This is a genomic window from Altererythrobacter sp. B11 (assembly GCF_003569745.1).
GTDB lineage: Bacteria > Pseudomonadota > Alphaproteobacteria > Sphingomonadales > Sphingomonadaceae > Croceibacterium_C.
In genome coordinates, this window is record NZ_AP018498.1 from 399,330 (window position 1) to 456,247 (window position 56,918).

At 66.0% G+C, this 56,918-nt stretch carries 50 protein-coding genes, 2 tRNA genes and 1 other annotated feature (2 of these 53 cut by a window edge); of the genes, 28 read left to right on the forward strand and 24 right to left on the reverse strand.

The genetic code is table 11. The features are described 5' to 3' along the window. Positions 1 to 267 carry the 3' end of a M23 family metallopeptidase gene (locus AEB_RS01775; protein ID WP_231958857.1) on the forward strand. The gene continues 351 nt to the left of window position 1, outside the view, so only the last 267 of its 618 coding nucleotides appear in the window; the start codon falls outside the window, past its left edge; it ends in the stop codon at positions 265 to 267. A 128-nt stretch (positions 268 to 395) separates the two neighbouring features. Here the strand turns inward: AEB_RS01775 and galU are convergent, their stop codons facing one another. Then, entirely contained in the window at positions 396 to 1,271 is an 876-nt protein-coding gene (galU, locus tag AEB_RS01780; protein WP_172592976.1) for a UTP--glucose-1-phosphate uridylyltransferase GalU, read from the reverse strand. A 130-nt stretch (positions 1,272 to 1,401) separates the two neighbouring features. Here galU and AEB_RS01785 point away from each other — a divergent pair, with 130 nt between their 5' ends. After that, the gene (locus AEB_RS01785; RefSeq protein ID WP_119081629.1) at positions 1,402 to 1,629 is read left to right on the forward strand and encodes a hypothetical protein; all 228 of its coding nucleotides are present in this window, start codon (positions 1,402 to 1,404) and stop codon (positions 1,627 to 1,629) included. On the opposite strand, the gene AEB_RS01790 is transcribed toward AEB_RS01785, so the two are convergent. Continuing rightward, positions 1,623 to 1,880 (reverse strand): ribbon-helix-helix domain-containing protein, encoded by a 258-nt coding sequence (locus AEB_RS01790; protein WP_119081631.1) that lies wholly within the window; start codon positions 1,878 to 1,880, stop codon positions 1,623 to 1,625. The genes AEB_RS01785 and AEB_RS01790 overlap by 7 nt on opposite strands. Positions 1,881 to 1,965: 85 nt before the next feature. On the opposite strand from AEB_RS01790, the gene AEB_RS01795 reads away from it, so the two are divergent. Next, positions 1,966 to 2,712, forward strand: coding sequence for a helix-turn-helix domain-containing protein (locus tag AEB_RS01795; RefSeq protein ID WP_119081632.1), 747 nt, complete (start codon positions 1,966 to 1,968; stop codon positions 2,710 to 2,712). 54 nt (positions 2,713 to 2,766) lie between these two features. Here AEB_RS01795 and phbB read toward each other — a convergent pair whose 3' ends face one another. Together phbB and AEB_RS01805 are read right to left on the reverse strand one after the other, a co-directional pair. Next, positions 2,767 to 3,489 (reverse strand): acetoacetyl-CoA reductase, encoded by a 723-nt coding sequence (phbB, locus tag AEB_RS01800; RefSeq protein ID WP_119081634.1) that lies wholly within the window; start codon positions 3,487 to 3,489, stop codon positions 2,767 to 2,769. Between the two features lie 117 nt (positions 3,490 to 3,606). Further along, on the reverse strand, positions 3,607 to 4,359 hold the full coding sequence (locus AEB_RS01805; RefSeq protein ID WP_145985254.1) for a hypothetical protein: 753 nt from the start codon (positions 4,357 to 4,359) through the stop codon (positions 3,607 to 3,609). Between the two features lie 321 nt (positions 4,360 to 4,680). Between AEB_RS01805 and AEB_RS01810 the strand changes: the two genes are divergently transcribed. The 9 genes from AEB_RS01810 (at position 4,681) to AEB_RS01850 (ending at position 17,890) form a co-directional block, all read left to right on the forward strand. Then, positions 4,681 to 5,154 (forward strand): DUF3576 domain-containing protein, encoded by a 474-nt coding sequence (locus AEB_RS01810; protein ID WP_119081637.1) that lies wholly within the window; start codon positions 4,681 to 4,683, stop codon positions 5,152 to 5,154. 22 nt (positions 5,155 to 5,176) lie between these two features. Continuing rightward, positions 5,177 to 7,705, forward strand: coding sequence for a leucine--tRNA ligase (gene leuS / locus AEB_RS01815; protein ID WP_172592977.1), 2,529 nt, complete (start codon positions 5,177 to 5,179; stop codon positions 7,703 to 7,705). Next, positions 7,702 to 8,196 carry an LPS assembly lipoprotein LptE gene (gene lptE / locus AEB_RS01820; RefSeq protein WP_119081638.1) on the forward strand — a complete coding sequence of 165 codons (495 nt, stop codon included), beginning with the start codon at positions 7,702 to 7,704 and terminating at the stop codon, positions 8,194 to 8,196. Before leuS ends, lptE begins: the two co-directional genes overlap by 4 nt. Further along, positions 8,193 to 9,239, forward strand: a complete 1,047-nt coding sequence (holA, locus tag AEB_RS01825) for a DNA polymerase III subunit delta (RefSeq protein WP_119081639.1) — start codon at positions 8,193 to 8,195, stop codon at positions 9,237 to 9,239. Before lptE ends, holA begins: the two co-directional genes overlap by 4 nt. Positions 9,240 to 9,293: 54 nt before the next feature. After that, a complete protein-coding gene (locus AEB_RS01830) occupies positions 9,294 to 10,022 on the forward strand; it encodes an alpha/beta hydrolase (RefSeq protein WP_119081640.1) in 729 nt (242 codons plus the stop codon). Between the two features lie 12 nt (positions 10,023 to 10,034). Next, positions 10,035 to 10,805, forward strand: a complete 771-nt coding sequence (locus tag AEB_RS01835) for a tetratricopeptide repeat protein (protein ID WP_119081641.1) — start codon at positions 10,035 to 10,037, stop codon at positions 10,803 to 10,805. Beyond that, positions 10,802 to 11,797, forward strand: coding sequence for an LLM class flavin-dependent oxidoreductase (locus AEB_RS01840; RefSeq protein ID WP_119081642.1), 996 nt, complete (start codon positions 10,802 to 10,804; stop codon positions 11,795 to 11,797). Before AEB_RS01835 ends, AEB_RS01840 begins: the two co-directional genes overlap by 4 nt. A gap of 102 nt (positions 11,798 to 11,899) precedes the next feature. Beyond that, positions 11,900 to 16,606 carry an NAD-glutamate dehydrogenase gene (locus tag AEB_RS01845; RefSeq protein ID WP_119081643.1) on the forward strand — a complete coding sequence of 1,569 codons (4,707 nt, stop codon included), beginning with the start codon at positions 11,900 to 11,902 and terminating at the stop codon, positions 16,604 to 16,606. Between the two features lie 57 nt (positions 16,607 to 16,663). Then, positions 16,664 to 17,890 carry an NAD(P)/FAD-dependent oxidoreductase gene (locus AEB_RS01850; protein WP_119081644.1) on the forward strand — a complete coding sequence of 409 codons (1,227 nt, stop codon included), beginning with the start codon at positions 16,664 to 16,666 and terminating at the stop codon, positions 17,888 to 17,890. On the opposite strand, the gene queG is transcribed toward AEB_RS01850, so the two are convergent. Further along, positions 17,874 to 18,947: a tRNA epoxyqueuosine(34) reductase QueG gene (gene queG, locus AEB_RS01855; RefSeq protein ID WP_119081645.1), complete on the reverse strand. Its 1,074-nt coding sequence runs from the start codon at positions 18,945 to 18,947 to the stop codon at positions 17,874 to 17,876. The genes AEB_RS01850 and queG overlap by 17 nt on opposite strands. A 71-nt stretch (positions 18,948 to 19,018) precedes the next feature. Here queG and AEB_RS01860 point away from each other — a divergent pair, with 71 nt between their 5' ends. The 3 genes from AEB_RS01860 to msrB are packed head-to-tail and all read left to right on the forward strand — an operon-like array spanning position 19,019 to position 21,765. After that, a complete protein-coding gene (locus AEB_RS01860; RefSeq protein WP_231958858.1) occupies positions 19,019 to 19,987 on the forward strand; it encodes an ABC transporter ATP-binding protein in 969 nt (322 codons plus the stop codon). After that, positions 19,984 to 21,264: an ABC transporter permease gene (locus tag AEB_RS01865; protein ID WP_119081646.1), complete on the forward strand. Its 1,281-nt coding sequence runs from the start codon at positions 19,984 to 19,986 to the stop codon at positions 21,262 to 21,264. The genes AEB_RS01860 and AEB_RS01865 overlap by 4 nt, the downstream gene beginning before the upstream one ends. Positions 21,265 to 21,273: 9 nt before the next feature. Beyond that, a complete protein-coding gene (msrB, locus tag AEB_RS01870; RefSeq protein WP_119081647.1) occupies positions 21,274 to 21,765 on the forward strand; it encodes a peptide-methionine (R)-S-oxide reductase MsrB in 492 nt (163 codons plus the stop codon). An 18-nt stretch (positions 21,766 to 21,783) separates the two neighbouring features. Here the strand turns inward: msrB and AEB_RS01875 are convergent, their stop codons facing one another. From AEB_RS01875 to AEB_RS01900, 6 genes are all read right to left on the reverse strand, one after another. After that, complete coding sequence (locus AEB_RS01875; RefSeq protein WP_231958859.1) at positions 21,784 to 22,407, reverse strand: PilZ domain-containing protein; 624 nt, start codon at positions 22,405 to 22,407, stop codon at positions 21,784 to 21,786. 130 nt (positions 22,408 to 22,537) lie between these two features. Then, positions 22,538 to 22,960 carry a hypothetical protein gene (locus AEB_RS01880; protein ID WP_119081648.1) on the reverse strand — a complete coding sequence of 141 codons (423 nt, stop codon included), beginning with the start codon at positions 22,958 to 22,960 and terminating at the stop codon, positions 22,538 to 22,540. 121 nt (positions 22,961 to 23,081) lie between these two features. Further along, positions 23,082 to 23,166, reverse strand: a tRNA-Leu gene (locus AEB_RS01885). Positions 23,167 to 23,281: 115 nt separating this feature from the next. Next, the gene (locus AEB_RS01890) at positions 23,282 to 24,091 is read right to left on the reverse strand and encodes a TorF family putative porin (RefSeq protein WP_119081649.1); all 810 of its coding nucleotides are present in this window, start codon (positions 24,089 to 24,091) and stop codon (positions 23,282 to 23,284) included. Positions 24,092 to 24,323: 232 nt separating this feature from the next. Further along, positions 24,324 to 24,611 carry an integration host factor subunit beta gene (locus AEB_RS01895; protein ID WP_119084397.1) on the reverse strand — a complete coding sequence of 96 codons (288 nt, stop codon included), beginning with the start codon at positions 24,609 to 24,611 and terminating at the stop codon, positions 24,324 to 24,326. 162 nt (positions 24,612 to 24,773) lie between these two features. Beyond that, the gene (locus tag AEB_RS01900; RefSeq protein ID WP_119081650.1) at positions 24,774 to 25,112 is read right to left on the reverse strand and encodes a GntR family transcriptional regulator; all 339 of its coding nucleotides are present in this window, start codon (positions 25,110 to 25,112) and stop codon (positions 24,774 to 24,776) included. A 165-nt stretch (positions 25,113 to 25,277) separates the two neighbouring features. Here AEB_RS01900 and AEB_RS01905 point away from each other — a divergent pair, with 165 nt between their 5' ends. The 4 genes from AEB_RS01905 to AEB_RS01920 are packed head-to-tail and all read left to right on the forward strand — an operon-like array spanning position 25,278 to position 30,134. After that, entirely contained in the window at positions 25,278 to 26,915 is a 1,638-nt protein-coding gene (locus tag AEB_RS01905) for a peptide MFS transporter (RefSeq protein ID WP_119081651.1), read from the forward strand. A gap of 23 nt (positions 26,916 to 26,938) precedes the next feature. Further along, positions 26,939 to 28,303 carry an amidohydrolase gene (locus tag AEB_RS01910; protein WP_119081652.1) on the forward strand — a complete coding sequence of 455 codons (1,365 nt, stop codon included), beginning with the start codon at positions 26,939 to 26,941 and terminating at the stop codon, positions 28,301 to 28,303. After that, entirely contained in the window at positions 28,300 to 29,637 is a 1,338-nt protein-coding gene (locus AEB_RS01915; RefSeq protein WP_119081653.1) for an amidohydrolase family protein, read from the forward strand. The genes AEB_RS01910 and AEB_RS01915 overlap by 4 nt, the downstream gene beginning before the upstream one ends. 5 nt (positions 29,638 to 29,642) lie before the next feature. Beyond that, a complete protein-coding gene (locus tag AEB_RS01920; protein WP_119081655.1) occupies positions 29,643 to 30,134 on the forward strand; it encodes an FKBP-type peptidyl-prolyl cis-trans isomerase in 492 nt (163 codons plus the stop codon). A gap of 24 nt (positions 30,135 to 30,158) precedes the next feature. Here the strand turns inward: AEB_RS01920 and dxs are convergent, their stop codons facing one another. From dxs to rpe, 6 genes are all read right to left on the reverse strand, one after another. After that, positions 30,159 to 32,078: a 1-deoxy-D-xylulose-5-phosphate synthase gene (gene dxs, locus AEB_RS01925; protein ID WP_442858047.1), complete on the reverse strand. Its 1,920-nt coding sequence runs from the start codon at positions 32,076 to 32,078 to the stop codon at positions 30,159 to 30,161. A gap of 56 nt (positions 32,079 to 32,134) precedes the next feature. Next, entirely contained in the window at positions 32,135 to 32,596 is a 462-nt protein-coding gene (locus tag AEB_RS01930) for a Fur family transcriptional regulator (RefSeq protein WP_119081658.1), read from the reverse strand. Positions 32,597 to 32,654: 58 nt separating this feature from the next. Beyond that, on the reverse strand, positions 32,655 to 33,332 hold the full coding sequence (gene msrA, locus AEB_RS01935; protein ID WP_119081660.1) for a peptide-methionine (S)-S-oxide reductase MsrA: 678 nt from the start codon (positions 33,330 to 33,332) through the stop codon (positions 32,655 to 32,657). A 781-nt stretch (positions 33,333 to 34,113) separates the two neighbouring features. Next, complete coding sequence (gene purH / locus AEB_RS01940; RefSeq protein WP_119081662.1) at positions 34,114 to 35,736, reverse strand: bifunctional phosphoribosylaminoimidazolecarboxamide formyltransferase/IMP cyclohydrolase; 1,623 nt, start codon at positions 35,734 to 35,736, stop codon at positions 34,114 to 34,116. A 6-nt stretch (positions 35,737 to 35,742) separates the two neighbouring features. Further along, positions 35,743 to 37,554: a heparinase II/III family protein gene (locus AEB_RS01945; RefSeq protein ID WP_231958860.1), complete on the reverse strand. Its 1,812-nt coding sequence runs from the start codon at positions 37,552 to 37,554 to the stop codon at positions 35,743 to 35,745. Positions 37,555 to 37,616: 62 nt separating this feature from the next. Beyond that, positions 37,617 to 38,276, reverse strand: a complete 660-nt coding sequence (gene rpe, locus AEB_RS01950; RefSeq protein ID WP_119081666.1) for a ribulose-phosphate 3-epimerase — start codon at positions 38,274 to 38,276, stop codon at positions 37,617 to 37,619. Positions 38,277 to 38,533: 257 nt separating this feature from the next. Between rpe and AEB_RS01955 the strand changes: the two genes are divergently transcribed. Then, positions 38,534 to 39,058, forward strand: a complete 525-nt coding sequence (locus AEB_RS01955; protein WP_119081668.1) for a DUF2141 domain-containing protein — start codon at positions 38,534 to 38,536, stop codon at positions 39,056 to 39,058. On the opposite strand, the gene AEB_RS01960 is transcribed toward AEB_RS01955, so the two are convergent. After that, positions 39,024 to 39,920 carry a hypothetical protein gene (locus AEB_RS01960; RefSeq protein WP_119081670.1) on the reverse strand — a complete coding sequence of 299 codons (897 nt, stop codon included), beginning with the start codon at positions 39,918 to 39,920 and terminating at the stop codon, positions 39,024 to 39,026. The genes AEB_RS01955 and AEB_RS01960 overlap by 35 nt on opposite strands. Before the next feature lie 44 nt (positions 39,921 to 39,964). After that, positions 39,965 to 40,996, reverse strand: a complete 1,032-nt coding sequence (locus AEB_RS01965) for a diacylglycerol kinase family protein (RefSeq protein WP_119081671.1) — start codon at positions 40,994 to 40,996, stop codon at positions 39,965 to 39,967. Between the two features lie 240 nt (positions 40,997 to 41,236). Here AEB_RS01965 and AEB_RS01970 point away from each other — a divergent pair, with 240 nt between their 5' ends. From AEB_RS01970 to AEB_RS01985, 4 genes are all read left to right on the forward strand, one after another. Then, entirely contained in the window at positions 41,237 to 42,430 is a 1,194-nt protein-coding gene (locus tag AEB_RS01970) for a M20 metallopeptidase family protein (RefSeq protein WP_119084398.1), read from the forward strand. Positions 42,431 to 42,693: 263 nt separating this feature from the next. Further along, a tRNA-Arg gene (locus AEB_RS01975) sits at positions 42,694 to 42,770 on the forward strand. 469 nt (positions 42,771 to 43,239) lie between these two features. Then, complete coding sequence (locus AEB_RS01980; protein WP_231958861.1) at positions 43,240 to 44,151, forward strand: AAA family ATPase; 912 nt, start codon at positions 43,240 to 43,242, stop codon at positions 44,149 to 44,151. Positions 44,152 to 44,164: 13 nt separating this feature from the next. Further along, complete coding sequence (locus AEB_RS01985) at positions 44,165 to 46,627, forward strand: S8 family peptidase (protein ID WP_119081674.1); 2,463 nt, start codon at positions 44,165 to 44,167, stop codon at positions 46,625 to 46,627. A gap of 12 nt (positions 46,628 to 46,639) precedes the next feature. On the opposite strand, the gene AEB_RS01990 is transcribed toward AEB_RS01985, so the two are convergent. Continuing rightward, positions 46,640 to 47,224, reverse strand: coding sequence for a DUF6602 domain-containing protein (locus AEB_RS01990; protein WP_188115286.1), 585 nt, complete (start codon positions 47,222 to 47,224; stop codon positions 46,640 to 46,642). A gap of 137 nt (positions 47,225 to 47,361) precedes the next feature. On the opposite strand from AEB_RS01990, the gene AEB_RS01995 reads away from it, so the two are divergent. Further along, a complete protein-coding gene (locus AEB_RS01995; protein WP_172592942.1) occupies positions 47,362 to 48,711 on the forward strand; it encodes an IS1380 family transposase in 1,350 nt (449 codons plus the stop codon). Here AEB_RS01995 and AEB_RS02000 read toward each other — a convergent pair. From AEB_RS02000 to AEB_RS02010, 3 genes are all read right to left on the reverse strand, one after another. Next, the gene (locus tag AEB_RS02000; protein WP_119081676.1) at positions 48,671 to 49,006 is read right to left on the reverse strand and encodes a hypothetical protein; all 336 of its coding nucleotides are present in this window, start codon (positions 49,004 to 49,006) and stop codon (positions 48,671 to 48,673) included. The two genes, AEB_RS01995 and AEB_RS02000, sit on opposite strands and share 41 nt — an antisense overlap. Further along, the gene (locus AEB_RS02005) at positions 49,003 to 49,758 is read right to left on the reverse strand and encodes a nucleotidyltransferase domain-containing protein (RefSeq protein WP_119081678.1); all 756 of its coding nucleotides are present in this window, start codon (positions 49,756 to 49,758) and stop codon (positions 49,003 to 49,005) included. The genes AEB_RS02000 and AEB_RS02005 overlap by 4 nt, the downstream gene beginning before the upstream one ends. Before the next feature lie 118 nt (positions 49,759 to 49,876). Beyond that, positions 49,877 to 51,105 (reverse strand): IS3 family transposase gene (locus AEB_RS02010; protein ID WP_119081680.1). Its coding sequence is split into 2 segments (ribosomal slippage): positions 49,877 to 50,817 and positions 50,817 to 51,105, totalling 1,230 coding nucleotides; the frame shifts between segments, so codons are not numbered across the junction. Next, positions 50,708 to 50,824, reverse strand: a sequence feature (AL1L pseudoknot). It overlaps the preceding gene by 117 nt. A 438-nt stretch (positions 51,106 to 51,543) precedes the next feature. On the opposite strand from AEB_RS02010, the gene AEB_RS02015 reads away from it, so the two are divergent. Both AEB_RS02015 and AEB_RS02020 read left to right on the forward strand, forming a co-directional pair. Next, a complete protein-coding gene (locus AEB_RS02015; protein ID WP_066549564.1) occupies positions 51,544 to 53,613 on the forward strand; it encodes a ParB/RepB/Spo0J family partition protein in 2,070 nt (689 codons plus the stop codon). A gap of 93 nt (positions 53,614 to 53,706) precedes the next feature. After that, entirely contained in the window at positions 53,707 to 53,931 is a 225-nt protein-coding gene (locus AEB_RS02020; RefSeq protein ID WP_066549563.1) for a hypothetical protein, read from the forward strand. A gap of 500 nt (positions 53,932 to 54,431) precedes the next feature. On the opposite strand, the gene AEB_RS02025 is transcribed toward AEB_RS02020, so the two are convergent. After that, positions 54,432 to 55,603 (reverse strand): IS3 family transposase gene (locus AEB_RS02025; protein ID WP_119081383.1). Its coding sequence is split into 2 segments (ribosomal slippage): positions 54,432 to 55,339 and positions 55,339 to 55,603, totalling 1,173 coding nucleotides; the frame shifts between segments, so codons are not numbered across the junction. Here AEB_RS02025 and AEB_RS02030 point away from each other — a divergent pair. Beyond that, a protein-coding gene (locus AEB_RS02030) for a retron Ec67 family RNA-directed DNA polymerase/endonuclease (RefSeq protein WP_119084399.1) crosses the window boundary here: on the forward strand, positions 55,490 to 56,918 show its 5' portion. Its footprint extends 362 nt past the window's final position; the window shows 1,429 of its 1,791 coding nt (coding positions 1-1,429); its start codon is at positions 55,490 to 55,492; the stop codon falls past the right edge of the window. The genes AEB_RS02025 and AEB_RS02030 overlap by 114 nt on opposite strands.

Consider the following 56,918-nt stretch of genomic DNA (forward strand, 5'->3'; position numbering starts at 1 on the left):
CCCTTCGGCAGCTATGGCAACTTCATCCAGATCGAGCATGGCGGCGAACTCGAGACGCGCTACGCTCATCTTTCCGGCTATGCCGTCTCCGCCGGCGAGCGGGTCCACAAAGGCCAGCTGATCGGCTATATCGGCACCACCGGCCGCTCCACGGGTCCGCACCTTCATTATGAAGTGCGCCTCAGCGGCGAATCGGTCGATCCGCACCCCTACATGATCACGCAGCTGGCGGTGAACGAAGCTGGCGGCGGCCAGGGCGGCGACTGAGCCCCCTTTCTACCGCGCCAAGCGCATGAAAAAGGCGCCGGAGCAATCCGGCGCCTTTTCTGTGTCTCGCATCACTCCGTGAGCCGTGCCGCCCGCTCCGCCGGTTCGCCGGGCGGGCGATAGACAGGTCAGGCCAGCAGGCGTTCGGCAATCGCGCGCACTTCGGCGCCCATGTCCGGGCGTTCGAGCGCCAGCGCCAGCGTCGCTTCGACGAAGCCGGTCTTGCTGCCGCAGTCGAACCGACGGCCGGCGAAGGTCACCGCATGGAAGGGCTGGCCGCCGATCATCTTGGCCATGGCATCGGTGAGCTGGATCTCCCCACCCGCACCCTTTTCCTGGTTCTCCAGCGTGCGCATCACTTCCGGCTGGAGGATATAGCGGCCGGAGACGATCTTGTTGGAGGGCGCATCGGCCACCGGCGGCTTTTCCACCAGGCCCTTCACTTCCGTCAGCGCGCCGCTGCTGGCACCCGGCGCAATCACGCCATAGCTGGAAACCTCCTCCATCGGCACTTCCAGCACCGAGACGAGATTGCCGCCCACCTCGTTATAGGCTTCCACCATCTGCGCCATGCAGCCGGGCTGGCCCACCATCAGTTCGTCCGGCAGCAGGATCGCGAAGGGTTCGTCCCCCACGATGGCGCGGGCGCACCAGATGGCATGGCCCAGCCCCATCGGCACCTGCTGGCGCACGGTGATGATGTCCCCCGGCGTCGCGCGCGTGGGATCGAGAATGGAGAGATCCTTGCCCCGTTCGCGCATGGTCGCTTCCAGCTCGTAAGCAATATCGAAATGCTCGACGATCGCGCTCTTGCCGCGGCCGGTGACGAAGATCATCTGTTCGATCCCCGCCTCTCGCGCCTCGTCCACGGCGTACTGGATCAGCGGCCGGTCCACCACCGGCAGCAATTCCTTGGGGATGGCCTTGGTCGCCGGGAGGAAGCGGGTGCCCAGCCCCGCGACGGGGAAGACGGCCTTGCGGATCGGTTTGCGCGTTTCGGTCATGTGCATAGCCTTAAAAAGCGCCGGGGCGCGGTCAATAGTCTTTGCTGCGATGCGGAAGATCCGTCCCCTTTCGATGCGCGTGAACTTTCGGCCGCTCTGCGCATTGGGGAGGAAAGAAAGGATACCTCATATGGGATTGATCAAACTCGCGGCGCTGGGAACTCTCGCCTACGTCGGCTACAAATATTACGAGAAATCGCAGGGCGGCAGCAACGCTGCCTTCGCTACCGGCCAGTCCGGGACCGTACGCGATGCCGGCCCCCACGCCACCGCCGATGAAACCAGTCATGACTGGAGCAAGACTGACGAGGAAAGCGACGAAAGCTTCCCCGCCAGCGATCCGCCCGGAAACTACTGAACCGGCCCGGCGGCGGCGCGGGCGCAAAGCCGCGCCGCCAGCCACAGCCGGATAGCCCCCGCCAGGCCCGGGGGCGTGTCGGCAGCAATCCGCTCCACATCGATTCGCGCCACAAGCGCGCTCACCGGCACCCCCTCCTCTCGCGCGGCGTCGCGCAGCATTTCCCAGAACAGCGGTTCCAGACTGATCGAGGTCTTGTGCCCGGCAATCTCGACCGAACGCTTGGCAGGCGGATGATAGGGCGTAGCCATCCCCCACTGTAACCCGGCGCCGCCGCGCGCCCACCCGATTTTTTTGGGGTGGCTGGTCCCATGGCCGCCGCGTAGTTTCCCGCGAATGGCGCAACACTGCGGATCGCTGACCGAGAAAGAGAAGGAGACGCTTCGGCTGATCCTTCAGGGTCATGACGCAAAATCCATGGCCGTCGCGCTCGATCTGTCGGTTCACACGATCAATGAACGGCTGCGCGGCGCGCGCCGCAAGCTAGGGGTTACCAGCAGCAAGGAAGCGGCACGGCTGCTGCGCGAGCGGGAAGCCCAAACCCCCCAATTTTCTGGACCCAAGCCTTTGGGGGAAGCGGGGAGCCACGGCGATGAGCGACACAACACGGCATGGAAGGGGCGGATTCCCCGCCCTCTGATGATCGGAGTACTTCTTGCCATGTCCATCATGATAGCGGCCGCGCTGGCCTCTCTCACCCAGCCGGCGGCGCCTGCTGGCGGGCCGCAAACGGCTTCTACCGCCGCGACCTCCGCCGAATCGGACGTCACCCGCGCCGCGCGTGACTGGCTGGCGCTGGTGGATGCCGAGGAATGGCAGGCGAGCTGGGCGGCCACTGGCGCGGCATTTCGCGAGCTCAACAGCGCCGAAACCTGGGCGCGCGTTTCCAAAGATGCCCGCCCGCCGCTCGGCGCGGTCCTCTCGCGTCAGATGCTGAGCCAGGAAAGCGTGCCTGCCCCGCCCATGGGCTATGAAATGGTGAAGTTCACCACGCGATTCGCGAACCGGCCGGACGCCACCGAAACCCTTTCCCTGGTGAAGGAGGGCGATGCCTGGAAGGTGGTCGGCTACTGGATATCGTAGCGCGCCGGGTGGCGGGGTGAAGCCGAGGTGACGGCTCCGCCCCTGCCGCCGCAATCAGTACATGTGCTGCCCGCCATTGATCGACAGCGTCGATCCGGTGACGAAGCCCGCATCGTCCGACGCGAGGAAGGAGACACCGCGGGCAATCTCTTCGGCGTGGCCCAGTCGGCCGACCGGAATGCGGGCGACGATCTTCTCCAGAACGTTTTCGGGCACGGCCGCGACCATGTCGGTATCAATGTAGCCCGGGGCGATGGCGTTCACGGTGACGCCGAAGCGCGCGCCTTCCTGCGCCAGCGCCTTGGTGAAGCCATGGATGCCGCTTTTCGCAGCGGCATAGTTCACCTGGCCGTACTGCCCGGCCTGACCGTTGATGGAACCGATGTTGACGATGCGGCCCCACTGCCGGTCGCGCATTCCGGGGAAACACGCCTTGGCCATGTTGAAGCAGCCGCCCAGGTTGATGCGCATCACATCGTCCCAGTCTTCGAAGCTCATGCGCATCAGCGTGCCGTCGCGCGTGATGCCGGCGTTGTTGACCAGCACGTCCACCGGCCCGACTTCGCGCGTCACCTGCTCGCAGCCGGCCACCGCCGCAGCGTGATCGCCCACGTCCCATTTGTAGGCTGCAATGCCGGTCTCTTCCGTAAAGGCGCGCGCCTTTTCCTCGTTGCCGGCATAGTTGGCGACCACGGTCATTCCGTCCGCCTTCAAGGCCTCGCAAATGGCCCGGCCAATACCTCTTGTTCCACCAGTAACGATCGCCACGCGCGCCATGTCAGAGCCACTCCCAAACTGTATGCTTAACCACCCCGACCTTAGGACAGCAGAGGTGCGCAGCGCAAAGAAAAACCCCGCCAAAGCGGGGTTTTGCGGCGCACAATGGCGGCCGGTTCAGAAGCGGAACTGCGTACCCACGTAAACCGCCTGGCTATCCTTCTGCGCCGTATCGGCCAGCGGAGCGAGGCGATCGTGATCGCGCGAATAACGCACGCCGGCGGTGACGTTGAGATTCCGCGTGAGGCGATAGCTGCCGGCGACATCCACCGTCTGGTCCGGCCCGGCATCGAGCGAGCGCGCAGCGCCTGCGCGGCCATCATCATCCATTTCGATCCGCGCGGCGAAGCGGCTCGGCTTCTCCTTCACACCGGGCGTCGGGACAAAGGCGGCAAGATCGGGGATACTCGCATCGGACAACGGCTGCGACAGCTGCGCCTGCTTGGCAAAGTTCTGATAGCCGCGCGACAGGCCGAGGTTGTAACGCGCCGGCGCAATACGCACCGCGGCTTCGCCCGCCACCTTCTCCTTCGCCGCGTCGATCGCGCCGCGCACGGAAATGGCACGCGCCATATCGTCGCCCACGCGCACCGCCACGGTGACCGAACGGCTCGTCCGTTCCGCCACGCCGGCAGGCGTGAAGCGCAGCATATGCGGCCCCTGCCCGCCCCGTTCCGCCACCAGCGCCGCGATGCGCGGATCGGCGGAGGCCGGCGTAAGCGAAGAGAAGCTCTGTTCGACCGACAGGCCCATGGAATTGGTGAGACCGGCGAGAGCGAAGCTGGCGGTAGGAATGCCGGCAAGCACCAGCGAACCGCAAATCGCGGAGATCGCCAAGCGCTTCGTGCGCGATATGCGCTTCCTCTTCACGCGAACAGCCTCATTCGCTACCGTAACACTCCCTGCCGGGCGCCGGATCCTCTCCAGGGCAGCGCGCCGCCACCGGGGAATCGCCTGAATCGCTCAGCAGTTCCGTTCTAGGCCTGTTTCAATCCTTTTGGCCACGCCTTTATATATGGAACGCCAGCGTTTTTTGCCAGTGTTGCACCGCTTCAACAGAATCGCGCGAGTTAAGCCGCCATTCACCGCGCGCGGTCCCAACAGCAAGCGGCCCGCGCCACCTTGCCGCAGGGCCAACTGCGGCTATAGAGGCGCACGGGCAGCGCCCGCCAATGATCAACAGGACCGATAATGTCAGCAGCGACCATTCCCAGTGCCGAAGCCGGCCATTCCCTCGCCCGAAAAGCCGCCACCGGCCTGCTGCTGGGCACCGTGGTACTGGGCCTTGCGGCGTGCGGCGGGCGGGAACGTCCCAAAGCGGATATTGCGGCGGCGCAGGTGACGACGATCGGCGTCAATTCCTATCTGTGGCGCGCAAGCCTGGAAACGCTTTCCTTCATGCCGCTCACCCAGGCGGACAGCGCCGGCGGCGTGATCGTGACGGACTGGTATTCCAACCCTTCCAATCCCAATGAGCGGATGAAGGTCTCCGTCTCCATCCTCGACCAGGATCTGCGCGCCGATGCGCTGCGCGTCGCCGCCAGCCGGCAGGTGCTGCAGGGCGGCACATGGGTGGAAGCGCCGGTGCAGGCCGCCACGGTGCAGAAGCTGGAGGATGTCATCCTGACCAAGGCCCGCAACCTGCGCCGCTCGGCGATAGGCTGAACCCAGTCAGCGGGGCGCAAGCATGATTGACCATCGTTTCGATCCGTCGCAGGCCGACGGGCGCTGGCAGCGTGCCTGGGAAGAAGCGGGCAGCTTCGTGGCCGACAGCACCAGCCCGAAGCCGAAAAGCTACGTGCTGGAGATGTTCCCCTATCCCTCCGGCCGGATCCACATCGGCCATGTCCGCAATTACACCATGGGGGACGTGCTCGCCCGCTATCGGCGGATGACCGGGCACGAGGTGCTGCATCCCATGGGGTGGGACGCTTTCGGTATGCCGGCCGAAAACGCCGCGATGGAAAAGGGCGTCCACCCGGCGGGCTGGACCTATGACAACATCGCCAACATGAAGGCGCAGTTGAAGCGGCTGGGCTTCGCGCTCGACTGGACGCGGGAAATCGCCACCTGCGATCCGGCATATTACGGGCATGAGCAGGCGCTGTTCATCGCGCTGTACGAAGCCGGGCTGGTCTATCGCAAGGAAAGCGCGGTCAACTGGGATCCGGTGGACCACACCGTGCTGGCGAACGAGCAGGTGATCGACGGGCGCGGCTGGCGTTCCGGCGCGCTGGTGGAGAAGCGCAAGCTCAACCAGTGGTTCCTCAAGATCACCCATTTCGCCGAAGAGCTGCTCGACGGGCTGCACGGGCTGGAGCACTGGCCCGAGAAGGTGAAGCTGATGCAGGAAAACTGGATCGGCAAGAGCACCGGCCTGCGCCTGCGCTTCAAGGGCAGCAATTTCGACGAAGAGATCGAGGTTTACACCACGCGACCGGACACGATCTTCGGCGCCAGCTTCGTCGCCGTGGCGGCCGAGCATCCGATCGCGCGGGCGGTGGGCGACACCGACAGCGCCGCGGCCGAGTTCATCGAGCGCTGCCGCAAGGGTGGCACCACGGCCGAAGAGATCGAGACCGCGGAGAAGCTCGGCTATGACACCGGGCTGAAGGTGGTGCACCCGCTCACCGGGCAGGAACTGCCGGTGTGGATCGCCAATTTCGTGCTGATGGATTACGGCACCGGCGCGATCATGGCCGTGCCGGGCCATGACCAGCGCGATTTCGAATTCGCCACCAAATACGGCCTGCCGATCACCCGTGTGGTCGCCGCCAGCGCGGAGGATGCCCATGCCCCCTTTGCCGGAGAGGCCGAGGCAGGCGAGGGTATCCTGGTCAATTCCGGCTTCCTCGATGGGCTGGATGTCGCCACTGCCAAGCAGGCGGTGGTCACCCGCGCCGGAATGGAAGGCTGGGGCGAAGGCGAAACCGTGTGGCGCCTGCGAGACTGGGGCGTCTCGCGCCAGCGCTACTGGGGCACGCCGATTCCCTTCATCCATTGCGAAAGCTGCGGCGCGGTGCCGGTGCCCAGCGATCAATTGCCCGTCACCCTGCCGGAAGACGTGGACTTCTCCGTTCCCGGCAATCCGCTGCAGCGGCATCCGAGCTGGAAGCATGTCGCCTGCCCGCAATGCGGCAGCCCGGCCCTGCGGGAGACAGACACGCTCGACACCTTCGTTAATTCCTCATGGTATTTCCTGCGCTTCGCCAGCCAGCCGGCCGACCGGGCGTTCGACCCTGAGGAGGTCGCGAAGTGGATGCCGGTCGATCAATATATCGGCGGCATAGAACACGCTATTCTACACCTCTTGTACGCCCGTTTCTGGACCCGTGCATTGGCCCATATCGGCCTGCTGGAAGGGGCAGAACCCTTCGCCAGCCTGTTCACCCAGGGCATGGTGACGCACGAAACCTACGAACGCCGCAGCGCGCAGACGGGGCAGCCGGTGTATTTCAGCCCCGACGAGATCGACCGTGCGGCCGATGCCGCCACACTGCGGGCCGACGGTGCGCCGGTGACCATCGGCCCGGTGGTCAAGATGTCGAAATCGAAGAAGAATGTCGTCGATCCCGACATGATCGTGGCGCGCTATGGCGCCGATGCGGTGCGTTGGTTCATGCTGTCCGACAGCCCGCCGGAACGCGACCTGCCGTGGTCCGCCGCCGGCATCGAAAGCTGCGGCAAGTTCGTGCAGCGCCTGTGGCGCCTGTTCGGCCAATACGATCAGGCGGCCGAGGGGGAAGACAAGGCGCTGGCCCGCAAAACGCACCAGACGATCGCCGCCGTCGCCACCGACATTGAGGCGCTGGCCTTCAACAAGGCGGTGGCGCGCATCTATGAACTTACCAGCGCGGCCGAAAAGGCCGCCCCTTCGGCCGAGCGCAGCGCGGCGATCCGCACGATCCTGCTGCTTGTGGCCCCCATGATGCCGCATCTGGCGGAGGAAGCCTGGGCGGCGATGGGCGGCAGCGGCCTGGCGGTCGACGCGCCCTGGCCCGAGGTGGACGCGGCGCTGCTTGTAGAGGACGAGGTGACCATCGCCGTGCAGGTGAAGGGCAAGCTGCGCGACACGCTGACCGTGGCGAAGGGCCTGCCGAAGGACGAGCTGGAAGCGCTTGCGCTGGCAAGCGAGAAGGTCCAGCGTTCGCTGGATGGAGCGGAAATCCGCAAGGTGATCGTGGTGCCCGACAGGCTGGTCAATATCGTCGCATGAGGTGGCTCGCGCCCCTCGCACTGCTGCTCGCCGCCCCGCTTGGCGGCTGCGGGCTGCAGCCGATGTATGCCGGCGGCGGCAATGGTGCCGTGGCGCAGGGACTGGCGGCGGTGCAGGTGCCGCCCATCTCCGGGCGGGACGGCTGGCTGATGCGCAATGCCTTGCAGGCGCGGATGGGTGACCGCGAGGTGGACAGCCCCCGCTATCGCCTGGACGTGCGGCTGGACGACCGGCTGGAAGGCCTAGGCCTGCTGACTGACGAGACGATCGGGCGCGAACGGCGCACGCTGCGTGCCCGCTATCAGCTGGTCGATCTCGCCACCGGGGAGATCCTGCTGGATGCCTCCGCCGGGGCGGACGCCGGCATCGACGTGGTGTCCTCCGAATATGCCACCATCGCCGCCGAGCAGACCGCGCTTGAAAACCTTTCCAAGGAAGTTGCCGATCGCATCGTCACGCAATTGATGCTGACGCTGCGCGCCCAGACGTGAAGGCCACCCAGCGCGATTTCGCCGCCATGGCGCCCAAGGCGGCGAGGGGGGCGCGAATCGCCTTCTTCTGCGGGCCGGACGAAGCCGGCGCTTCGGCCGCCGCCGCGCGGATGATCGGCCTGTTGCCGGACCCAGGCGAGCGGATCGAATTTTCCGGGGCCGACCTGCGCAGCGATCCGGTGCGGCTGGGGGACGAGGCACGCTCCACCTCGCTCTTCGGCGGCACGCGGCACATCTATGTGCGCGCCAGTGGCGACGAAGCGCATGACGCGGTGAAGAACCTGCTCGACACGCTCGACATCGGCCAAGGCGAAGGCGCCTGCCCGGTGGTGATCGTGGCCACCGCCGCCACCGACAAGTCGCGCACCGCCAAACTGCTGGAAAAGCGCGGAGACGGGCTGGTCGCCATGTTCCATACGCCGGACCTGCGCAGCGTGACCGATGAAGTGCGGCGCATGGCCGACGGTGCCGGGCTGCGGCTGGACGGCGATCTGGCGGAGCGGATCGCCCGCGCCGCCGGCCTCGACGTGCGCATCGCCCAGTCCGAAGTCACCAAGCTGGCGCTCTATCTCGACGCCTCGCCCCAATCGCCCCGGCGGGCCGACGCCGAAGCGCTGGAAGCCATCGGCGCGAAGACGGAGGAAGACGGGCTGATGCCGCTGGTCAACACCGTCCTTTCCGGACAGGTGAACCGGCTGGCGGGCGAATTGCGCCGGTTCCACGAGGTATCGCTCAACGCCGTCGGCGTGCTGCTGGCGATCGAACGGCGCGCGGCGCAGCTGGCGCAGCTGACCGCCCGCCTCGGCCCCGGGGGTGACATCAATGCCCTGCTGGATGCCGAACAGAAGGCCCACCGCGTGTTCTGGCGCGACAAGCGCGACCTGACCGAGCAATTGCATCGCTGGAACGCGGGCAAGCTGGAGCGGCTGGTGCAGCGGTTGGCGGCCGCGCATCGCACTCTGCTGGCCAACAGCCAGTCCGCCGACCTGTTGCTGGCGCAGGAGCTGACGGAGATCGCGCGCTACGCCGCCGCGCGGAGGTAGCTGGCAGCCATCGCCGCTTGCCTTCGCCCGCCGGGCTTCCCACAAAGGCAGGGCATGGATCACGCCTTTTACGAGATGCCGGACGGGCGACGCATCGCCTACCGCCACACGCCGGGCAGCGGCCCCGCCCTGGTCTTCCTGCCGGGCTATATGTCAGACATGGCGGGCGGCAAGGCCACTGCCCTGTTCGACTGGGCGCGCGAACAGGGCCGCGCCTGCCTGCTGCTGGACTATTCCGGCTGCGGCGAGAGTGATGGCGAGTTCGCCGAGGGCACGCTGTCCCGCTGGCGCGATGAGGTGCTGGAGCTCGTCGAGGCCCGCACCGAAGGCAATATCGTCCTGGTCGGGTCTTCCATGGGCGGGTGGCTGATGCTCCTCGCCGGGCTCAAGCTGGTCTCGCGGCTGGCCGGGATGGTGGGCATCGCGGCGGCGCCCGATTTCACCGACTGGGGCTATGACGCCGAACAGAAGGCGAAGCTCGCCGCGGGGGAAACCGTGTTCCAGGAAAACCTCTACGGCACGGAGCCGACGCCGACGCATCCCGCCTTCTGGCAGGATGGTGAGGAGCAGCGCCTGCTCGACCGGGAAATTCCGCTCGATTGCCCGGTCCGGCTGCTGCACGGCCAGCTCGATCACGACGTGCCGCCGGCAATCTCGCTGAAGCTGGCGCAGATGCTGCGTTCAGTGGATGTGCAGATCACTCTGGTCAAAGGTGCCGGCCATCGCCTGTCGCGCGACGGCGATGTCGCGCTGCTGCTGCGCACCGTCGCCGCCATCGCCTGAACCGGACCCGCCATGTTCCTTTTCGCTGCCGCTTCGCTTCTCATTGCCCAGGCCGGGCTGCCGACGGTGGAACAGGACAGGCTGCAGCTGTGCCTGCGCGAGGCGCGCACCGATCCGGCCACGGCGATCGTCACCGCCTCCACCTGGTTGGGCGAAGCCTATGGTGTCGGGCGCAGCCTGCCGCAGCAATGCCTCGGCACCGCCTATGTCAGCCTGCTGCGCTGGCAGGCGGCCGAAAACGCCTTCCTCGCCGCGCGTTCCGCCCTGCTCGAGAGCGATCACGGCGGGCGCGCCCGTTTCGCCGGCATGGCCGGCAATGCCGCGCTGGCGGAGGGGCGTTATCAGGCGGCCCTGGACGACTTCACCCTCGCGCAAGCAGACGCGGCATCCTCGGGCGACGGCGCGCTTTCTGGCGGGATTGCCGCGGACCGCGCACGGGCGCTGGTCGGGCTGGGCCGGACCGACGACGCCGCAGCCGCCCTGCAGCAGGCGCGGGAGATGGCACCGCAGAACGGCACCGCCTGGCTTCTTTCCGCCACGCTCGCCCGGCGGCAGGGCGATCTTGCCGCCGCGCAGCAGCATATCGAAACGGCAGCCGCGCTGATGCCCGGCAGTGCCGAAGTGGGCCTGGAAGCGGGCGTGATCGCCGCGCTCGCGGGAGATGAGGAGGCGGCGCGCAAGAGCTGGCAATCCGTTCTCGCGACCGCCCCCCGCGCGCCAGAGGCTCAGGCGGCGCGCGATTACCTCGCCCAGTTGGGCACTGCCAAGGAGCCCGGCCGATGATCCCGCTGTCTATTCTCGATCTGGTGCCGGTGCGCGAAGGCGGCACGGTAGCGGAGGCGCTGCGCGATGCCGGCGACCATGCCGCTGCGGCGGAGCGTGCCGGCTATCACCGCTTCTGGGTGGCGGAACATCATGCCACACCTGGCGTCGCGGGCGGTGCCGCCGCCGTCGTGCTGGCGCATATCGGCCATTGCACGCGCACGATCCGCATCGGCTCCGGCGGGATCATGCTGCCCAACCACAACCCCTTCGTGATTGCGGAGCAGTTCGGGACGCTGGACGGGCTGTTTCCCGGACGGATCGACCTGGGCCTTGGCCGCGCCCCCGGCGCAGCCGGCATTCTCGCCCAAGCTTTGCGCAAGGATCTGCATCGCGCGGCCGAATACTTCCCGCAGGATGTGGTGGAGCTGCGCGCGCTGTTCACCGGGGATGTGGACTTGCCGATCACCGCCACGCCCGGCCGCGGCGCCGATGTGCAATTGTGGATGCTCGGCTCCAGCCTGTTCGGAGCGCAGCTCGCCGCCCGGCTGGGCCTGCCCTATGCCTTCGCCAGCCATTTCGCACCCGATCATCTGGATGCGGCGCTGGCGACCTATCGCCAGCAGTTCCGGCCTTCCGCCGCCCTGGAGCAGCCCTATGCGATGGCCGCGATGACGGTGATCGCGGCCGAGACGGACGCCGAGGCGGAATTGCTCGCCTCCTCGCAGGAACAGAGCTTTGTGCGCCTGCGCAGCGGCGATCCCGGCAAGCTGCCGCCGCCGGTGAAGGATTACCGCGCCAGCCTTCCGATGGAGGCGCAGGCCATGCTCGAACGGCTGGCCACCGCCCGTGCGGTGGGCTCCCCCGCCACGGTGCGCGATCGCATGGCCCGCTTCATCGAACGCACGCAGGCGGATGAGATCATCATCTCTGGCGCCACCTTCGATCCGGCAGCGCGCATCCGTTCGCTGGATTTGGTGATGGAAGCCCTCGGCGGACCGGATAATAAATGATAAGTCCGGCATTCGCTTTTTAACAAGGCGGTCTGAAGCGGCACGGAACGTCCCGGCATACGGGCCATTGCTTCGGCAGGATCGCGAGCGGAGAGTGAGACGATGGCGACGGCAGGCAAGCAGGGCGGCACGAGTGAGCGCGCCACCAAGATAGATGGCGAACTGGTCGCGCAGCTGCGCAATCGCATCTCCGACTCGCGGCTCCCCGGCGAGAAGCCGCTCGATCCCGCGGAATTGGCCGAAGTGGCCGATTTCCTGTTCGAAACGGCACGCCAGCGCCAGGAAGGCCACGGCAATGTGGTGATCCGCACCGCCAGCAATGGCCGGCGGACGACGCGCATCGCGATCATCAACAAGGACATGCCGTTTCTGGTCGATTCGATCGCCGCCAGCATCGCCGAGGCGGGTCTGGCGATCGACCTGCTCGTGCACCCGGTTCTGCCCGTGCGGCGCGACGCGGATGGCACCCTCAACGCCCTGCCGGCGGCGGACAGTGCGGGCGAGAAGCGCGAAAGCTGGATCTACCTGGAAACCGAACGGGTGGACGCGAAGCAGCGCCATGCGCTGGAGCGCGAGCTGGAGACGACGCTGGGCGATGTGCGCGCGGCGGTGGCCGATTGGCAGAAGATGGTCGCGCTCATGCAGGAGGATGCAGAGCGGATCGCCGATGCCGAAGGCGCGGCGCTGCTGCGCTGGCTGAGCGGCGGCCACCTCACCCAGCTGGGGCACCTCACCCGCCGCCGCGATGGCAAGCATACGCAGGCGCTGGGCCTGTGCCGCCGCGACCTGCGCGATCTGCTGGCGGAAGACAGCTATGAACGTGCCTTCGCCTGGTTCGACAGCGGAAGCGGGCGCGCACCGCTGATTATCAAGGCGAATCGCGTATCGCGCGTGCACCGCCGCGTGCCACTGGACCTGTTCATCGTGCCGGTGATCGAGGAAGGCCGTGTCGCCGCGCTCTCCATCCATGCTGGCATCTGGACCAGCGCCGCGCTGGCCACGCCGCCGGGCGAAATTCCGGTGCTGCGTGTGCAACTGGCCAATATCACCGGCCAGCTCGGCTTCGACAAGGCGAGCCACGACGGGAAAACGCTGCTCCACGCGCTCACCGTGTTGCCGCATGATCTGGTGATCGGCTTCTCCCAGGAAGATATCCTGCGGGTGGCGACCACTATGATGGCGCTGGCCGATCGCCCCCGGCCACGGCTGGCGATCGTTGCAGCCCCCTTGCAGCGCCATCTCTTCGCCTTTGTGTGGCTGCCGCGCGACATGATTTCCACCGGCACGCGGCACCGCGTGATGGACCTGCTGAAGGAATGCACCGGGGCCGAAACGCTCGACTGGAGCCTGATTGTCGAGGGCGGCAGCCTCGCAATGCTGCGCTTCGTGCTCGATTATCGCGGGCTGGAAGGCGCGCCGGACGATCGCGCGGTGGATGCCCGCCTGCAGCAGATGCTGCGCGGCTGGACCGATGCGGTGGAAGATGCGCTGGGCGAGATCGAGGAATCCGGCCGCGCCGCCGCCCTCGCCAGCCGTTATGCCGAGGCGTTCCCGACCTTCTACCGCGACACCTATGGCCCGGCGGAGGCCGCGCGCGACATCGATCGCATGCGGCATCTGGATGCGGACGATCCCGACCGCCCGCTGCGCCGCGACGCCCGGCTCTATCGGCTGGACAGCGATTCGGCCGACATGCTGCGCCTGAAGATCTATCAGCAGGGCGGCGCCATGCCCCTGTCGGACGCGGTGCCGGCGCTGGAGAACTTCGGCTTTCGCGTGCTGGCAGAAGTGCCGACCGAGCTGGGTGGCGACCACGCCGGGACGATCCACGATTTCCAGCTGGGCCTGCCCCGCGGCGACCATGCCGCCGCCTTGCTCGCGCGGGCCGAGCCCGTGGAGAAGGCGATTTGCGCCGTCATCAACGGGCGGGCGGAAGACGATGTGTTCAATCGCCTGGTCACGGGCGCCGATCTGAGCGCGGAAGAAGCGGACTGGCTGCGCGCGATCTATCGCTATCTGCGGCAGGCCAATATCGCCTTCACGATCTACACCGTGGTGGACGCGCTGCGCGGCGCGCCCGACGTTACCCGTGCACTGATCACCCTCTTCCGCGCGCTCCACGATCCGGCACTCCCGGGCGACCGCGCCGCCGGTGCGGAGCAGGCCCAGGATGCCATCCGGCAGGGCCTCGCCGGGGTTGCCGCGATCAACGACGATCGCCTGCTGCGCCTGTACTGGTCGGTCATCTCCGCCATCCTGCGCACCAATGCCTTTACCCCTGCGGCAGCCGAAGCGCTGGCGTTCAAGCTCGATTCCGCGCTGGTGCCCGGCCTGCCCAAGCCGGTGCCGTGGCGAGAGATCTGGGTTTATTCCCGCCGCGTGGAGGGCATTCACTTGCGCGCCGGCCCGGTGGCGCGCGGTGGCATCCGCTGGTCCGACCGGCGCGACGATTTCCGCACCGAAATCCTCGGCCTGATGAAGGCGCAGCGGGTCAAGAACGCGGTGATCGTGCCCACCGGGGCGAAGGGCGGCTTCTATCCCAAGCGCCTGCCAAATCCGGCGCAGGATCGCGATGCCTGGTTCACCGAAGGAACGGAGAGCTACAAGCTCTATATCCGCACGCTGCTGTCGGTTACCGACAACATCGTGAATGACCAGGTCGTGCACCCGGCGGGGATCGTGATCCGCGACGGAGAGGATCCCTATTTCGTGGTCGCGGCCGATAAGGGCACGGCCACCTTCTCCGACACCGCCAATGCCATCGCGGAAAGCGAGGACTTTTGGCTGGGCGATGCCTTCGCCAGCGGCGGCAGCCATGGCTATGACCACAAGGCGATGGGGATCACCGCGCGCGGCGCGTGGATTTCCGTGCAGCGCCACTTCCTCGAAATGGGCGTGGACGTGCAGACACAGAGCATCCGCGTGGCCGGCTGCGGCGATATGTCCGGCGACGTGTTCGGCAATGGCATGCTGCTGTCCAAGGCGATCAAGCTCGTCTTCGCCTTCGATCACCGGCACATCTTCATCGACCCCGATCCCGACCCTGAGCAGAGCTGGGAAGAACGGCGGCGGCTGTTTGAATTGCCGCGATCGAGCTGGGCGGATTATTCGGAAGCGCTGATTTCGCAAGGCGGCGGCGTGTTCGCCCGCACGATGAAGCGCATCCCCCTCTCAACGGAGGCGCGCACCGCATTGGGCGTGGATGCTGAGGATCTGGATCCCGAAACCCTCATCAGCGCGATCCTGCGCAGCCAGGTGGACCTCGTGTGGTTTGGCGGCATCGGCACCTACATCAAGGCCAGCAGCCAGACGAATGCGGAAGTCGGCGATCCCGCCAACGACGGCCTGCGCGTCAACGGCAACGAGCTCCGCGCGAAGGTCGTGGGCGAAGGGGCCAATCTCGGTGTGACACAGGCCGGGCGGATCGAATTCGCGCTGAACGGCGGGCGCATCAACACCGATTTCATCGACAATTCGGCCGGCGTCGATTGTTCCGACAACGAAGTGAACATCAAGATCGCCCTCGCCGCCGCACGACGGAACGGCCGCCTGTCAGAGGAAGGCCGCAACGAACTGTTGGTGGAGATGACCGATGAGGTCGCCGCGCTGGTGCTGGAGGACAACCGACTGCAGGCCCTCGCCCTGTCCATAGCGGAGATGGGCGGTGCCGACGCGGTTGCGGCGCAGGCGCGCCTGATCGAGACGCTGGAGGATCTGGGAGAGCTGGATCGCAAGACCGAGGGGCTGGCGGACAGCGAAGTGCTGAACCGCCGCGCAACCGACGGAAAGGGACTGACCCGGCCCGAACTCGCCGTGCTGCTTTCCACCGCCAAGCTGGTGCTGCAGGACGCCATCGAGCAAAGCGATCTGGCAGCCGACAAGGCAGCGGAACCGCTGCTGCTGGAAGACTTCCCGCCGCAATTGCAGGAGGCCCACCGTCAGGCCCTGCTGGAGCATCGGCTGCGCAACGAGATCGTCGCCACCTCGGTCGCCAACCGGATTGTGAACCGCATGGGGCTGGTCCATCCCTTCGAACTGGCGGAGGAAGAGGGCGCGAGCCTGAGCCAGATTGCCGCTTCCTTCGTGGCGGCGAGCGAGATGCTGGGGATGGACCGCGTGTGGGCGGCGATCGATACGGCGGACATGCCGGAAACCGCGCGGCTGCTGCTGTTCGATCAGGCGGCGTTGGCCCTGCGCGGCCATATGGCGGACCTGCTGCGCGCGGGCGGCGCAACGCTTCCCCCGTCGGCGGTGGTCGGCGAGGTAGAGCAGGGCATTTCGCAGCTGATGGCCAATGTCGATGATCTGCTGGCGGCGGAAGCGCGCGATCATTCCACCGCCATTGCCAGCCGGCTGATGGACGCGGGCGCGCCGAAGGAAATGGCCGGCATGGTTGCCGGGCTGTTCTCGATCGATGGCGCTATCGGCCTGTCGCGTCTCGCGGGTCAGACGCGCATTCCGCCGGTCCGGCTGGCCAATGCCTTCATCCGCCTGGGCGAACGGCTGGGGCTGGACTGGGCGCAGTACAAGGCTGCGGTGATGAATCCCTCCGACCCTTGGGAACGGCTGCTTGTGGCGGGGCTCGCCCGCGATTTCCAGCAGATGCGGTTCGAATTCCTGCATCGCCTGCCGGAGAACAAGCCGGTAGGCGAGGATCCCGTGATGGCGGTGGAGGAGTGGCTGCAGGAGCATGAGCAGGCGATCGGCAAGTTCCGAGCGATGATCGCGCGGGCACAAGGTTCCACTCGGCTGGCCCCGGCCATGCTGGCACAGATCGCCAGCCAGGCGCGCAATCTCCTGCAGCGTTGAGCCCCGCGGCACAGGCTTCGGCTTGACTGCGAGCCGCAGGGCTGGAAACGCTGAAGCATGATGCATGCAGATGTGGTGATCGTGGGGACGGGGCATGGCGGCGCACAGGCCGCCATTTCCCTGCGCCAGCTTGGTTTCGAAGGCTCGATCCTGATGATCGGGCGCGACAGTTCTCCGCCCTACGAGCGCCCGCCCCTGTCCAAGGAATATCTCTCGGGCGAGAAGGCGTTCGAACGCATCCTGATTCGGCCGGAGAAATTCTGGCAGGACAAGCAGGTCGACCTGATGCTGGGCGTGAATGTCTCCCGGCTCGATCCGGCCGCGCATGAACTGAGCATCAGCGGGGGCGAGCCCGTAACCTATGGCTCGCTGATCTGGGCCGGCGGCGGGGACGCGCGGCGGCTCGACTGCCCCGGCGGCTATCTCGACGGCGTCCACGCCGTGCGCGATAAGCCGGACGCGGACCGACTGATGGCCGAACTGGCAGGCGGTGCCAAGCGGGTGGTGGTGATCGGCGGCGGCTATATCGGTCTGGAAGCGGCGGCCGTGCTCGCCAAGCGCGGCTGTTCGGTCACACTGGTGGAAATGCAGGACCGGCTGCTCAGCCGCGTCGCCGGGGAAGACCTGTCCCGCTTCTACGAGGCGGAGCACCGCGCACATGGCGTCGATGTGCGCCTGGGCACCGGGGTCGAGTGCCTGGTGGCGGACGGCGACCGCGTAGCCGGCGTCACCCTGACGAGCGGCGAGACAATTCCCTGCGAGATGGTGGTCGTGGGCATCGGCATCGTCCCGTCGATCGGGCCGCTGATCGGCGCCGGGGCGGCGGGCGCGAATGGCGTGGACGTGGACGAATATTGCCGCACCAGCCTGTCCGACGTTTACGCGATCGGGGACTGTGCCGCCCACGCCAATCCCTATGCCGATGGCGCGGTGATCCGGCTGGAAAGCGTGCAGAACGCGCATGACATGGCCACCACCGCCGCCCGCGCGATCTGCGGCGATCCGCAACCCTATGATGCGCTGCCCTGGTTCTGGTCGAACCAGTACGACCTCAAGCTGCAGACCGTCGGCCTCAGCATGGGGCATGACACCACGGTGCTGCGCGGCGATCCCGCCAGCCGCAGCTTTTCCGTGATCTACCTGAAGGAAGGCCGCGTGATCGCGCTGGACTGCGTGAATGCGGTGAAAGACTATGTGCAGGGGCGCAAGCTGGTGGAGGCGCGGGCGAGCATAGCGCCCGAACTGCTGCTCGACACCGAAACCCCGCTCAAGGCGATGCTGTAAGCCGCGCGAGCGCCCAGCCCGCTGCTTCCGCTACCACCGGATCGGGGTCCGCCAGCAGCGCCTCCACGGGGGCTGCGAGGGCTGAATTGCCGCTGTTGCCGGCAGCGATCAGGCAATTGCGCACGAAGCGATCCCGGCCGATCCGCTTGATCGGGGAGCCGGAGAACAGGGCCCGAAAACCGGCATCGTCCAGCGCGAGCAACTCGGCCAGTCGCGGTGCGACGAGCTCCGCCCGCGGGTCCAGTGCCTTGTGCCGGGCCGCCGTCTGGGCGAACTTGTTCCACGGGCAGGCGGCCAGGCAATCGTCGCAGCCATAGATGCGATTGCCGATCGCTTCCCGGAATTCCTCCGGGATGGGGCCGCGGTGTTCGATGGTGAGGTAGGAAATGCACCGCCGCGCATCGAGCCGGTACGGCTCCGGGAAGGCGTCGGTGGGGCAGGCCGTCTGGCAGGCCGTGCAATTGCCGCAGCGGTCCGCATGCGGCTCGTCCGGGCGGAAAGGCAAGGTGGTGTAGATGGCGCCCAGGAACAGCCAGTTGCCATGCGCGCGACTCACGACATTGGTATGCTTCCCCTGCCAGCCGAGCCCCGCCGCCTGCCCCAGCGGCTTTTCCATCACCGGCGCCGTATCGACGAAGACCTTCAAGCGTACTTCAAGCCCCAGCTTCTCCCCTTCGGCCACCAGCCAGCGCGCCAGCGCCTTCAGCGCCTTCTTCAGCACATCATGATAATCCCGCCCCTGCGCATAGACGGAGATGCGCGCCCGCTCCGCATCGCCGTCCAGCGCCAGCGGATCGACATCGGGCGCATAGCTCATGCCCAGCGCCAGCACGCTCCGCGCCTCGGGCCACATGGCCTGCGGGCCGTGCCGCACATCGGCGCGGTCTTCCATCCAGCCCATCTCGCCATGCATGCCGGCGTCGAGCCATTCGCGCAGCCGTGCCTCGCGCACGGGATCGTTCGTGGCCGGCGCAAAGCCCACCGCCGCGAAGCCCAGCGCCTGCGCCTGCTCCAGCAGGCGCAGGCGTAAATCGTCCAGAGTCGCGGGATCAGCCACCTTTCGGGTTGCTCCCTGTTACCGGGCTCCGGTATCGCATGTGCATGGAGCAGGCGCTAGGCGAAGCCGGCATGGCAGACAATGGCAGGGCGCCGCGGCGGTCATCGCTGGCGATCGAGGCGCGCGGGCTGGTCAAACGGTTCGACGGGACACTGGCGGTCGATGGGGTCGACCTATCCGTCCCCGAAGGCGCGATCTACGGCATCCTCGGCCCCAATGGCGCGGGCAAGACCACGACGCTGCGCATGCTGCTGGGCATCATCGACCCTGATGCGGGCACGCGCCGCGTGCTGGGCGAGGCGAACCCGCGCGAAGTGGCGCGCCTGATCGGCTACCTGCCGGAAGAGCGCGGGCTCTATCCGGCGATGAAAACCTATGACGCCATCGCCTTCATGGGCGCCCTGCGCGGCCTGCCGCTGGAAGAAGGGCGGCGGCGCGGGCGCGAACTGATGGAGCAGCATGGCTTGGGCTATGCGGTGGAGCGCCAGATCCGCCAGCTTTCGAAGGGCATGGCGCAAACCGTGCAGTTGCTCGGCACGCTGGTTCACGATCCCCGGCTGGTGGTGCTGGATGAACCCTTCTCCGGCCTCGATGCCATCAACCAGGGCAAGCTGGAGCGGCTGATTCGCTCGCTGGCCGACAAGGGGACCACCGTCATCTTCTCCACCCATGTCATCGCCCATGCGGAGCGGCTGTGCGAACAGGTGGCGATCATCGCCGGCGGGAAGGTGCCCTTCGCGGGGGCGGTGGACGTGGCGCGCGATCGCATTCCGGCACAGGTGCGGCTGGAGACCAAGCGCCGCGAAGGCGGGTGGACCCGTATCCTTCCGCCCGACACGCGGCAGGAGGGGGCCTTCTGGTATTTTCCCCTGCCGGAAAGCGGCGTGGAGCCGCTGTTGCGCGCCCTGATCGACGGCGAAGCGGGCATTCTTTCCCTCTCCATCGAGCGGGCCGGCCTGCACGATGCCTTCGTCGCCATCGCCGGCGAAGCGGCGGCCCGAGCGCTCGAAGCGGGTCCGGAAAGCGAGGCGGCGCCATGAACGGCGCACGGCGGCTTTCCATGGTGCAGGCGGCACTCGTGGTCGCGCGGCGGGACTTTGGCGCGATCCTGTTCAGCCGTGCCTTCTTCTTCTTTCTGCTCGGCCCCCTGTTCCCGGTGCTGGTGGGCGGCCTTGCCGGCTCCATCGGGCAGCGGGTGGAAAGCCGCGCCGCGCCGCCCGAGATCGGCATCGCCATGCAGGCGGGCGATGTCGACACTCTGCTGGCGGCACATGCCGCACTGGCGCGCGAACTCGGGCCCAATCTTCCCGAGATGACGGCCCTGAAAAGGCTCAAGCCCGGCGAAACCTTCGATGCCCGGGCGGTGCTCGAAGCGGGCACCGGCAGTCTGGCGGCCGTCGTCACGGGTACGCCGGCGCATCCGGTGCTCACTGCCACGGCGGAGCGGCTGGAGTTCTGGCGCGGCCCGGTGTCGCTCGTGGCCGCCACCGCAACCCAAGGCATCCCTGCCGCCTATCCGCAGGTGACGCTGAACGAGGTGAAGACCAGCGGCGCGAGCGAGACGCGCGCCCGCCTCCGCACCGCACAAGCCGGGCAGTTGATCCTGTTCCTGCTGATCATGCTGCTGGCCGGCATGGTCCTCTCCAACCTGGTCGAGGAGAAGGCGAACAAGGTGATCGAGATCCTCGCCGCGGCCATCCCGATGGACGCTGTGTTCCTTGGCAAGCTCTTCGCTATGCTGGCGGTGTCGCTGGTGGGCATCGCCGTGTGGGGCTCGGTGATCGGCGGGCTGATATTCGTGTCCGACGCGGGAGGGCAGAGCCTGGGACCGATCGACCTGCAGAACCTGCCGGCACCGGGGGTCGGCTGGCCGATGTTCTTCCTGCTTGGCGTCATCTATTTCGCCATGGGCTATCTGCTGCTGGGTTCCGTATTCCTCGCGATCGGTTCGCTGGCCTCCACTGTCCGCGAAGTGCAGACCCTCTCCATGCCCGTCACCATGATGCAGGTCCTGCTGTTCTTCTTCGCCAATCTCGCCATGTCGCAGCCGGGTGAACCGATCGAATGGGTGGCGATCGCCTTTCCCTTCAGTTCGCCCTTCGCCATGCTCGCTCGTGCGGCGCAGAGCGAAGCGCTGTGGCCGCATTTCGTCGCACTGGCGTGGCAATTGTTGTGGGTGACGATCTTCATCCGCGCCGGCGCGGCGCTGTTCCGCACACGCGTGATGAAATCCGGACCGCAGGGCGTGAAGCGCAGCCGCGGCCTGCAATCCCTGATCGCTACTGCGTTCAGGCCTGGTTCTGACAGGAGCAGCTAGGAGATCACCATGTCACGACTCACCAGCACCCGCCGCAGCGCGCTGGCCTGGCTCGGCGCAGGCATCGCGGTCCCCGCCCTCGCGGCGTGCGGATCGCCGGCCGCGGCGAAGAGCTTCCCCCTTTCCCTCAGCGAAGACGCCTGGCGCAAGAAGCTGACGAAGGCGCAGTTTTCCGTGCTGCGGGAGGAAGCGACCGAGCGTCCCTATTCCTCCCCGCTCAATGACGAGCATCGCAAGGGCACCTTCCTGTGCGCAGGCTGCGACCATCCGCTGTTTTCCAGCGCCACGAAGTTCGACAGCGGCACGGGCTGGCCCAGCTTCTACCAGCCGCTCAAGGGTGCGGTGGGCACCTCCACCGACTACAAGCTCGCCTATCCGCGCAAGGAAGTGCATTGCGCCAATTGCGGCGGACACCTCGGCCATGTCTTCAATGACGGGCCGAAGCCCACGGGCCTGCGCTATTGCATGAACGGCGTGGCGATGAAGTTCCGCCCCGCCTGAGGCAGGCCGAGGCCTTCCTCAGGCATTCAGCTGCAGCGCAGCCGTCAGTCGGGCCAGTTCACCGAATTGGAACGTATCCTCGAAGATCAGCCCATACTGCTGCGGTCCCCGCCAGCGGACCTTTGCGGCGATCGTGGGCAGGCCGCGCGCCGACAGGCGCAGGCGCTGGTCGATGGAAAGATGTTCGCTGCAGCTCACCAGGGCGCCCTGCTGCGAGATGTTGTGCATCCGCGCTGTGAGGGTGCGTTCGCCCATCTGAAGCATCACCGGGACTTCGAGGTTCACGCGAATCGAACGCTTGCTGAAGCGGCTGGGGCTGCCGATAATCCGTTCGATGTCCACCGGATCGGCAAAGCGGAAGCCGGCCTTGTCGGGCTCTTCCCACACGCGCTCCAGCCGGTGGCGATCGCCGTTCGACATCTCCAGCGTCAATTCGCAGTCGGCGGGGAGCGGGCAGAACAGCCGCACGCTCACACCGGTCTCGGACACGTCCCGCACCACGCACAGGTACTCGCCCGCATCGCAGGTGAGCTTCGCCGCCCGAATCAGCAAGGTGAAGCGGGGAGCTGCGCGCTGCTCGGCCTCGCTGCCGCTCACCGCGGCAGCTCCGCTCGTCATTTCTTGCCGCGATACGTCGGACATGTGTCCTCCGACAGTTGAATTGCAGTCACCGGGCCGGAACCTCAAAGCTAAGCGCGCAGACTATACCCAAATCTGGCATATCCATGCCTGCCAATGCCTAATTTCGTGTTAAAACCCACAGTTTTGTACGTCATCCGAAGCGGAAGCCGTGTGGCCCAAGCCTGCCGCGGGAATTGACCGGCCGGCGACCCTGCTCATTTCTGTAATGCGCAAGGCTCCCAGCCCCCTCATCCGCCAACTCCCGCAGGATCTGGCGGCGTTCGCCGCTCTGCGGCCGGGCGAGGCTGGCGCGCAGCAGGTCTTCCACCACGATCGGGCGCTCGACCGCGGCACCGAACCGGTCATGCCGGGTCCACACGACCCGGGCATGGATCGTGAAGCTGCCACAGCGCACTTCAACACGTTCACCCGGCTCCAGCGCGTGGCGGCACAGGCCCACGATGCCGTGCGTCGAAACATTGCCGATGGTCATATCGCACCAGTCGCCGCGGCTCTTGAGCCGCGCACCCAGCCAAACAGTCTGCCGCTTCTCGCGTGACGGATACACCGACATGCGCATCTCCCCCTCTTAGGTCGCGGGCAATTATGACCGGGGGCGGAGAACACTCCATTGCCTGGGGGATAGGGAATCCTGCCCAAGCAGAAATCCTGAGGGGGGATAAGGGGATGGACGCTGGTGCGGGCGGCGGGACTCGAACCCGCACGAGCAAAGCTCAGGGGATTTTAAGTCCCCGGCGTCTACCATTCCGCCACGCCCGCCAGTGCCGCCCTGCTAGCGCGAGGCAGCACGGCTGACCAGTAAGAGCGGCAGACGAAAGAAAGGATTGGGGGCCACACGGCAGGCAATCCCCACCTTAGTGGCCCCCGTTAAACATCAGAACCCGGCGCTGAGCGAGAACACCACCTGCGCATCGGCGATGCTCGAGCCGTCCTTGGTGGAAGAGAAGTTCGGCAGCAGATAGGCCGATTCCGCGCGCGAGATGCTCGTGTCCACATAGCTGACGCCCAGCGTCAACGGCCCGACCGCCACATCGGCGCCCAGCGACCAGTCAAAGTAGTCGCCCGTGGGCGCGACGCTGGTGCCATTGGGGCCGAGCCCCGGATTGCCGTCGGAATAGCCGAGGTGCGCCTTCAGCGTCAGCGGCGTGTTCGGCAGGCCGGCGCTGGCGTCGGTCCACAGATAGAGGTTGTCCTCTTTCTGCCCGTTGCTCTGCGGCGTGTTGGAGACATTGGCGAGCGCCTCCTGCTTTGGCGCATAGGCCACGCCAACCAGCATGTTGGCCGGGCCGAACTGCCCCGACAGCTTGGCGAAGAGCTCCGCGAAGTCGGTCGTGTCCGCGCCGCCCGGATACATGAACCAGGTCAGGCCCACATCCGCAGTCACGCCGTCCGCGACCTCAACGGCATAGCCGCCGAAGATATCGAGTTCCATGTTGGAGCCGCCGAACGTGCCCCAGCCGGAGAGGTTGGAAGCCCAGGTGCCGACATACAGTCCGCTGTCGTGGCCCACGGTGATGCCGCCCTGGATCGCCGCTTCCTTGTCGGTCTGGGAGACACCGCGGAAGCGATAATCGCTGACAAGGGCCACGGAACCGGAAACGGAAAGAGACTCCGCGGCATCCTGTGCCATGGCAGGCGATGCGGCGAGAAGGCCAGCAAGGCCTGCGAGATAACGGATTTTCATAGTGGAACGCCCTCACTTATGTGGTTTCGCGTTCCATCCTGCGGTCGCCACCCCGCAGCCGCTCCATGGCAGCTCCGTATCGCAACGACAGCAGGGAAATAGCCCGGCGATTTTTCCGGGCTGCTTCTGGATTGTTACGAAGTATTTCTGAGCTGTTCGGAAGGGCGTCGTGTGGCGGGCGGGCCACAGTGCGCCTCGCTGCCGAGTTTTTCCTCCCGCTCCGCGGCAGGCGTTACTCCGCCGCGGCGTTCAGCCGTTCGCGGATTTCCTTGCCCGGCTTGAAGTAGGGCACCCGCTTGGACGGCACATCCACCGCTTCGCCCGTGCGCGGGTTGCGGCCGGTGCGGCCGTCGCGCTCGCGCGTGGAGAAAGTGCCGAAACCGCGCAGTTCCACCCGCCCGCCATCGGCGAGGCGTGCGGCGATCTCGTCGAAGAAGATATCGACGACCTGTTCGATTTCTTCGGGGCGCAGCTCGGGATTATCCGTGGCGAGCGCTTGCAGGAGTTCGGACCTGATCATCGTCATCCCTTTACGCGGCCAGCCGAACACGGCTGCATGGGGCATAGCCCAGCAGATCCGCTTGGCGGCGACGATGCGACCCGTCAGCCGCTATCTGGCAGAGAGAGGCCGTAAGTGCAATCGGAAGGCGGAAAATTCTAAAATATGTGAAGTCCGCAGGCTTCACACTTCGTCGAGCAGATCGGCAAGGTCGATCCCCAGCCGTTCCATCCGCGCGCGGATCTGCGGCCACTCTTCCGCCAGGAAGGCGGCGCGCTCCGCCATGCGGAGCTGCCGCGCCGCGCCTTCGCGCACGAACATCCCCACACCGCGCTGCACACGGATCAGCCCGTCGGCCTGAAATTGCTGATAGGCCTTGGCCACCGTCAGCGGATTGGCCCCCTGTTCCGCAGCAAAGGCGCGCACCGAAGGCAGCATGTCCCCTTCCGCATAGCGGCCTTCGATGATCGCCGCGGCGATCATTTCGCGCAGGCGCATATAGACGGGGCGATTGTCGGACATCCGGGTGATGCAGTGCCATAATACAGCGCGGCAGGTCAAGCGCCCGCCCGCAGCCATGCGATGGTCACAGATGCAACAAATTGCTTCACAAGACCGATTTGACGGCTAGGTTCACCCGCCTAAACCAGCATCAGCGACAATCGAAAAGACGAGAAGAGGGGCCGGATGAAGGATATCGCGCTGTGGGACGAAGGCGACTGGATCGCCGCCATCGCCGCCGTCCTCCTGTTCCTCGTCCTGGCTGTCGGCGGCCTGATCGCCGCCCGCCGCAGCGAAGAGGTGGTGGGCCACCCGCGCGGGCTGTTCGTGCTGTTCTACACCGAGATGTGGGAGCGCTTTTCCTATTACGGCATGCGCGCCCTGCTCATCCTGTATCTCACCAAGCACTGGCTGTTCGCGGACGGCAAGGCGAACCTGATCTACGGCGCCTATACGAGCCTGGTTTACATCACCCCGGTGCTGGGCGGCTGGCTGGCGGATCGCTATCTCGGCCAACGCAAGGCAGTGATGTTCGGCGGCATCCTGCTGGCCCTGGGCCACGGCTTCATGGCCTTCGAAGGCAACGGCAGCGGCTTCGCCAACGATCCCACCGTCAACATCTTCTGGATGGCGCTGGCCTTCATCATCGTCGGCTCCGGCTTCCTCAAGGCGAATATCTCCGTGATCGTCGGGCAGCTGTACCGCCTCACCGATGAGCGTCGCGACAGCGCCTACACCATCTTCTACATGGGCATTAACACGGGCGCCGCGCTGGGCACCGTGCTGGTCGGCTATCTCGGCGAAACGATCGGCTGGGGCTATGGCTTCGGTCTGGCCGGGATCGGCATGGTGCTGGGCCTGGTAATCTTCGCCTTCGGCAGGCCCGCGCTGATGGGCCAGGGGGAGCCGCCGGCGCCGCTGGCCAAGGCGCACGAATACGGCCTCTATGCCGTGGGCGTGGCCGCAGTCGCCGCGATCTGGTTCCTGATCCAGTATCAGAACGTGGTCGGCACGCTGCTCGGCATCTGCGGCGCGCTGCTGCTCGGCTATGTTCTGTTCGAGGCGTTCAAGATGCCCAGGCATCCGCGCGAACGGATCTTCGCGATCATCTTCCTGGTGGCACTGCAGCCGCTGTTCTGGGGCCTGTTCGAACAGGCTGGGGGCAGCCTCAACCTCTTCACCGATCGCTTCGTGGACCGCGGGGGCGTGCCTGCATCGCTGTTCCAGTCGATCAATGCGATCTTCATTGTGCTGCTGGGCCCGATCTTCGCCGCCCTGTGGATTTTCCTCGCCAAGCGCGGGATCGAACCCTCCACGCCGGCAAAGTTCGGCCTCGGCATCGTGCAGGTCGGGCTCGGTTTTCTGGTCTTTACCTGGGGCGCCCATGCGCTGGGCGGGGCGCTCGTGCCGGTGGTGCTCGTGTTCCTGATCTATTTCCTCCACACCTCTGGCGAGCTGTGTCTGTCGCCCGTGGGGCTTTCCGCGATGAACCGGCTGGCGCCGCGCCACATGGCCTCGCTCATCATGGGCGCGTGGTTCTTCATGACCGCCGGTGGCAATTTCGTGGCCGGCAAAATCGGCGAAGCGACCGGCGGCGAAGGCGGGGAAATGACCAAGGAAGGTGCGCTGGCGATCTACACTTCGATCGGCTGGGTCGCGCTGGGGATCGGCGTGGTCGTCGTGATCGTCTCGCCGCTGGTCAAGCGGTGGATGCATCTCGATACGCTCAAGGACGACAATGTGGGCGACGATCTGCTGGGTGAAGACGAAGCTGCGGAACCGCAGGCCGCCGGCTTCCATCCGGCGACCAGGCCGAATAACTGACAAAGCATAAACGGGGGCAAGACATGAGGACACGCGTCACGCTGGCGCTGGCAATGGCCGGGCTGCTGGCCGGCTGTGCCACCACCGGGGCCGGGACCAGGACGGCGGCGGCAGCACCGCCGGCCGATCCCTATCCCTCTACCTACCGCGCCTATCCCGGCGAGGCGACCGCGCTGGTGGGCGCCACCGTGTTCGACGGTGCTGGCGGCCGGATCGACAACGGCACTGTGCTCTTCGCCGATGGCAAGGTGGTGGCGGTCGGCGGGCCCGACCTCGCCATTCCCGCGCAATATCGGCGGATCGACGGCGCCGGAAAATTCGTCACCCCTGGCGTGATCGACGTCCATTCCCATCTCGGCGACTATCCGACGCCCGAGGTGGAGGCGAACTCCGACGGCAATGAAGCGACCAGCCCCGCGACGCCCGAGGTGTGGGCCGAGCATTCCGTATGGCCGCAGGATCCCGGCTTCACCCGCGCGCTGGCCAACGGGGGCGTCACCGCCCTCCAGATTCTCCCCGGATCGGCCAATCTGATGGGCGGCCGTTCGGTGACGCTCAAGAACGTGCCCAGCCGCACGGTGCAGGGAATGAAGTTCCCCGGCGCGCCCTACAGCCTGAAGATGGCCTGCGGAGAAAATCCCAAGCGCGTCTATGGCGAGAAGGGGCAGATGCCCTCCACGCGCATGGGCAATTTCGCCGTCAATCGGCAGACTTGGCTGGATGCGAAGGAATATGCGGCAGGAGACCGCCAGAAGCGCGATCTCGCCAAGGAGACGCTGGCCGGCGTGCTGGACGGGCGCATCCTGGTGCAGAACCACTGCTATCGCGCCGACGAGATGGCGCTGGTGATCGATATGGCCAAGGAAATGGGCTATAAGGTCACCGCCTTCCACCACGCGGTCGAAAGCTACAAGATCGCCGATCTCCTGCGCGAGAACGACATCTGCTCCGCCGTATGGGCCGACTGGTATGGCTTCAAGATGGAAGCCTATGACGCGATCCCCGAAAATGCGGCGCTGCTGGCCCAGTCCGGCGCCTGCGTGATCATCCATTCGGACGACGCCAACGGCATCCAGCGGCTCAACCAGGAAGCCGCCAAGGCGCAGGCGGACGGCAGGCGGATGGGGATCGACATTCCCGATGCACAGGTGGTCGGGTGGTTCACGCTGAACGCGGCCAAGGCCATGGGGATCGACAAGGTCACCGGCAGCCTCGAAGGCGGCAAGATGGCCGATCTGGTGCTGTGGAACGGCAACCCCCTGTCCGTCTATTCCCGGCCCGAGAAGGTGTGGATCGACGGTGCGCTGATGTATGACGCGCTGGACCGTGAACGGCGGCCGGTGAGCGATTTCGAGCTTGGCCAGCCCGGCGAAGGAGACGTGAAATGATCGCTCGCCTTCTCCTTGGCGCGGCGCTGGCCGCCTCCGCCGTTCCTGCCGCTGCGCAGGACTTCGTGGTCAACAACGCACGGCTGGTGCTCGGCGACGGCAGCGACCCGATCGAGGGCGGCCATGTGGTCGTGCGCGGCGGGAAAGTCGTGGAGGCCGGCGCGGGCAGCGCCTCCTCCGCCACCGGCCTGCCGGTGATCGACGCACAGGGCAAATGGGTCACGCCCGGCCTGTTCGCGGCGATGACCGACCTCGGCCTGTGGGACGTCGAGGCGGTGGACGAGAGCAACGACACCCGCCCGCGCGGCTCACCTTTCGGCGCCGCGCTGGATGTCGCCCCGGCGATCAACGCCGCCTCCGAACCGATCGAGATTACCCGCGCGGCCGGCATTACGCGGGCCACCGTCACCGCCTATCCCGGCAGCACGATCTTCGCCGGGCAGGGGGCGGTGATCGATCTCGGCGCCGATCCGCAGGCGGTGGAGAAGGCGCGGGCCTTCCAGTTCGTGGTGCTGGGGGAGCAGGGCGCACGGATCGCCGGCCGCAGCCGGATCGCGGCGCACGCCGCGCTGCGCAACGCGCTGCGCGAGGCGAGCGACCTTTCCACCCGGCAGGATCTGTCGGCGGCGCAGGACCCCCGGCTTGCCGGCAGCAGCGCGGAACGGCCTAGCGATACGCTGCTCACCCGCTTCGATGCCGCCGCGCTGGTGCCGGTGGTGACGGGGCGGCAGCCGCTCTATGTGGGTGTGGACCGGGCGGCGGATATCCGTTCGGTGCTGGCGCTGCGGCAGGAATTCCCCAAGCTGGACCTCGTGCTGGTCGGCGCGGCCGAGGGATGGCTGGTGGCGGACGAAATCGCCGCCGCGCGCGTTCCGGTGCTGGCGCAGGCCCTGCTCGATCTCCCCGCCGCCTTCGAAACGCTGGCCTCAACCCAGTCCAACATCGGGCGGATGCAGGATGCGGGCGTGAAGGTGGCCATCGGCGGCTTCTGGAGCACCTCCACCTATGCCAGGTGGGAGACGCAGTTCGCCGGCAACCTCGTGGCGCTCAACAAGCTGCCCGGCGCGGCGGGGCTGAGCTGGGGCGAAGCCTTCGCCGCGATCAGCTCGGTCCCCGCAGAGATCAGCGGCATGGGCGGCAAGGCGGGCGTGCTGAAGCCCGGCGCCCATGGCGATGTGGTGATCTGGGACGGCGACCCGCTGGAGCTGAGTTCCGCGCCGCTGCGGATCTTCGTCGACGGGGTGGAGCAGCCGCTCGACAACCATCAGACACGGCTGCGCGAGCGCTATCGCACGCCCGCCCCGGGCGACCTGCCCAAGGCCTACGACTGGTGAAGCAGATGAAGCATAGCCTCCTCGCCCTCGCGCTCGTCGCTGCGGCCGCCCCTGTGGCGGCGCAGCAGGGCGAAGGGGTCGATCATTCGCAGGACCTCGCCTGGCAGAACCAGCAGACGCTGGCCCTCGCCCGGCGCGCGGCGGAGGGGTGGTATGCCCTGCCGGGCGGGCTGCTGTGGCGGCGCGTGGCGGGCGACGGCAGCGGCCCTGCTCCCACCGTGGATGACACGGTGACGGTGAATTACGAAGGCACGCTGGTGGACGGCACGAAGTTCGACAGCTCGTGGGATCGCGGCGAGCCGGCCACCTTCCCGCTGCGCGGGCTGGTGCCGGCCTGGCAACTCGCCATCCCGCAGATGGGCGTGGGCGACACGATCGAGATCGCCGCCCCGGCCTCGCTCGCCTACGGCCCGCGCGGCCGCGGCCCGATCCCGGGCGGCGCCACGCTGCTGTTCAGGATCGAACTGCTGGGGATCGAGGGCGTGGAGACCCCCTGAGACAAACCGAAAGCGCGTGGCCGATCAGGCCCGCGCTTCCTCCACCCCGGCGCTGTTGTGGCGCAGGGCGGCCAGCACCGTCTCGATGATCTGCGGCGCGTTGAGCCCCGCCTCGTCATACTGGCGTTCCGGCGTATCATGATCCTGGAACAGGTCCGGCAGGCGCATGGTGCGGATCTTCAGGCCGCTGTCGATGAGCCCTTCGTCGCTCGCCAGCGTCAGCACATGGGCGCCGAGGCCGCCGATGCTGCCTTCCTCCAGCGTCACCACCACGTCGTGCGTGGCGATCAGCTTGCGGATCAGCGCGCTGTCCAGCGGCTTGGCGAAGCGGAGATCGGCGACGGTGGTCGGCAGCCCCTTCGCATCCAGCTGATCGGCGGCCTTGAGCGCTTCCGCCAGCCGCGTGCCCAGGCTGAGCAGCGCCACCTTGCTGCCCTGCCGGACGATCCGCCCCTTGCCGATCTGCAGCCGCTCCGGCACCTCCGGCAGCGGCACGCCAATGCCTGAACCGCGCGGATAGCGGAAGGCGATCGGGCCTTCGTCATGTTCCGCGGCGGTGTAGGTCATATGCACCAGCTCCGCCTCGTCCGCCGGGGCCATCACCACGAAATTCGGCAGCGTCGCCAGATAGGTGATGTCGAAGGAGCCGGCGTGCGTGGCGCCGTCCGCCCCCACCAGCCCGGCGCGGTCGATCGCGAAGCGGACCGGCAGGTTCTGGATCGCCACGTCATGGACCACCTGGTCGAACGCGCGCTGCAGGAAAGTGGAATAGATCGCGCAGAAGGGCCGCATGCCCTGCGCCGCCAGGCCGGCCGCGAAGGTCACTGCGTGCTGTTCGGCAATGCCCACGTCGAAGGCGCGGGCGGGGTGCGCGCGCGTGAATTTGTCCACTCCGGTGCCGCCGGGCATGGCCGCGGTGATGGCGCAGATGCGCTGGTCGGTTTCCGCCAGCTTGGTCAGCGTTTCCCCGAACACGTTCTGATAGGCGGGCGGGCCCCCGGCGCTCTTCTTCTGCTCGCCGGTGATTACGTCGAACTTCTGGACGCCGTGATATTTGTCGGCGCTGTTTTCGGCGGGGGCATAGCCCTTGCCCTTCTGCGTCACGACATGGACCAGCACCGGGCCTTCTTCCGCATCGCGGACATTTTCCAGCACCGGGATCAGATGGTCCAGATTGTGCCCGTCGATCGGCCCAACGTAATAGAAGCCCAGTTCCTCGAACAGCGTGCCCCCGGTCACCATGCCGCGGGTGAATTCCTCCGCCTTGCCGAGCGAGGTGTGCACCCGGCGGGAGAACTTGCGCGCCACCTTGGAGGCCAGACTGCGCAGGCCGAGATATTCGGAGGAGGACACGACCCGCGCGAGATAGGCCGACAGCCCGCCCACAGGCGGCGCGATCGACATGTCGTTGTCGTTGAGGATCACGACCAGGCGATTGCCCGCCTGTTCGGCATTGTTCATCGCCTCATAGGCCATGCCGGCGCTCATCGCGCCGTCGCCGATCACCGCAATCGCCTTGCCCGGCGCGCAATTGAGCTTGTTGGCCACGGCGAAGCCCAGGCCGGCCGAAATCGAGGTGGAGGAATGCGCCGCGCCGAACGGATCATATTCGCTTTCGCTGCGCTTGGTGAAGCCGGAAAGTCCCCCGCCCTGCCGCAGTGTGCGGATGCGATCGCGCCGCCCGGTGAGGATCTTGTGCGGATAGGCCTGGTGGCCGACGTCCCAGATCAGCCGGTCATCCGGCGTGTTGAACACGTAATGGAGCGCAACCGTCAGCTCCACCACGCCGAGACCGGAACCGAGATGGCCGCCGGTGGAGCCCACCGCATCGATCATTTCGGCGCGCAATTCGTCTGCCAGCTGGCGCAGGCGCTGCGGTTCCAGCTTGCGCAGGTCGCGCGGCGTATCGACTGTATCGAGGAGGGGCGTTTCGGGCCGAGGCATAATCCTGCTGCCTTACACAGCCGCGCAGGGTCTGTCGATGAACGAGGTCGCGCGCCTTAACCCGCGCAATCGTTGCACAATCCGCGCAGTTCCACCACCGGGCGCACATCGGCGAAGCCGGCCTCCTGCCCGGCGGCGCGCAATGCGCCGGTCAGGCGATCGTCATCCAGATGGGTGGCGCTGCCGCAATCGTCGCAGATCAGGAATATGCAATCGTGGCGGCAACCCGGATGGGTGTTGGCAAGATAGGCATTGGCGCTTTCGATCCGGTTCGCCAGATTGTTGCGCACGAACAGATCGAGAATACGATAAACGCTGTTGGCCGCCACGCGCTTGCCGCGCCTGTTGCCGACCTTTTCGGCGATGTCATAGGCGGAGGCGGGCCGATCCTCTTCCGCCAGCGCCTGGAACACATCGGCGCGCATGGCAGTCCATTGCTCGCCCGCATGGGTCAGTACGCTCTGCGCTTCTTCGATCAGCTGCGCGCCGGAATGTTCGTGATGCTTATGCCCTGCCATCACGCCAATATAGGCCTACGCGCCGCGCGGGACAATCGAGCGGTCGGCCGGCGGATGATCAGCCGGCCTGGAAGCTGGCGCTGTAAAGCGAAGGATACATCTGCTTGAGCGCGACCACCTTGGGCGCATCCCACCGGCGAATGTAGGGATGGTTGGGGTTCTTCTCCGCGAAATCCTGATGATAGGCTTCGGCCGGATAGAACTTCTTCGGCGCTTCGATCCGAACCACGATCGGGCTGGACCACACGCCGCTCTTCGCCATCTGCGCAAGGTAATCCTTCGCCACCTCGCTCTGTTCCTTGTTCAGCGGAACCAGCGCGGCGCGATATTGCGTGCCCGAATCCGGCCCCTGCCGGTTCTTGAGCGTGGGATCGGCCACGACCGAGAAGAACACCTGCAGCAGCTGGTCATAGCGGACCACGGAGGGGTCATAGACGACCTTCACGGATTCGGCGTGGCCGGTGCGCCCCGTCGATACCGTCTCGTAATTCGCGGTGTCGGCGGCGCCGCCGTGATAGCCGGAAACGGCGCTTTTCACGCCCTTAAGGTGGCTGAACACAGCCTCCACGCCCCAGAAGCACCCGCCGGAGAAGATCGCAGTTTTCAGCCCCTTGCCTTCATTCGCCTTCACGGTCGCGACCGGTGCATCGAACGCGCCTTCGGCGGCGAGCGCGGGGGCCTGCAGGGCGACGACAGCCATTGCCCCCGCGGCGAGAAGGGAAAGGGCGCGCCTCATGCTACCAGCTGCGGCACGATTTTTACGGCCAGCACTGCCGCAGTGATACCGAAGCCCAGAAAAAAGGCGCGGAAAAGGTCGGGCTTGAACAGGTCCATGGCGGGGGACTTTCGCTTCGCTTGCTACGTGAGCCATCGGTCCTACTCCCTGCCGGATTGCAAAGCGGTGAACGCGCTGTCTCTGCTTCATTCAGCCGGCATATGGTTGTGCGGACCGGCCCAACCCAAGAGAAGGTGGGTCGAGCCGTTCTGTATGAGCGGTGAGTGGAGCTGGGGCTGTTGCGAATGGCCCGCGCCCACTGGATTCCCGCCTGCGAAGGAATGACGAAGGGGGGCGCTCGCTTCCATCAGACCGCCGGGCCGGCGACTTCCCCACCAAGCCCGCTCGTCCTGAGCCTGTCGAAGGACGCGCTCGGCCACTGCGGTATCACACCCCAACCCGTCACCCCGGGTTTGACCAAGGTCCCCCGCACCCTGTGCGTTTCCTACGCACCGCCAAAGAGCTACCGCCGACGCGCTCTTTGCACCGTCAATCCTCGCAAAATGCGCCATCGCGCGGCGCTTTCAGACGTGCTGTTGGAAAGCCCCGTTTTCCGCCAATGAACCCTGTTCCACGGCGTTCCAAGCGTTGCTCACGCACGACGAACCGAGTGGCCGCAGGACTGTGCCCTGCCCGCCTGGATTCCCGCCTGCGCGGGAATGACGAGGGGGGGGGCGCCCCTCGGCCACCACCCCCGCTCGTCCTGAGCCTGTCGAAGGACGCGCGAGCCCTTCCCCGGCGATCAGTGCCGGAAGTGGCGCATCCCGGTGAACACCATGGCGATGCCGGCCGCATCTGCCGCCGTGATCACCTCTTCGTCGCGCATGGCCCCGCCCGGCTGAATCACAGCCGTGGCGCCGGCGGCGATGGCCGCTTCCAGCCCGTCGGCGAAGGGCAGGAAGGCGTCGCTTGCCATGGCGCTGCCCTGCGTGCGTGGCTGGGGCCAACCGGCGGCTTCGGCCGCTTCCTTCGCGCGGATCGCGGCGATGCGGGCGCTGTCCCGCCGGTTCATCTGCCCGGCGCCGATCCCCGCCGTCGCGCCATCCCGCGCAAAGACGATGGCGTTGGATTTGACATGGCGCGCAACGGTCCAGGCGAACAGGCAGTCGGCCAGTTCCTGCGGCGTCGGCTCGCGCTTCGTCACCACCTTCAGATCCTGCGGCGAAACCGCCCCATTGTCGCGGCTCTGCACCAGCAGCCCGCCCGCGATGGTCTTGAGTTGCAGGCCCGGGCGGCGCGGATTGGGCAGATCCTCCACCAGCAGCAGGCGCAGGTTCTTCTTCGCGGCAAAGGCGGCGCGAGCCGCGTCATCCGCGCCGGGCGCGATCACGACTTCGGTGAAGATCTCGCAGATGGCGGCGGCCGTTTCACCGTCCAGCGGCCGGTTGACCGCCACGATGCCGCCGAAGGCGGAAACGGCATCGCAGGCGAGCGCTTCCTGCCATGCCCCGAGCAGCGTCGGCGCCTGAGCGACGCCGCAGGGATTGGCGTGCTTCACGATCACCACCGCCGGATCGCCGCCGGCAAATTCCGCCACCAGTTCCAGCGCGGCATCGGCATCGTTGTAATTGTTGTAGCTCAGTTCCTTGCCCTGCAGCTGCACGGCCTGCGGAATGCCGCGCGTGGCTACGGACTGACCGGTGTAGATTGCCGCCGCCTGATGCGGATTCTCGCCATAGCGCAGCTCCGCCTCGCGGCGGAAAGCCAGCGGCATGGTTTCCGGGAAAGGCGTCGCCCCCAGCGCATCCGGCCCCAGCGGGTTGGCATAGGCATCGCCCCAGGCGAACCAGTTGGCGATCGCCGCATCATAGCTCGCCGTGCGGGCGAAGGCCTTGGCCGCCATGCGGATGCGGAAGGCGCGGGTGGTGGCGCCATCATTCTCCGCCAGTTCCTCCAGCAGCGCCGGATAGTCCGCCGGATCGGCGATGATCGTCACGCTGCCGTGGTTCTTGGAGGCGGAACGGATCATCGCCGGGCCGCCGATATCGATATTCTCGATGATCTCCTCACGCCCGGCGCCGCGCGCCACGGTCTGCTCGAACGGGTAGAGATTGCAGATCAGCAGGTCGATCGGCTTGATGTCATGCGCATCCATCGCCGCCAAATGATCGGCATCGTCGCGGATGGCCAGGAGGCCGCCGTGGATGGCGGGGTGCAGCGTCTTCACGCGGCCATCCATCATCTCGGGAAAGCCAGTGGCGTCCGACACGTCGCTGACGTCCAGCCCGGCATCTCGCAGCGCCCGGGCCGTGCCGCCGGTGGAGACGAGTTCCACGCCGCCCTTCGCCAGCCGCGAGGCCAGTTCGACCACGCCGCTCTTGTCGGACACTGAAATCAGCGCCCGCCGGATGGCCACCTCACCCATTGCTGCTTACCTCATCTTCTTCAAAAGCCAGGAGAAATTGCCGCCCCCACGAGAGAGCAGGCCTTGCAGCACCAGTTGCTGCGTGGGATGTGGACGGCCTTCGCCGTCCACCCAGATGCTTTCATCCACTTCCAGCGTGCCTTCGCCGGTGACGAATTGCCAGAAGCTGCCATCGGGCAGCGCAAGGCTGGCCCCGCGCTTGTTCTCGGCCAGCGAGATATCGATACCCTGCCCGAGATGGAAGCGGATGGCGAAGGCGATCTTGCCGCGCTTGCCCTTGCGGCCCGAGGGAAGCAGCAGGTCTTCTCCGCGCAATTCGGTGCCGTCGTCGCGCAGCAGCAGGATGCGCCGGTGGATCAGGCCGAAGCGCCCGGCATAGCCATCGTGACTGGCTTCCAGCCGCGTGGCGCTGCCGCCCTTGTCGAAGGTGACCATGCGCCGGTCCACCTCCACCTCGCCCACGCCGGCACCAAGCTTGCCATTGATGAGCACGGCGGTGGAATTGGCATCGCCCAGCACCAGCGTGGAGTGGGCGGCGGTGGCGCGCAGGCCCTGCTCGATCCGCACCGGCACCAGCCCGCCGGCGAACGCCGCGCCGCCGCAATTGACGATCAGGCGGTGATCGCCGTGGGAAAATTCGAACGCCAGCGTGGAAGCGCAGCCATGGCGGGCGTGGCGCGCCAGCGGCGGCGGGGCGGCGTCGAAATGCAGCACGCTGCGGCCGGCGGAGACGCGCTGATAGCCCCATTGTCGCGCATCGCGCAGCGGCCGCGTGCGCACCCCGCTCGCCGCCACCAGAGCCGCAATCCGCTCTGCCGGAACGGCCCCGGCGCCCTGCCAATTGCCCAGCCCGCCATCGGCATGGGTGAGGCCCAGCAGCGGCGGAACCAGCATCTGCAGCATTCCGTCTATCGCCTGCGGCGGATCGCGGCGGGTGGCGCGATAGCAGGCGGAAAGCTCCACCAGCAGGGCGATGGCTTCCATCTGCGCCAGCGGGCTGCGCGACAGCACGCCGCCGTCATTGCCCACGAGGTCGCCCAGCACGCGCACCAGCCCGGCCTCGCCGAACAGGCGGCGCGGCTTGCCATCGGGCAGCAGCAGGCCGGCAGCGGTGACGGCGGACCAGCCGGCGAGTTCGTCCAGCCGGTCATCCGCGCGCCCGACATTGCGATCGAGCCAGCGGGCCGTATCCTCGATCGCCGTCAGGACGCGGGCCCGCAGCGCCTTGTCCTGCCCGGATAAGATCAGCGGCGCATGGGCCAGCCAGGCGAGCAGGCGGTGCCCGGCGTGGCCGACGTTCCACGCCGCCCCCTTGCCGGGCTGCGCGTTGCTTTCAAGCCAGGCCGCCAGCACCCGGTCCGCCGTCTGCGCGCATTGCGGGCGCTGGTTGCAGGCCTCCAGATCGCGCAGCCAGGTGAAGCCGTGAACCACCCGCTCGAACGGCGGAGTCAGCTTCGCGGCGGGCGAGAAATCGACCTGAGCGATCGGCATCTTGACGCCGTGGACGAGGAAGTGCCCCGCCCGCAGCCCCATGCCCGCCACCCGGTCGCCTGTCAGCGGGCTTTCCACCGTCGCCAGCAAGCGCGGCCGGGCAGGCTTGCGGAACGGTGCCACCAGCGTGGAGCCGGGAATGCCGCAGCGATAGGCCAGCCGCATCAACCGCTCGCCCACTGTGGTTTCAGGGGCGTCGAAATCGGTCACTGCCAGCGCGCGCGTCGGCTCGATCAGGCCGCCGACAGCAGGACGGACGGCGCCTGCCGCATCCGGCCGCTGCTCCACCAGCGGCTCTTCCGCCTTGTTGTCGAGCGGAATGGCCATGCGTCCGGCTCCTTTTGCCGCCTCGGGGCGGTGCGCCGCCCTTGTACGGGTGACGCTTTCGCTCATGCGCCCCTCAGCGCCGCTATATTGGCCGCGTAACGCCCCGGACCACCGCTGAATGCGGCCGATCCGGCCACGAGAACGTCCGCCCCCGCTTCGGCGCAAAGGCGGGCGGTCTCAGGGTTGACGCCGCCGTCCACCTCCAGCCGGATATCGCGCCCGCTCTTGTCGATCATCTTGCGCACCGCCTCCACCTTGCGAAGCTGCGAGGCGATGAACGACTGGCCGCCGAAACCGGGGTTGACGCTCATCACCAGCACGAGATCGACTTCATCAATCAGATAATCGAGCATCTTGGCCGGAGTTCCGGGATTGAGCGAGACCCCCGCCCGCTTTCCCAGTGCCTTGATCGCCTGCACGGTGCGATGGACATGCGCCCCGGCTTCGGGATGCACGGTAATGATATCCGCCCCCGCTTCTGCGAAAGGCGCAAGCCAGGCATCGACGGGTGAGACCATCAGATGCACATCGAAAGGCTTCGTAGAATGCGGCCGCAAGGCCTTGACCACGGCCGGCCCGATAGTGAGGTTGGGCACGAAATGCCCATCCATCACATCAACGTGGATCCAGTCCGCCCCCGCCGCGTCGATCGCGCGCACCTCTTCCCCGAGCCGCGCGAAGTCGGCCGAGAGGATCGAGGGAGAGATCAGCAAGTCACGCATATTCGCCTTGTTCCGCCCTACGCATGGGCGAATCACCGAACAAGCGGACGAAGAGCAATTTTCCACATAGGCAGAAGGCGAACGGTTTCTTTTTCCGCCCAAGAAAAGCTGACGCGCCGCTGAGCAGGCAATTCAGGGCAAATTCACTGCCCGCCGCCTAATCCGAAAACAAACGGGGTATTGCGCAAATCCGAAACAATCTTCCTTCACCATCGAGGTGGAGACGCGCGTGCCCACCAATGCGAGGTGAACGATAGATGTCCACAACGAAGCACTGGAAACAGGAATTCGCTCTTGCGGGCCGCGCGAGCGTGCTGGCCGCCGCGGGTCTCGCCGCCCTTGCCGCGCCGGTCCCCGCCATGGCGCAGTACACGCAGACGATCAGCAACGATCTGAGCCGCTGCCAAGCCGGCAAGCCATCTGCGGTTATGGTGACGGTGGACAATATCAGCAGCTCCACCGGCAAGGTACGCGTGCAGCTCTACCGTGCAACGAAGGAAGACTGGCTGTCCAAGGGCCGCTGGCTGCGCCGCATCGAGGTGCCCGCGCGGGCCGGTACGATGACCTTCTGCCTGCCCACGCCCGGCCCCGGTTCCTATGGCGTGGCCGTGCGGCACGACGTCAATGGCAACAACCAGACCGACATCACTACCGACGGCGGGGCGATGTCGAACAATCCGAGCCTCAATATCTTCAACCTCGGCAAGCCGCACTTCAAGAAGACCGCCTTCGACGTCGGTTCCTCAGTCACCTCGATCCGTATCCAGATGCGCTATCTGTGATCCGGCTGCGCCGGCGGCGCCAGATCTCGAACAGCGCCCCCGGCGCGGCGAGCAGCGGATGGCGCTCGCGCCAGGGGGTTATCGCGATCGCGATGCCGGTGTGCCGCTCCAGCTTCCAAGCACCGTAGCGCGCGGCGCCATCGAAGGTCGTCGTCGCGCGGATCAGGCGCAGGATGTTCAGCGCCTTGCCCAGCCGCCTGCGACGGGTCCACCAGCGGAGAACCGCACGCCTCTGCCGCGGGGGCATGGCGGGGCGGATTGCTTCGCCCGAGCGGCCGAACGGGACGCCTGAGTCCTCCAGCGCCGCGGGCAACAGGCCCCTGAAATGCGACGCATTGGCGGAGAGGATCGAATCCTCCCGCCCGGGCTTTTCCACGCGCAGCTCCGCACGGTAGGTCGCCCGGAACAGCGCCCGCCAGTAATCCTCTTCCGCCCCCTCTTCAGGCCCCAGCGCGACCGCGAGCCGCGCCGCAGTGCGCATCGCCTGCGCGATGGCCGCCCGTGTTTCAGCGGTAGCCGCTTTGTCACGAGCCCAAATGAGAGCGCTGGGCTGGACGAAACGCGCCCAGATGGTGGTATCGAGCAGTTCGCCCGCTGCCGCTGCCGCGAAGGTGCCCATCGTCAGCGTGGCGATCTTCGCCCGCAGTTCCGTTCCGGCAAACACCCATTCGCGATAGGCGACGCGCGGCCAAATACCGCGTTCGCGCGGCCCCGGCAGCAGGACGTAGAAATCCAGCACGCCTTCCAGCGAGCCGGTGCGCAGATTGGATCCGTAGAACAGCACGGCGCGCGCGCCCGCTTCCTGCCCGAGCATGTCGGCAAAGGCGGCAACGGCAGGATCGATGGGCCTGGCGGGCGCCATTTGCACGCGTGCCGCCAGTGCCCCGCCCCCGGGGCCGGGCACGCTCACGGAATGACGAAGCGCAGCTTCGGCCCGAGCGACAGGGTGTATTGCCCGGCAGGAAAGGCTTCGCCATCCAGGATGAAATTGTCCGCGATGTCCAGGCCGCAGCGCTCGAAGCCGAAGGCATGATAGCCTAACCGGCGCATCTTCGCGCTCGCGCGCCGGCCGTTCAGGATCAGCGGCAGGCGCAGCAGCAGCCCCATGCGCGAGTTATCGAGCACGGCCATCCGCAACGGGGTCCTCACATCGGAGAAGGGCCATAGGCCGGCAGAAAACCGCTCCAGCGTGGAGGCGAACAGGAAATAGCGCTCGTCTCGGCGGCCGATCCCTGAATGAGGGAATTCCTGCCCATCTTCCGCATAAAGCCTTATCGGCGTGCCGCGCCGCCAGACGTTGCCGGCCCGGCCGAACAACGCCTGCATGAAGGTCCACAAGGTGGTGACGAGCACGGCCATGGAATTGAAGGCACCATGGCGATGGGCATCCTGGCCCAGGCTCACGGAGGCGGTAAACACGCCGGCGCCAAACACGAAGCCCTGCACCCGCGCATCCGGATTGTCGCGCCGCGCGATCACCAGCGGCCGGCGTTGCAGGAACTTCCCTTCCTCCGCCGAAGCAAGGGCCGTGGTAAGATTCCACTCCGCACCCAGCCCGAGATCGGTGGCCAGCGCATTGGTCTTGCCGTTGGGAAGCACGATCAGTGGCGGCCAGCTTTCGCCGAACACCCCTGACCCGCAAGTCAGCACATCGCGAACGGTGCCGTCGCCGCCATCCACGACCAGATAGTCGATCCGCTTTTCCGCAAAGCGCGCCAGAATCGCAGGCAATTCGCCGCGCTTCGCCGGCAGTTCGACCATCAGGGTCGCCCGGCCGGAGAATTCCGGCAAGGCTTCCGCGTTGCGATGGCTGCGGCGATTGCGGATCACGCCCACCAGCGGCACCGCGCGAACAGGCGCAGCGGCCCGCCGCAGCGCCGCCTCCGGTGCGCGCTCCACCTCCGGCAGGCTGTCAAAAAGATGGACGGTCCCGTGCATTCCCGACGCCTTAAACAACCGCCTCCAGAAATAGCTACGCAAATTCCACAAATGTCGGACGAACTAACGCATGCCACAAGCATGCTGCCGCCTCAGGATCGCGCGCAACCACCTACACGCCTCCCGTGCACCGGTCGCAACCGACTTGCAAGCAATGTGGAAGGCGAAGGCTCCGTTTTCAAGGGAGGGCGAGGGGAGCCGGCGCTGGCGCCTGCGGTGAGGAACGCCTACACTATCACCATGCTCACCGAAGAACTGCTGCACCAGGCCAGCACCATCGCGCCGCGCATCAGCGCTTTGCGGCGCGCGATCCATGCAGAGCCAGAACTCGGGCTGGACACGCCCTTGACCCTCGGGAAAGTACGGGCCGAACTGGCCGATCTCCCGCTTGTCTGGCGCGAAGGGAGAACAACGACCGGTGCCGTGGCCATTTTGGTCGGGAACGGACCCGGCCCTGCCGTGCTGTTGCGCGGCGACATGGATGCGCTGCCCATGGAAGAGGCGACCGGGCTCTATTTCGCCTCCTCCATTCCCGGGCGAATGCATGCCTGCGGGCACGATACGCACACGGCCATGCTGGCTGGGGCAGCACGTATCCTGGCCGACCGGCGCGGGGAATTTGCCGGCGAAGTGCGTTTCATGTTCCAGCCGGGGGAAGAGGGGTATCACGGCGCCCGCTTCATGCTGGAGGACGGACTGCTCGATCCTTTGCCCGACGCCGCCTTTGCGCTGCATGTCATGCCGGATCAGCAGCATGGCCTGCTGGCAAGCCGAACGGGCGCGCTACTGGCCGCGGCGGACCAGTTCCGCATCACCATTACCGGCCGGGGCGGCCATGCCTCCATGCCGCACCACACGCGCGACCCGATCCCCGTTGCCTGCGAGCTGGTCAGCGCGCTCCAGACGCTGGTCACCCGTCGTTTCGACGCAGCGGAGGCTACGGTGGTGACAGTGGCACGGATCGAGGCCGGCACGGCGCACAATGTCATCGCCGATCGCGCGCTGCTGCAGGGCACGATCCGCACGCTGTCGCCCGAGCGGCGAGAGGCTGTGCGTGCGGCGATGATCCACCTGGCCGAAGGGCTCGCCGCAGCCCATGAATGCCACGCAGAGGTAGAGATCATTGAGGGCTTCCCGCCGACGATCAACGATCCCCGAGCCGTCGATCTTGCCGAAAGGGTTGCTCTCTCGCTGCCCGCTGGCTCGTTTCATCGGCTGGCCAATCCCATCATGGGCGCGGAGGATTTCTCCTATGTGCTGGAGAAAGTGCCGGGCGCAATGGCGTTCCTGGGGGTCGCGCCGGAGGGGGCGGACCTGCGCGACTGCCCCTCGATCCACTCCACCCGCATGATGGTGGACGAAGCCGCCCTGCCACGCGGCGCAGCCTTCCTCGCGGGCTGCGCGCTGCGCTTTCTGGAGAAGGGCTGGGCCTGATCCGAACAATATCGCTTGGCGCAGCCCCCGCGCATTGCTAACCGCGCCCTGCAAGCACCCGTAGCTCAGCTGGATAGAGCGCTGCCCTCCGAAGGCTCACGTCCGACGCGAGAGCAGTGATTTTATACAGGATTTTCGAGGGCTTAGGAAGACGGAAGAAAGGACGGACGAAAAAACTCACCAGAAACTCACCGCGCTCGGGTAAGCCGATTCCGATCGCGGATTGACCTTCATCGGCGTAAAACTTACGGCTCACGCCACACGCACCCATAGCTCAGCTGGATAGAGCGTCGCCCTCCGAAGGCGAAGGCCAGAGGTTCGAATCCTCTTGGGTGCGCCAAAATATCTCAATAAAATCAGTGAGTTAAGACTGCCGCAGCGCCCTTGGTGCGCCGCCTCTCAAAGTCGGAAACTCACCACGCTCGCGGCGGCACAACGCGAAACCCTTGGATTTCCGCAGAAAACTCGCCGAACCAAACTCACCATGCCCTTTTGCGGTCGTGATGACCCGATGGGGGCGTCCAACTATGGGCTCGGGGGGACGTCGGTCATTAGCCAGTCGATACCGACGGATTGCGGCCGGAACAGCGGACCATGGGCGCGGGCTAAATGCTGTGTTGGCGAAGGGCAGAGGGGGCAGTAACGACCCCTTGTACGAATTCGCGTTACACAGCGAATCACCGACGCTAGATTCCTTAAAAGTTCTCCAAACCCGAGGCGGAATTTTGAACTGACCTATGACAACCGCGCGCCACATCGTTGCACTGCTGCAAAGCCATATCGACGGGGATGAAGATCGCTTCCTCTCCGTGGCGACGCAGCTTGCCGCGCATGAGGCGAGGCAAGGGCATGGGAAGCTCGCTCAGGAGCTGCGCGAACTGGTCGACGCCGCCAAGGGTAAAAGCGCGACGGTGGCGCGGCGCGGGGCCGGCCCCGTGCCAATGGCGCAGCCGAAGGGTGAACTCGCCGGGCTTCTGGAAGCCCGCTATTCCGATGTCCGGTTGTCGAGCATGGTGCTCAAGCCGGAACTTGAGGAGCGGCTTGCGCGCGTGCTTCGGGAACAGCGCCAGCAGGAGCGGCTTCGCGCGCGGGGGCTCGCGCCGCGCCGCAAGCTCCTGCTCGTCGGCCCTCCTGGCGCAGGCAAGACAATGACCGCCGCCGCCCTGGCCGGCGAGTTGAAGCTGCCCCTTTTCACGGTCCTTTACGACGGCCTGATCGGCAAGCTCATGGGCGAGACCGCCACACGGCTGAGACTTGTCTTCGACGCCGTTGCCATGCAGCGCGGTGTCTACTTCTTCGACGAGTTTGACGCGATCGGTGCGCAACGGGCCGGGCCGAACGACGTCGGGGAAATTCGCCGGGTGCTCAATTCCTTCCTCCAGTTTCTGGAGAATGACGATGGCCCGAGCCTCATCGTCGCCGCGACCAATCACCCCGAATTGCTCGACAAGGCGCTTTATCGCCGGTTCGACGATGTCATCAGTTACGATCTTCCCGATCCCTCGGTTGTGCAGGGCATCCTCGAAGCCCGGCTCGCGACCTTCGATCTCAAGCCGATCGAATGGGGGCCTGTTCTCGAATCCGCTGCCCATCTCTCCCAGGCCGAAGTCGCCAGAGCTGCCGACGAGGCGGCAAAAGTCGCGGTGCTGGATGGCCACGACGGCGTGACGACCGCGACGCTGCTGACCGCTCTGACGGAGCGGCGCGCGGCCATCCTCTAAGCAACGAGGCCCGATGGCTGTACCTCCCCGCGACCGCCCCCATTTCCACGTCGAAGGCGGCGGCCAAAGCGAGGCTTACACGTCACCGCGCCTGGTCATAAGCGGCCTCCCTCCCGCGCGGGCGCGAGCCGCGCACGCCGCACGATTGGAACAGGCGATCGGAACGGCGCTGGCCGCCGGCCGCCAACGGCTCGCCGATCGGGAAGATGGCGTAGCCGAGGGCCAGCCAGGCTTTTATCTAGAGTTCGATATTCCTATCGCCGAGCGCGCCGCTGTCGAAGCCCTGGAGAACAAGCCGAAGGCTATCGAACTGGTAGCCGTGCGGCCCACTGCGGAGGGCGACGAAATGGTCTCGGCCACTGTGTTTGTCCCGGAAGCCGCTGCCGATTTCTTCGTCAAGAAGATCGAAGCCTATCGCGACGAGGAGACGCGCACCGGCAAGCCCAAGAACGAGGCCCTGATCGCTCGGATCGACGATATCAGGGTCGCGGTCGCTCGCTCGCTATTCACCGATGAAGCGCAGCACTTTCCCGCCGACGGCCGTCAGGTGTGGTGGGAAGTCTGGCTTCGGGATGGCGGTCTCGCAATCTTCCAGTCTGTCGCTGCCAAGCTCGATGTCGCGATCAAGGATCACGTCATCAGCTTTCCCGAGCGCGATGTCGCGCTGGCGCTCGCCGATGAAGCGACGATGGATCGGCTGATACGCAATTCCGATGTCGTCGCTGAACTGCGCCTCGCCAAGGACACGCCGTCGCTCTTTCTCGAAATGCGCACGGTCGATCAGGCCGCTTGGGCGAACGACTTGGCTGATCGGATCGCACCGCCGTCCCCCTTGGCACCGGCGGTCTGCATACTGGACAGCGGAGCGACCCAGGCCCACCCCCTGCTCGCGCCTGGCCTCGATCCTGCCGATCAGCATAGCTACGACGGTGACTGGGGTGTCGGCGACAGCGCCTTCTGGAATGGTCACGGCACCTCGATGGCTGGTGTCGCGCTTTATGGCGATCTCGAAGCGGCGCTTTCCCACGGCGAGCCGGTCGCGCTTGGTCATCGCCTCGAAACGGTGAAGATCCTGCCGCCAACCGGGCAGAACGAGCCGCGACTTTACGGGGCGATCACGGCAACCGGCATCGCCCGCGCCGAAGACCATGCTCCCCGTCGCCGGCGCGTGTTCTGCATGGCCGTGACCAGCGACGTCGGCCTGGGCCGAGGCCGGCCGTCCTCGTGGTCCTCGTCAATCGATCAACTCTGCTATGGCGGCGGTGACAGGCGACGCCTCATGGTCCTGGCGGCGGGCAATCTCCGCGGGGACATCAATCCGGCCGACTATCCTGACCGCAACGACCTCGAAGAGGTCGAAAGCCCGGGGCAGGCGTGGAATCCGCTCGTCGTTGGGGCCAGCACCGACAAGATCATGATCACCCATCCCGACTATGACGGATGGACGCCCGTCGCCCCGGCCGGCGACCTCTCACCGGCAAGCCGAACGTCCGCAATCTGGGATCGGCAATGGCCGATCCGTCCGGATGTCGTGTTCGAGGGCGGTAACTTCGCGCATGACGGCGCCAACCCGGCCTCGGCGATCGACGACCTCCAACTCCTCACGACCCACTATCGTCCCGCCATGCGCCTGTTTGAAGCGTTCGGCGACACCAGCGGCGCTGCCGCGCTCGGCGCGAATCTTGCCGCCGGCATTATCGCAGCGCGTCCGACACTCTGGCCGGAAACGGTACGCGCGCTCATTGTCCATTCCGCCGAATGGACGCCGGCGATGCGCCAGCGCTTCGACGCGGCCGGCTCGCAAAGTCAGAAGCTGGCCATGCTGCGCCGCTACGGTTGGGGCGTGCCTGACCTTGGCCGGGCGCTGATGAGCGCGTCCAACGACGCGACTTTGATGGTCGAGGACTCCCTGTTGCCGTTCCGCAAGGATGGCTCGGCGATCAAGACGCGCGACATGAATCTGCATCGACTGCCCTGGCCGCGCGCCGAACTGGCCGCGCTTGGCGATCTCGATGTGGAACTGCGGATCACCCTGTCCTATTTCGTCGAGCCCAATCCCGGAGAACGGGGCTGGACGCGGCGCCACCGCTACGCTTCACACAATCTCCGCTTTGCGGTGAAGCGGTCGCTCGAAGGTTTGGAAGCGTTCCGGCAGCGGATCAACAAGGCGGCTCAGGACGAAGAGGCTGGCGCTGTCGGCGCTGTCGCAGGCGGCGACTCCTGGGTTCTGGGGACGATCCGTGACCGCGGTTCGATCCATAGCGACATTTGGCGTGGGAGCGCGGCAGCCCTCGCCGAGCGCGACGCGATCGGCGTCTTTCCCGTCAGCGGATGGTGGAAGGAGAAGCCTGGTCTCCAGCGCTGGGATCGTTCCGCCCGCTATGCATTGTGTGTGTCGATCCGCGCGCCCGAGACCGACATCGACCTTTATACCGCCGTCGCCAATCAGATCGCGGTTCCGATCCCGGCAGCTTAGCGGGCCGCGCGGTCAGTCGAGCCACGCGGCATAGGCACCCACATCGATCATCGGAACCGTCGCGCTCGCCTGGAGGCGAGCGATAAGGTTGAGCAGGAAGCGCGTCGCCGCTCGCACGCCGACCTCCGCTTGCGAGCAGCCGTCCGTGTCACAGCCGAACACCCCATGCGCCGCGACGCATCCAATATCGAGGCGGTGCTGCCCATCGAGGGCTGCGAGCGCATCGGTCAGCGGTTGGCCCAGCGGCGGATTCCATACGCTTTCGAACGTAAGCAATCCGCCGATAATGTCCGGCAGCGGTCGCGGATCGTAGACACCGCCGGCGTAGGGTATCGGCAGGCTCGTCCGATGGAGCGCGCGAACACTGGCCACCTTGTCCGCTGCATAAGCGACGTGCTGGGCATTGATCGCCTGCTTGGTCTCGAACACGGCATAGACGCTCTCTGCCGGTACGATGAACTGGCCTTTGAAATTGAAGATAAAGGGCGAATATTGCCGATCGAAAATGACGATATCGATCTGGTGGCTGAAGGCGCCCTTGCTGTCGACGACATGGGCGCCGGCAGCGCGATACCGTTCCGGCAAATAGGCCTGCAACAGCTCTAGCCCGTCTTATTCACCGGGTGCGGCCTGAAGGGTTGGCGGGAGTGGCATAAGCCTCTGATCTGTTTTAGGAACTGGGTGTCTACGCCGGCCCTGTCGCAGGGCAGAAAATGTCACAGGCCACACCCGCCATGAACGATGATATCGCAAGCCCATTCCGATTCCCAGCGGTGCATCGCAAGAAAGTCGCCGCAGCCTTCGACGGTGGCCGCCTCACTTCGGATGGCGGGGTTTTGCTGCTGGCACAGGCCGAACGCGCGATGGGGATTTGCCGGCGGCTTGCGGGCTGCATTGCCGACCGGCGCTCTCCTGCGCGGGTGATCCATCGCCTCGACGACATCCTGCGCGCCCGCGTGTTCGCGATCGCGTGCGGCTACGAGGATGCCGATGACCTTGACGCCCTGCGTGACGATCCAGGCTTCCGCCTGGCGCTGGGCAAGTTGCCGGGATCGGGCGCGGGTCTCGCCAGCCAACCGACGATGAGCCGCTGGGAGAATGCGCCGACCACACGCGAGTTGGCCAGGATGATGGCCGAGATGATCGGCATATACTGCGCCAGCTATCCCGTGCCGCCCAAGGCGGTGACGCTCGATATCGACGACACCTGCGATGTCGTCCACGGCTATCAGCAACTCTCGTTCTGGAATGGCCACCATGGCGAGCGCTGCTTCCTCCCGGTCCACGTCTATGACACCGCTACTGGCCGCCCGGTCGCCATGCTGCTGCGCACCGGCAAGACACCGTCGGGTGCCGAAGCGGCGGGTCACATCCGACGCCTCGTGCGCCACATCCGCCGGCACTGGCCCAATACCCACATCACCATCCGCGGCGACGGGCACTATGGCCGGCCCGAGGTCATGGCCTTCTGCGAGGCCCACGGCATCGACTACGTGCTCGGCCTGCCAACCAACGCCGCGCTGCGCACCGATCCGGTCATTGTCGCGGTCGCCGATGCCTGCGCGGTCAGGCGGGCTCAGCGCCAATGCCCGGTCCTGCGTAACTATGCCGAGACCCGCTACGGCGCAAAGACCTGGCAGTGCCAGCGCCGCGTCGTCGCCCGGATCGAGGCCAGCACGCTGGGCATGGACATCCGCTATGTCGTCACCTCGTTGGCAACAGGATCGGCCGAGCACATCTACGACACGCTCTACTGCGCGCGTGGTCAGGCCGAGAACCTGATCAAGCGCCACAAGTCCCAGCTCGCCAGCGACCGAACCTCGTGCCGCTCGGCCAATGCCAACCAGATGCGCCTCATCCTGCACACCGCCTCCTACTGGCTGATGTGGCGTATCCAGCAGGAAATCCCCAAAGCAGCGGCACTGGCTGCAGCCGAGTTCGCAACCCTGCGCATCCGGCTGCTCAAGGTCGCTGCCCGCGTCATCGAGAACGCCTCGCGCATCCGCTTGCGGCTAGCGTCAGCCTGCCCCGATGCCAGCGTGTTCAGAGCCATCGCCATCGGTCTCCGGCCTGCACCAACATAGCCAGCGCGGCAGTGCCGCTGACCCCCGCCCCGTCCATCAACCTCGAAAAGCCCATTGATCCTGCCGCGGTGAAAAATGCCGACGATGGCGCACGTCCAGGCCACGCCGCCAATGTCAGATCACCGCCGAACGAGCCCGGAGCGGCGGCCTCATGAATAAGACAGGCTAGCCAAACAGCTTCGCTGGCGTCACCCTTCGTTCCGCCGTGGCCGAAGCTACCGCGCGCGATGCCCAGCTTCGCTTCGATCTCGTCGTGCAGGCTTTGCAGCAGAGTTTTGAGGGACCAGTCGGTCATTGGACGAAACCGCTCCAATTGCCGCTCAGCGCAGCTTCCGCCAATCGCCGCACCGCTTGCTTCTCCGTGTCGGTGAGATCGTCCGATATGACGTTGTTGCCATTGGCGGGATCGACCACCCGTGCTGCGGCGAACCTGTCTCGGAGATACTCCAGCACCTTCACAACATTCTGCGCCAGATCCTGCGATTGCCTACCGTGCAAGGCGGCGATCACTGTCAGCTCCAGGTAGAAGGACGGGAATTCGAGCCGCTTCTGGTTGCGCCATAGCTTCAGGAGCCGCGACTCGCGCTGATGGCCGGCCATGACGACGGTGTTGATATGTGTCGTCACATTTGTCTTCGTCCAGGTATCGGCTTTGCGACGGTAAAGGCTGTGATCTGTCGTCCAGGCGGTCTGCCGTTTGCCAGGGACGAGATCGACATCGAAGCCGCCGATCGTCGCGTTGATCGACACATTCTGCCGTTTTGGCGCATAGCCGGCACCCGCAATGGCGTTGAAGAGCGAGCCGCAAATATCCTTCAAGGTTTCGGGCGTGTCTTCGTGCAGAGAAATGAAAAGGTCGATGTCGGTGCCGCTTCGATTGGCCGTGCCCTTGGCAAAAGAACCGCTTGGAGAGATCGACAGCAAGAAACGGTTTGCCCATCGTTGAAGCACGGGCGCGATAATTGTTTGGACCTGCCGAACAGGGGAGAATGCGCTGGTATCGACAGCCTCCCGAGCCAGAATCGCGTTTAAGTAGGCTGTGCTCATCACATATGACTAGCGCTGCAATCAGACTCCCGGAAGCGCCGAAGCAACCGTAATTACAGGATGACGTCACCGACCGGTTTGAACCGCGCCGGGTCTGCCGGAGGCATTGGGTTGTGAGTCACGCTGCCATATCGATGTTGGCCGCGGCAGCATAATATTGTTCTTCGGCTTCGGCAGGAGGGATGTTGCCGATGGGCTCCAGCAGCCGACGATGGTTGAACCAGTCGACCCATTCGAGCGTGGCATATTCGACTGCTTCGAAGCTGCGCCATGGTCCACGCCTGTGGATCACCTCAGCCTTGTAAAGGCCATTGATCGTCTCGGCCAAAGCGTTGTCATAGCTATCGCCGACGCTGCCGACCGAGGGTTCTATCCCGGCTTCGGCGAGGCGCTCGGTGTACTTGATGGAGACGTATTGCGACCCGCGATCGCTATGATGGATGAGGCCGCCCCGATGGGCCGGCCGACGATCGTGAAGCGCCTGTTCCAGAGCATCGAGCACGAAGCTGGCATGGGCCGTTCTGCTGGCCCGCCAACCGACAATCCGCCGAGCATAGGTATCGATGACGAAGGCAACGTAGACGAACCCCGCCCAGGTCGCGACGTAGGTGAAGTCCGACACCCACAGCATGTTCGGCGCTGGTGCGTAGAACCTGCGGTTGACGTGATCGAGAGGGCATGGCGCCGCCTTGTCACTGATAGTTGTGCGCACCGGCTTGCCCCGGATCACCCCTGCCAAGCCCATCTCCCGCATCAACCGCGCGACTGTGCAGCGGGCGACCGGAAAGCCTTCCCGCATCATCTGCCGCCAGACCTTGCGCACGCCGTAGACCGCGAAGTTCTCGGCGAATACGCGCGCGACCTCGGGCTTCAGCGCGACATCCCGCTGCGCCCGCGCCGACAGGCGTGTCGGATCCTGCCGCTGTGCGATGCGCTCGTGATAGGTGGATGGGGCGATCGGCAGGACGCGGCAGATCGGCTCGACCCCATAGGCATCGCGGTAATCGTCGATGAACGCGATCATCGCTTGAACGGGCGGTCGAGCTCCGCCTGGGCAAAATATGCCGATGCCTTGCGCAGGATCTCATTGGCCTGTCGCAGCTCGCGGACCTCGCGCTCCAGTGCCTTCATCTTGTCGGCTACCTCGGTCGGGACGCCCGCACGCTTGCCGCTGTCGACCTCAGCCTTCTTCACCCACTCATGCAGCGTCTGCGGAACGCAGCCGATCTTCTCCGCAATCGAAACCACCGCTGCCCAGCGAGAGGGGTAATCACGTTCGTGATCGATCACCATACGCACCGCGCGCTCGCGGACTTCCGGCGCAAACTTGTTCGTTGTCTTGCTCATACAGGCTCCACCTTCTCAGGAGTTGGAGCCTCCGGCAAACCCGGCGCGGTTCAGTTGGGGAAGGACTTCCCCTACTGACGAGCCACGCGGGTCTCGTCAGACCCCTTCAAGCGGGGGCAACCCCGCAACGCCCCAAACGTCGGCGTATCCACGCCGATCGGCAAATCCGCCGTGGCGGATTCCAGCTTTTCCAGACTGCGGAGATCGGGCCAGGGCGTGCGCCGTCCCGATCGCTTTGTTGGGTCGCTACGCTCCCCTCCCGCGGGGTGGGCGTCGCTTCCCTTTAGGCCCGCCGCGCCGGGCCGCAACGCGCGTTGCGCGTCCTCCTCTTCTTTCCGGCCCCTTGGGTGCTGCCCGGCTCCGCCGGCGGGCCTGCCGGTCGCTCTTTCGCCGCCCACCCCGCTCCGGGGTGCGTGTGCTTTTGAAGGAGTGAAGACAATGAACGCTGTTACCCAAACCGCAGCCGCCGAGCCTGTGTCTGGCGTCGAGATTTTCGTGCCGCTCGCCAAGCTCAAGAAGTCCCCGCGCAACGCGCGCAAGGTGCCGCATGGGGAAGCCGCTATCGAGGCGCTGGCCGCTTCGATCCAGCATAAGGGGCTGATCCAGAACCTTGTCGTGGAGCCGGAAACCAAGGAGGACGGGACGCCGACCAGCTACTATCTCGTCACCGCTGGCGAGGGCCGCAGGCTGGCGATGCTGCTGCGCGCCAAGCGCAAACAATGCAAGAAATCCGAACCTGTCCGGTGCTGGCTGGATACGGCGAATGATCCCGCCGAGGTAAGCCTTGACGAAAATGTCACCCGCACCCCCATGCACCCCGCCGACCAGTTCGAGCGGTTCGCCGAGCTTTCCAACGACAAGGGTTGGGGCGCGGAAGAGATCGGGGCGCGGTTCGGCGTGTCGGCCTCCGTGGTGAAGCAGCGGCTTCGCTTGGGCGCTGTCAGTCCGAAGCTGTTGCAGGTCTATCGCGAGGACGGCCTTACGCTGGACCAGCTTATGGCCTTCGCCATCACCGAGGACCATGCCCGGCAGGAGCAGGTGTTCGAGGGCCTGCATCACAATCGCGAGCCGTGGATCATCCGGCGTGACATGACCGCGAGCAATGTTCCGGCGACCGACCGACGCGCGGTGTTCGTCGGGGCCGACGCCTATGTCGAGGCGGGCGGCAATATCATCCGCGACCTGTTCAGCGAGGACCGGGGCGGCTTCTTCGAGGATGCGGGCTTGCTCGACATGCTTGCGGTCGAGAAGCTGCGCGAGGTTGCCGCGACGGTGCAGGCCGAAGGCTGGAAATGGGCCGAGGCGCATATCGACTACCCCCACGCCCACGGGATGCGGCGCTTCTATCCGCAATCCGTTTCGCTGTCCGATGAGGACGAGGCGCGGTTGGACACCCTGTCCGCAGAGCATGACGCGCTTGCCGAAGGCTATTCGTCCTACGACGAAATGCCCGAGGACGTAGCCGAGAAGCTGGAGGCGATTTCCGACGAGATCGACGCCATTTCCGAGAAGCGCCATGCCTATGACGCCAACGTGATCGCCTACGGCGGCGCGTTCGTGGTGCTGCACCATGACGGCGCGGTCAGGATCGAGCGCGGCTTCATTCGGGCCGAGGACGAGGCGCTGGCCTTCCCGCAGCCCGAGGATGAGGTCGACGGCGAAGGGATCGACCCGGAGGGCGTGGAGGACGAGCAGGCCGAGGATGAGCCCGAAGCCGAGGACGTGGAGGACGAGGAACCGGGCAAGCCGATTTCCGACAGCCTCACGTGCGACCTGTCCGCCCATCGGACCTTGGCGCTCCGCGTGGCGCTGGCCGAGCAACCCGATATGGCGTTGGTCGCCTTGACCCATACGCTCACGGCGCAACTGTTCTACAGCTACGCCGAGGCCGGTTGCCTTGAGGTTCGTCCGACCGTGACGCCGCTTGGCAGTCATGCGGACGGGATCGAGGACACCCCCTTGGCGGCACGGGCGAGCGAGCAACACGAGGCATGGGCCGAACGGATGCCGCGTGACGTGGCGGACCTGTGGGGCTTCATCGTGGCGCTGGACTGCGAGAAGCGGACCCTGCTGCTGGCGCATTGCGCGGCCCGCACCGTCAACGCGCTGCGCCTGCCGTGGGATCGCAAGCCCCTGTCGCTACAAACGGCGGACAGGCTGGCGACCGCGCTGGCGCTGGACGTGGCGAAGGACTGGACGCCGACCGTGGAGAGCTACCTCGGCCGCGTCACCAAGGGTCATATCGTCGAGGCCGTCACTGAAGGCGTGTCCGAGGATGCCGCCCGCCGTATCGCCGACATGAAGAAGCCGGACATGGCGCAAGCCGCCGAGCAGCTTCTGGCCGGGACCGGATGGCTGCCCTCGATCCTGCGGACGCCCGAGCCGGAGACCGAGCAGCCCGCGTCGGTCGAGGACGAGGATACGGGGACCGTGGAACCGTCCGAGGCGGAGGCTCCCGAAGCGCAGGCTGAGGATGGCGAAGCCGCCTACGCCGTCGCCGCCGAATAGCGGCATCGGGCCGGGGCCGCGTCAGCGGTCCCGGCTTCACCCGCACCTTCGCGCCGGCCTTCGGGGCGGCGCTCTTGCTGCAAGGAGGCCGTCATGCGCCGCCTGTTCCGCGTCATCGCCCGCCGCAACAACCAGCCGGGCACGTTGTGCTGCATCCGCTGCGGCAAGCCGATCAACGACTTTTCCGACGATCAGATCGTCACCCACGATTATGTCCTGCACGGTTGCGCCGCCTTCGTGGTCGAGCATCGCGCCTGTGTAGACCGCCCCCTGTTCAGCGCGGCGGCGGCCCGGCGCTGGCGCGAAGCGCAGCGCTGATCCGCACAGCCTTTCGCAATCGGCCCCAAAAAATCGCGGCCGCGCCCCAATCGGGCGCGGCCGCTTTGTCGTTTGAGTCTGCAGCTCGCCGGGGCTTGCCCGGCTCGCCACTTACACTTGAAATTGTAAGTGCTTTGGACAACAACAGCCGCAGGCTTACAGGCAGAGTTGTTATCGCGCATCGCGATATAAGACACCGATGTTAGGCAGTGATGCTTCCATCTACCCTTATTGCAGCATTTCCGCTGAGCGGACGATCTGATCGTACGCATAGGAGTGCCTGTAAGCCGCCTGTTAGGGGGGTGGGGTGTCGAGTCTGGCGAAACTACAAGCGGCAAAGTCGCTCGACGATCTAGCTGCGATCCTGGGATATAAGCCCGCCGCGCTTGCCTACCTGCTCTATCACCTCCCAGACGCGCAGAAATATACCGCGTTCACGATGAGGTGGTTCCGCCTTCTTGGACAGGTCGGCGACGAAGTTAAGCTAATCCCCGATGTGATTATGCCGCCAGTCTGGTCGTCAGATCATGGGGGGCATGCCCCCCATGATCTGGTTCGCTGATCCGCCCGTAGGCCTCTGCCGGGGTCCGCCCGGCGAGACCCGAGTGCGGTCGCTGCGTGTTGTAATAGGTGATCCATCGCCGGAGGCCAGTGCGCAGCTCCGAGCCGGTCTCGAAGGCGTGGAGATAGACGCATTCATACTTCAGAGATCGCCACAGCCGCTCGATGAACACATTATCCATCCAACGGCCTCGACCGTCCATGCTGATCTTGACCTCTGCGTTGCGCAGCACGCTGGTGAAGGCGAAGCTGGTGAACTGGCTACCCTGATCCGTATTGAAGATCTCCGGCTTACCGAAGCGCGCCAGCGCATCTTCCAGTGCGGCGACGCAGAAGCCGGCGTCCATCGTATTCGACAGCCGCCAGGCCAGCACCTTGCGGGTCGCCCAGTCCATCACCGCGACCAGATACAAGAAGCCCCGGCGCATCGGGATATACGTCACATCGGCGCACCACACCTGGTTGGGGCGCTCGATCACCAGTTTGCGCAGAAGATACGGATAGATCCGGTGCTGCGGGTTCGGATCGCTGGTCCGAGGGCGCTGGTAAATCGGCGACAAGCCCATCTTCGCCATCAGCCGCCGCACACGTCGTCGGCCGACATCGTGGCCCTCGCGGCGCAGGTGCCGGACCATCTGGCGGCTACCATACCATGGCATGTCGAGGAACGCCGCGTCGATCATCCGCATCAGTGCCAGCGTCTCGTCGGTCTCCGGCACCGGCGCATAATAATAGGAAGACCGGCTGATCGACAGCAGCCGGCATTGCGCCGCAATCGACAGCCGGTGGTGAGCAGGTTCGATCATCGAACGCCTCCGTGCCACGCTCATCGACCGGAGGCTTTGGCTAAAAAATCCCGCTCCACGACCAACTGGCCGATCTTGGCGTGCAGCTTCTCCACCTCGGCCTCGCTGGCTGCCTTGGCTGCATCGCCGGCTCCGGAGAACGTGCTCCCCATTCCCTCGACAGCCTGGCGCTTCCAGGCCGCGATCATCGTATGGTGGATGCCATGCTTCGCTGCCAGCTCGGCCAGGGTCAGGTCACCCCGGAGCGCCTCCAGCGCCACCTTCGCCTTGAAATCTGCGCTGTACCGCTTCCTCGTCTTCTTCATTTCCCGTCCATTCCTCAGGTCGGGATTAGCTTAGCACCCTGTCCAGATTTCCGGGACCACCTCACGATCCCGAAGCGCGACGGCACGCCGAGGGCGATTCTTGCCCCGACGCCCAAGCTGAAGCTGCTGCAACGGCGTCTAGCCAATGTCCTCTACCTGGCGCTCGCCGACATCGACAAGGTGGGTTCACCGCGCCGGCAGCTCTCCCACGGCTTCGCCAAACATCTGTCCATCGTAACGAACGCCGCGGTCCACAAACGGCGGCGCTACGTGCTGAATCTCGACATCAAGGATTTCTTCCCGTCGATCAATTTCGGCCGCGTGCGCGGTATGTTCATTAAGGACAAACGGTTCGCCCTCGATCCGAAAATCGCGACCTTGATCGCACAGATCGCCTGCCACGATCATGTCCTTCCCCAAGGAAGTCCCTGTTCCCCGGTCATTTCAAATGTCGTCGGGCATCTACTGGACATCCGGCTCGTGCGCTTCGCCAAGGCGCAGAAATGCACCTACTCACGCTATGCCGACGACATCACCTTTTCCACGAACGCCAAGGCATTCCCTCCTGACATCGCCGCCCCGGTCGCAGGCTCGGAGCATGACTGGACACTCGGCGCCGCGCTCCTGAAGGAGATCGAAAAGGCCGGGTTTGAGGTAAATCCTACCAAGACTAGGATGCAATATCGCGGGTCACGACAGGTCGCCACCGGCTTGCTCGTCAACGAGAAGCCGAACGTCCGTCCCGAATACTACCGCACGGTGCGGGCCATGTGCTGGTCGCTGTTCAACAGCGGAACCTACTATCGGATGGTCCCTGCGGCGCTGGCGGGCGGCAAAGCAGGCGATCCCGATGTGCCGGAGCCGGCAACATCCCTCGCGCCGCTGCAAGGGATGCTCGGCCACGTCTATCATGTGCGCGATCAGGTCGATACGCGACCTTCCGCTGACAAAAAGAAGGACGCGACGGCCACGGCGACCCGTAAGCTCTACATCCGGTTTCTGTTCTACCGAAACTTCGTTGTGGCGCCCAAGCCCCTCATCATCCCGGAGGGAAAGACGGATACCGTCTATCTGCGTGCGGCGATGGAGAAGCTCACTGCCTACCATCCCAGGCTGGGCGCGATGGACAAAGGCAAGTTTAAACCCGCACTCAAGTTCATGAAGTTCTCCAGCACGATCCATGACGTGTTGCAGCTCGGGAATGGCGCAGGCGATCTTTTCCACTTTATCCGCCGCTACCCTGACGCCCTCAAGCGTTACCGACATCGCCCGCTGCCCAACCCCATCATCGTGCTCATCGACAATGACGACGGAG

Bases quoted from the DNA above. Each gene is read 5' to 3' on its own strand.
- galU (WP_172592976.1), bottom strand. From the start codon at position 1,271: ATGACCGAAACGCGCAAACCGATCCGCAAGGCCGTCTTCCCCGTCGCG.
- AEB_RS01785 (WP_119081629.1), top strand. From the start codon at position 1,402: ATGGGATTGATCAAACTCGCGGCGCTGGGAACTCTCGCCTACGTCGGC.
- AEB_RS01790 (WP_119081631.1), bottom strand. From the start codon at position 1,880: ATGGCTACGCCCTATCATCCGCCTGCCAAGCGTTCGGTCGAGATTGCC.
- AEB_RS01795 (WP_119081632.1), top strand. From the start codon at position 1,966: ATGGCGCAACACTGCGGATCGCTGACCGAGAAAGAGAAGGAGACGCTT.
- phbB (WP_119081634.1), bottom strand. From the start codon at position 3,489: ATGGCGCGCGTGGCGATCGTTACTGGTGGAACAAGAGGTATTGGCCGG.
- AEB_RS01810 (WP_119081637.1), top strand. From the start codon at position 4,681: ATGTCAGCAGCGACCATTCCCAGTGCCGAAGCCGGCCATTCCCTCGCC.
- leuS (WP_172592977.1), top strand. From the start codon at position 5,177: ATGATTGACCATCGTTTCGATCCGTCGCAGGCCGACGGGCGCTGGCAG.
- lptE (WP_119081638.1), top strand. From the start codon at position 7,702: ATGAGGTGGCTCGCGCCCCTCGCACTGCTGCTCGCCGCCCCGCTTGGC.
- AEB_RS01830 (WP_119081640.1), top strand. From the start codon at position 9,294: ATGGATCACGCCTTTTACGAGATGCCGGACGGGCGACGCATCGCCTAC.
- AEB_RS01835 (WP_119081641.1), top strand. From the start codon at position 10,035: ATGTTCCTTTTCGCTGCCGCTTCGCTTCTCATTGCCCAGGCCGGGCTG.
- AEB_RS01840 (WP_119081642.1), top strand. From the start codon at position 10,802: ATGATCCCGCTGTCTATTCTCGATCTGGTGCCGGTGCGCGAAGGCGGC.
- AEB_RS01845 (WP_119081643.1), top strand. From the start codon at position 11,900: ATGGCGACGGCAGGCAAGCAGGGCGGCACGAGTGAGCGCGCCACCAAG.
- AEB_RS01850 (WP_119081644.1), top strand. From the start codon at position 16,664: ATGATGCATGCAGATGTGGTGATCGTGGGGACGGGGCATGGCGGCGCA.
- AEB_RS01860 (WP_231958858.1), top strand. From the start codon at position 19,019: ATGGCAGACAATGGCAGGGCGCCGCGGCGGTCATCGCTGGCGATCGAG.
- AEB_RS01865 (WP_119081646.1), top strand. From the start codon at position 19,984: ATGAACGGCGCACGGCGGCTTTCCATGGTGCAGGCGGCACTCGTGGTC.
- msrB (WP_119081647.1), top strand. From the start codon at position 21,274: ATGTCACGACTCACCAGCACCCGCCGCAGCGCGCTGGCCTGGCTCGGC.
- AEB_RS01875 (WP_231958859.1), bottom strand. From the start codon at position 22,407: ATGTCCGACGTATCGCGGCAAGAAATGACGAGCGGAGCTGCCGCGGTG.
- AEB_RS01880 (WP_119081648.1), bottom strand. From the start codon at position 22,960: ATGTCGGTGTATCCGTCACGCGAGAAGCGGCAGACTGTTTGGCTGGGT.
- AEB_RS01890 (WP_119081649.1), bottom strand. From the start codon at position 24,091: ATGAAAATCCGTTATCTCGCAGGCCTTGCTGGCCTTCTCGCCGCATCG.
- AEB_RS01895 (WP_119084397.1), bottom strand. From the start codon at position 24,611: ATGATCAGGTCCGAACTCCTGCAAGCGCTCGCCACGGATAATCCCGAG.
- AEB_RS01900 (WP_119081650.1), bottom strand. From the start codon at position 25,112: ATGTCCGACAATCGCCCCGTCTATATGCGCCTGCGCGAAATGATCGCC.
- AEB_RS01905 (WP_119081651.1), top strand. From the start codon at position 25,278: ATGAAGGATATCGCGCTGTGGGACGAAGGCGACTGGATCGCCGCCATC.
- AEB_RS01910 (WP_119081652.1), top strand. From the start codon at position 26,939: ATGAGGACACGCGTCACGCTGGCGCTGGCAATGGCCGGGCTGCTGGCC.
- AEB_RS01915 (WP_119081653.1), top strand. From the start codon at position 28,300: ATGATCGCTCGCCTTCTCCTTGGCGCGGCGCTGGCCGCCTCCGCCGTT.
- AEB_RS01920 (WP_119081655.1), top strand. From the start codon at position 29,643: ATGAAGCATAGCCTCCTCGCCCTCGCGCTCGTCGCTGCGGCCGCCCCT.
- dxs (WP_442858047.1), bottom strand. From the start codon at position 32,078: ATGCCTCGGCCCGAAACGCCCCTCCTCGATACAGTCGATACGCCGCGC.
- AEB_RS01930 (WP_119081658.1), bottom strand. From the start codon at position 32,596: ATGGCAGGGCATAAGCATCACGAACATTCCGGCGCGCAGCTGATCGAA.
- msrA (WP_119081660.1), bottom strand. From the start codon at position 33,332: ATGAGGCGCGCCCTTTCCCTTCTCGCCGCGGGGGCAATGGCTGTCGTC.
- purH (WP_119081662.1), bottom strand. From the start codon at position 35,736: ATGGGTGAGGTGGCCATCCGGCGGGCGCTGATTTCAGTGTCCGACAAG.
- AEB_RS01945 (WP_231958860.1), bottom strand. From the start codon at position 37,554: ATGGCCATTCCGCTCGACAACAAGGCGGAAGAGCCGCTGGTGGAGCAG.
- rpe (WP_119081666.1), bottom strand. From the start codon at position 38,276: ATGCGTGACTTGCTGATCTCTCCCTCGATCCTCTCGGCCGACTTCGCG.
- AEB_RS01955 (WP_119081668.1), top strand. From the start codon at position 38,534: ATGTCCACAACGAAGCACTGGAAACAGGAATTCGCTCTTGCGGGCCGC.
- AEB_RS01960 (WP_119081670.1), bottom strand. From the start codon at position 39,920: ATGGCGCCCGCCAGGCCCATCGATCCTGCCGTTGCCGCCTTTGCCGAC.
- AEB_RS01965 (WP_119081671.1), bottom strand. From the start codon at position 40,996: ATGCACGGGACCGTCCATCTTTTTGACAGCCTGCCGGAGGTGGAGCGC.
- AEB_RS01970 (WP_119084398.1), top strand. From the start codon at position 41,237: ATGCTCACCGAAGAACTGCTGCACCAGGCCAGCACCATCGCGCCGCGC.
- AEB_RS01985 (WP_119081674.1), top strand. From the start codon at position 44,165: ATGGCTGTACCTCCCCGCGACCGCCCCCATTTCCACGTCGAAGGCGGC.
- AEB_RS01995 (WP_172592942.1), top strand. From the start codon at position 47,362: ATGAACGATGATATCGCAAGCCCATTCCGATTCCCAGCGGTGCATCGC.
- AEB_RS02000 (WP_119081676.1), bottom strand. From the start codon at position 49,006: ATGACCGACTGGTCCCTCAAAACTCTGCTGCAAAGCCTGCACGACGAG.
- AEB_RS02005 (WP_119081678.1), bottom strand. From the start codon at position 49,758: ATGAGCACAGCCTACTTAAACGCGATTCTGGCTCGGGAGGCTGTCGAT.
- AEB_RS02015 (WP_066549564.1), top strand. From the start codon at position 51,544: ATGAACGCTGTTACCCAAACCGCAGCCGCCGAGCCTGTGTCTGGCGTC.
- AEB_RS02020 (WP_066549563.1), top strand. From the start codon at position 53,707: ATGCGCCGCCTGTTCCGCGTCATCGCCCGCCGCAACAACCAGCCGGGC.